This window comes from Streptomyces sp. NPDC001270 (assembly GCF_042896695.1).
GTDB lineage: Bacteria > Actinomycetota > Actinomycetes > Streptomycetales > Streptomycetaceae > Streptomyces.
This window is the reverse complement of the sequence record NZ_JBIAXM010000020.1, coordinates 1-55919: the sequence shown is the minus strand read 5'-3', so window position 1 is coordinate 55919 and position 55919 is coordinate 1. Positions and strand designations below refer to the sequence as shown.

At 71.6% G+C, this 55919-nt stretch carries 53 protein-coding genes and 1 pseudogene; 24 read left to right on the top strand and 30 right to left on the bottom strand.

What is annotated here, in order from left to right:
- Nucleotides 1-57 precede the first annotated feature (57 nt).
- The 8 genes from ACFY2B_RS29570 to ACFY2B_RS29535 all read left to right on the top strand — a co-directional run bounded on the left by ACFY2B_RS29570 (nucleotide 58) and on the right by ACFY2B_RS29535 (nucleotide 8977).
- A complete protein-coding gene (locus ACFY2B_RS29570) occupies nucleotides 58-867 on the top strand; it encodes an NAD-dependent epimerase/dehydratase family protein (RefSeq protein ID WP_390766119.1) in 810 nt (269 codons plus the stop codon).
- Nucleotides 868-1253: 386 nt separating this feature from the next.
- Nucleotides 1254-2024 (top strand): DeoR/GlpR family DNA-binding transcription regulator, encoded by a 771-nt coding sequence (locus ACFY2B_RS29565; protein WP_376531728.1) that lies wholly within the window; start codon nucleotides 1254-1256, stop codon nucleotides 2022-2024.
- Between the two features lie 108 nt (nucleotides 2025-2132).
- Nucleotides 2133-3506 (top strand): ABC transporter substrate-binding protein, encoded by a 1374-nt coding sequence (locus ACFY2B_RS29560; protein ID WP_390766118.1) that lies wholly within the window; start codon nucleotides 2133-2135, stop codon nucleotides 3504-3506.
- Nucleotides 3503-4441: a carbohydrate ABC transporter permease gene (locus tag ACFY2B_RS29555; RefSeq protein WP_390766117.1), complete on the top strand. Its 939-nt coding sequence runs from the start codon at nucleotides 3503-3505 to the stop codon at nucleotides 4439-4441. Before ACFY2B_RS29560 ends, ACFY2B_RS29555 begins: the two co-directional genes overlap by 4 nt.
- On the top strand, nucleotides 4438-5298 hold the full coding sequence (locus tag ACFY2B_RS29550; protein WP_390766116.1) for a carbohydrate ABC transporter permease: 861 nt from the start codon (nucleotides 4438-4440) through the stop codon (nucleotides 5296-5298). The genes ACFY2B_RS29555 and ACFY2B_RS29550 overlap by 4 nt, the downstream gene beginning before the upstream one ends.
- Entirely contained in the window at nucleotides 5295-6284 is a 990-nt protein-coding gene (locus tag ACFY2B_RS29545) for a zinc-dependent alcohol dehydrogenase family protein (RefSeq protein WP_390766115.1), read from the top strand. Before ACFY2B_RS29550 ends, ACFY2B_RS29545 begins: the two co-directional genes overlap by 4 nt.
- Nucleotides 6285-6446: 162 nt before the next feature.
- The gene (locus ACFY2B_RS29540) at nucleotides 6447-7649 is read left to right on the top strand and encodes a TerD family protein (RefSeq protein WP_390766114.1); all 1203 of its coding nucleotides are present in this window, start codon (nucleotides 6447-6449) and stop codon (nucleotides 7647-7649) included.
- Between the two features lie 425 nt (nucleotides 7650-8074).
- Nucleotides 8075-8977: a LysR family transcriptional regulator gene (locus ACFY2B_RS29535; protein WP_390766113.1), complete on the top strand. Its 903-nt coding sequence runs from the start codon at nucleotides 8075-8077 to the stop codon at nucleotides 8975-8977.
- 23 nt (nucleotides 8978-9000) lie between these two features.
- Here ACFY2B_RS29535 and ACFY2B_RS29530 read toward each other — a convergent pair whose 3' ends face one another.
- The 9 genes from ACFY2B_RS29530 to ACFY2B_RS29490 form a co-directional block, all read right to left on the bottom strand.
- On the bottom strand, nucleotides 9001-9567 hold the full coding sequence (locus ACFY2B_RS29530; RefSeq protein ID WP_390766112.1) for a nitroreductase: 567 nt from the start codon (nucleotides 9565-9567) through the stop codon (nucleotides 9001-9003).
- 113 nt (nucleotides 9568-9680) lie between these two features.
- On the bottom strand, nucleotides 9681-10709 hold the full coding sequence (locus ACFY2B_RS29525) for a TauD/TfdA family dioxygenase (RefSeq protein ID WP_390766111.1): 1029 nt from the start codon (nucleotides 10707-10709) through the stop codon (nucleotides 9681-9683).
- A gap of 72 nt (nucleotides 10710-10781) precedes the next feature.
- Entirely contained in the window at nucleotides 10782-11876 is a 1095-nt protein-coding gene (locus tag ACFY2B_RS29520) for an aspartate kinase (protein ID WP_390766110.1), read from the bottom strand.
- Entirely contained in the window at nucleotides 11873-12916 is a 1044-nt protein-coding gene (locus tag ACFY2B_RS29515; RefSeq protein ID WP_390766109.1) for an aspartate-semialdehyde dehydrogenase, read from the bottom strand. Before ACFY2B_RS29515 ends, ACFY2B_RS29520 begins: the two co-directional genes overlap by 4 nt.
- A gap of 57 nt (nucleotides 12917-12973) precedes the next feature.
- Nucleotides 12974-13936, bottom strand: a complete 963-nt coding sequence (locus tag ACFY2B_RS29510) for a DMT family transporter (RefSeq protein WP_390766108.1) — start codon at nucleotides 13934-13936, stop codon at nucleotides 12974-12976.
- A gap of 237 nt (nucleotides 13937-14173) precedes the next feature.
- A complete protein-coding gene (locus tag ACFY2B_RS29505) occupies nucleotides 14174-15115 on the bottom strand; it encodes a transporter substrate-binding domain-containing protein (protein ID WP_390766107.1) in 942 nt (313 codons plus the stop codon).
- 5 nt (nucleotides 15116-15120) lie between these two features.
- The gene (locus tag ACFY2B_RS29500; RefSeq protein ID WP_390766106.1) at nucleotides 15121-16461 is read right to left on the bottom strand and encodes a methylaspartate mutase; all 1341 of its coding nucleotides are present in this window, start codon (nucleotides 16459-16461) and stop codon (nucleotides 15121-15123) included.
- Complete coding sequence (locus ACFY2B_RS29495) at nucleotides 16458-16925, bottom strand: cobalamin B12-binding domain-containing protein (protein ID WP_390766105.1); 468 nt, start codon at nucleotides 16923-16925, stop codon at nucleotides 16458-16460. The genes ACFY2B_RS29500 and ACFY2B_RS29495 overlap by 4 nt, the downstream gene beginning before the upstream one ends.
- Nucleotides 16926-17517: 592 nt before the next feature.
- Complete coding sequence (locus ACFY2B_RS29490; protein ID WP_390766217.1) at nucleotides 17518-18630, bottom strand: MFS transporter; 1113 nt, start codon at nucleotides 18628-18630, stop codon at nucleotides 17518-17520.
- 535 nt (nucleotides 18631-19165) lie between these two features.
- Here ACFY2B_RS29490 and ACFY2B_RS29485 point away from each other — a divergent pair.
- The 6 genes from ACFY2B_RS29485 to ACFY2B_RS29460 are packed head-to-tail and all read left to right on the top strand — an operon-like array spanning nucleotide 19166 to nucleotide 24967.
- The gene (locus ACFY2B_RS29485) at nucleotides 19166-20647 is read left to right on the top strand and encodes a hypothetical protein (RefSeq protein ID WP_390766104.1); all 1482 of its coding nucleotides are present in this window, start codon (nucleotides 19166-19168) and stop codon (nucleotides 20645-20647) included.
- A 7-nt stretch (nucleotides 20648-20654) separates the two neighbouring features.
- A complete protein-coding gene (locus ACFY2B_RS29480) occupies nucleotides 20655-21338 on the top strand; it encodes a nitroreductase (protein ID WP_390766103.1) in 684 nt (227 codons plus the stop codon).
- Nucleotides 21326-22921 (top strand): type I 3-dehydroquinate dehydratase, encoded by a 1596-nt coding sequence (locus tag ACFY2B_RS29475; protein WP_390766102.1) that lies wholly within the window; start codon nucleotides 21326-21328, stop codon nucleotides 22919-22921. Before ACFY2B_RS29480 ends, ACFY2B_RS29475 begins: the two co-directional genes overlap by 13 nt.
- Entirely contained in the window at nucleotides 22918-23334 is a 417-nt protein-coding gene (locus ACFY2B_RS29470) for a hypothetical protein (RefSeq protein WP_390766101.1), read from the top strand. The genes ACFY2B_RS29475 and ACFY2B_RS29470 overlap by 4 nt, the downstream gene beginning before the upstream one ends.
- Nucleotides 23331-23744, top strand: coding sequence for a hypothetical protein (locus ACFY2B_RS29465; RefSeq protein ID WP_390766100.1), 414 nt, complete (start codon nucleotides 23331-23333; stop codon nucleotides 23742-23744). Before ACFY2B_RS29470 ends, ACFY2B_RS29465 begins: the two co-directional genes overlap by 4 nt.
- Entirely contained in the window at nucleotides 23741-24967 is a 1227-nt protein-coding gene (locus tag ACFY2B_RS29460) for an acyl-CoA dehydrogenase family protein (RefSeq protein WP_390766099.1), read from the top strand. Before ACFY2B_RS29465 ends, ACFY2B_RS29460 begins: the two co-directional genes overlap by 4 nt.
- A 52-nt stretch (nucleotides 24968-25019) precedes the next feature.
- Here ACFY2B_RS29460 and ACFY2B_RS29455 read toward each other — a convergent pair whose 3' ends face one another.
- From ACFY2B_RS29455 to ACFY2B_RS29430, 6 genes and pseudogenes are all read right to left on the bottom strand, one after another.
- On the bottom strand, nucleotides 25020-26468 hold the full coding sequence (locus ACFY2B_RS29455) for an alkaline phosphatase PhoX (RefSeq protein WP_390766098.1): 1449 nt from the start codon (nucleotides 26466-26468) through the stop codon (nucleotides 25020-25022).
- Between the two features lie 307 nt (nucleotides 26469-26775).
- The gene (locus tag ACFY2B_RS29450; RefSeq protein WP_390766097.1) at nucleotides 26776-28203 is read right to left on the bottom strand and encodes a hypothetical protein; all 1428 of its coding nucleotides are present in this window, start codon (nucleotides 28201-28203) and stop codon (nucleotides 26776-26778) included.
- Between the two features lie 215 nt (nucleotides 28204-28418).
- A complete protein-coding gene (locus ACFY2B_RS29445; protein ID WP_390766096.1) occupies nucleotides 28419-29159 on the bottom strand; it encodes an SRPBCC domain-containing protein in 741 nt (246 codons plus the stop codon).
- 383 nt (nucleotides 29160-29542) lie between these two features.
- Nucleotides 29543-30142 (bottom strand): annotated as a pseudogene (locus ACFY2B_RS29440) (ArsR/SmtB family transcription factor); the annotation flags it as partial.
- A gap of 257 nt (nucleotides 30143-30399) precedes the next feature.
- On the bottom strand, nucleotides 30400-31125 hold the full coding sequence (locus ACFY2B_RS29435; RefSeq protein WP_390766095.1) for a hypothetical protein: 726 nt from the start codon (nucleotides 31123-31125) through the stop codon (nucleotides 30400-30402).
- Nucleotides 31122-31268, bottom strand: a complete 147-nt coding sequence (locus ACFY2B_RS29430; protein ID WP_390766094.1) for a hypothetical protein — start codon at nucleotides 31266-31268, stop codon at nucleotides 31122-31124. Before ACFY2B_RS29430 ends, ACFY2B_RS29435 begins: the two co-directional genes overlap by 4 nt.
- Before the next feature lie 172 nt (nucleotides 31269-31440).
- Between ACFY2B_RS29430 and dapA the strand changes: the two genes are divergently transcribed.
- Nucleotides 31441-32355: a 4-hydroxy-tetrahydrodipicolinate synthase gene (gene dapA / locus ACFY2B_RS29425; RefSeq protein ID WP_390766093.1), complete on the top strand. Its 915-nt coding sequence runs from the start codon at nucleotides 31441-31443 to the stop codon at nucleotides 32353-32355.
- A 185-nt stretch (nucleotides 32356-32540) separates the two neighbouring features.
- Here the strand turns inward: dapA and dapD are convergent, their stop codons facing one another.
- From dapD to ACFY2B_RS29370, 11 genes are all read right to left on the bottom strand, one after another.
- Nucleotides 32541-33530 carry a 2,3,4,5-tetrahydropyridine-2,6-dicarboxylate N-succinyltransferase gene (dapD, locus tag ACFY2B_RS29420; protein ID WP_390766092.1) on the bottom strand — a complete coding sequence of 330 codons (990 nt, stop codon included), beginning with the start codon at nucleotides 33528-33530 and terminating at the stop codon, nucleotides 32541-32543.
- 140 nt (nucleotides 33531-33670) lie between these two features.
- Nucleotides 33671-34207, bottom strand: coding sequence for a TetR/AcrR family transcriptional regulator (locus tag ACFY2B_RS29415; protein ID WP_390766091.1), 537 nt, complete (start codon nucleotides 34205-34207; stop codon nucleotides 33671-33673).
- Entirely contained in the window at nucleotides 34207-34527 is a 321-nt protein-coding gene (locus tag ACFY2B_RS29410; protein ID WP_390766090.1) for a DMT family transporter, read from the bottom strand. Before ACFY2B_RS29410 ends, ACFY2B_RS29415 begins: the two co-directional genes overlap by 1 nt.
- Nucleotides 34528-34679: 152 nt before the next feature.
- Nucleotides 34680-35015, bottom strand: coding sequence for a metal-sulfur cluster assembly factor (locus tag ACFY2B_RS29405; protein ID WP_376538626.1), 336 nt, complete (start codon nucleotides 35013-35015; stop codon nucleotides 34680-34682).
- Nucleotides 35012-35479, bottom strand: a complete 468-nt coding sequence (gene sufU, locus ACFY2B_RS29400; RefSeq protein ID WP_390766216.1) for a Fe-S cluster assembly sulfur transfer protein SufU — start codon at nucleotides 35477-35479, stop codon at nucleotides 35012-35014. The genes ACFY2B_RS29405 and sufU overlap by 4 nt, the downstream gene beginning before the upstream one ends.
- 11 nt (nucleotides 35480-35490) lie before the next feature.
- The gene (locus ACFY2B_RS29395) at nucleotides 35491-36747 is read right to left on the bottom strand and encodes a cysteine desulfurase (RefSeq protein WP_376538628.1); all 1257 of its coding nucleotides are present in this window, start codon (nucleotides 36745-36747) and stop codon (nucleotides 35491-35493) included.
- The gene (gene sufC, locus ACFY2B_RS29390; RefSeq protein WP_390766089.1) at nucleotides 36744-37535 is read right to left on the bottom strand and encodes a Fe-S cluster assembly ATPase SufC; all 792 of its coding nucleotides are present in this window, start codon (nucleotides 37533-37535) and stop codon (nucleotides 36744-36746) included. The genes ACFY2B_RS29395 and sufC overlap by 4 nt, the downstream gene beginning before the upstream one ends.
- A 7-nt stretch (nucleotides 37536-37542) precedes the next feature.
- The gene (locus ACFY2B_RS29385; RefSeq protein ID WP_376538632.1) at nucleotides 37543-37878 is read right to left on the bottom strand and encodes a non-heme iron oxygenase ferredoxin subunit; all 336 of its coding nucleotides are present in this window, start codon (nucleotides 37876-37878) and stop codon (nucleotides 37543-37545) included.
- Complete coding sequence (gene sufD / locus ACFY2B_RS29380) at nucleotides 37875-39095, bottom strand: Fe-S cluster assembly protein SufD (RefSeq protein WP_390766215.1); 1221 nt, start codon at nucleotides 39093-39095, stop codon at nucleotides 37875-37877. Before sufD ends, ACFY2B_RS29385 begins: the two co-directional genes overlap by 4 nt.
- Nucleotides 39096-39152: 57 nt before the next feature.
- The gene (gene sufB, locus ACFY2B_RS29375) at nucleotides 39153-40574 is read right to left on the bottom strand and encodes a Fe-S cluster assembly protein SufB (RefSeq protein ID WP_390766088.1); all 1422 of its coding nucleotides are present in this window, start codon (nucleotides 40572-40574) and stop codon (nucleotides 39153-39155) included.
- Nucleotides 40571-41335 carry a helix-turn-helix transcriptional regulator gene (locus ACFY2B_RS29370; protein WP_390766087.1) on the bottom strand — a complete coding sequence of 255 codons (765 nt, stop codon included), beginning with the start codon at nucleotides 41333-41335 and terminating at the stop codon, nucleotides 40571-40573. The genes sufB and ACFY2B_RS29370 overlap by 4 nt, the downstream gene beginning before the upstream one ends.
- Before the next feature lie 172 nt (nucleotides 41336-41507).
- Here ACFY2B_RS29370 and ACFY2B_RS29365 point away from each other — a divergent pair, with 172 nt between their 5' ends.
- The 4 genes from ACFY2B_RS29365 (at nucleotide 41508) to ACFY2B_RS29350 (ending at nucleotide 45205) form a co-directional block, all read left to right on the top strand.
- Nucleotides 41508-42296, top strand: coding sequence for an aminoglycoside N(3)-acetyltransferase (locus tag ACFY2B_RS29365; protein WP_390766086.1), 789 nt, complete (start codon nucleotides 41508-41510; stop codon nucleotides 42294-42296).
- Between the two features lie 61 nt (nucleotides 42297-42357).
- A complete protein-coding gene (locus ACFY2B_RS29360) occupies nucleotides 42358-43281 on the top strand; it encodes an ABC transporter ATP-binding protein (protein ID WP_390766085.1) in 924 nt (307 codons plus the stop codon).
- A gap of 53 nt (nucleotides 43282-43334) precedes the next feature.
- Complete coding sequence (locus ACFY2B_RS29355) at nucleotides 43335-44060, top strand: ABC transporter permease (protein WP_390766214.1); 726 nt, start codon at nucleotides 43335-43337, stop codon at nucleotides 44058-44060.
- A 134-nt stretch (nucleotides 44061-44194) separates the two neighbouring features.
- Nucleotides 44195-45205: a heme A synthase gene (locus ACFY2B_RS29350; protein ID WP_390766084.1), complete on the top strand. Its 1011-nt coding sequence runs from the start codon at nucleotides 44195-44197 to the stop codon at nucleotides 45203-45205.
- A 112-nt stretch (nucleotides 45206-45317) separates the two neighbouring features.
- Here the strand turns inward: ACFY2B_RS29350 and ACFY2B_RS29345 are convergent, their stop codons facing one another.
- From ACFY2B_RS29345 to ACFY2B_RS29335, 3 genes are all read right to left on the bottom strand, one after another.
- Complete coding sequence (locus tag ACFY2B_RS29345) at nucleotides 45318-46427, bottom strand: amidohydrolase family protein (protein WP_390766083.1); 1110 nt, start codon at nucleotides 46425-46427, stop codon at nucleotides 45318-45320.
- 431 nt (nucleotides 46428-46858) lie between these two features.
- Nucleotides 46859-47179 (bottom strand): hypothetical protein, encoded by a 321-nt coding sequence (locus tag ACFY2B_RS29340; protein ID WP_376538646.1) that lies wholly within the window; start codon nucleotides 47177-47179, stop codon nucleotides 46859-46861.
- A 110-nt stretch (nucleotides 47180-47289) separates the two neighbouring features.
- Nucleotides 47290-48276 (bottom strand): heme o synthase, encoded by a 987-nt coding sequence (locus ACFY2B_RS29335; protein WP_390766213.1) that lies wholly within the window; start codon nucleotides 48274-48276, stop codon nucleotides 47290-47292.
- Nucleotides 48277-48624: 348 nt separating this feature from the next.
- On the opposite strand from ACFY2B_RS29335, the gene tkt reads away from it, so the two are divergent.
- The 5 genes from tkt to pgl are packed head-to-tail and all read left to right on the top strand — an operon-like array spanning nucleotide 48625 to nucleotide 55326.
- Entirely contained in the window at nucleotides 48625-50727 is a 2103-nt protein-coding gene (gene tkt / locus ACFY2B_RS29330) for a transketolase (protein WP_390766082.1), read from the top strand.
- Between the two features lie 34 nt (nucleotides 50728-50761).
- Nucleotides 50762-51880, top strand: a complete 1119-nt coding sequence (gene tal, locus ACFY2B_RS29325; RefSeq protein WP_390766081.1) for a transaldolase — start codon at nucleotides 50762-50764, stop codon at nucleotides 51878-51880.
- Between the two features lie 4 nt (nucleotides 51881-51884).
- The gene (gene zwf / locus ACFY2B_RS29320) at nucleotides 51885-53432 is read left to right on the top strand and encodes a glucose-6-phosphate dehydrogenase (RefSeq protein WP_390766080.1); all 1548 of its coding nucleotides are present in this window, start codon (nucleotides 51885-51887) and stop codon (nucleotides 53430-53432) included.
- Nucleotides 53429-54547 (top strand): glucose-6-phosphate dehydrogenase assembly protein OpcA, encoded by a 1119-nt coding sequence (opcA, locus tag ACFY2B_RS29315; RefSeq protein WP_390766079.1) that lies wholly within the window; start codon nucleotides 53429-53431, stop codon nucleotides 54545-54547. The genes zwf and opcA overlap by 4 nt, the downstream gene beginning before the upstream one ends.
- On the top strand, nucleotides 54544-55326 hold the full coding sequence (gene pgl / locus ACFY2B_RS29310; protein WP_390766078.1) for a 6-phosphogluconolactonase: 783 nt from the start codon (nucleotides 54544-54546) through the stop codon (nucleotides 55324-55326). The genes opcA and pgl overlap by 4 nt, the downstream gene beginning before the upstream one ends.
- Before the next feature lie 432 nt (nucleotides 55327-55758).
- Here the strand turns inward: pgl and ACFY2B_RS29305 are convergent.
- A partial coding sequence (locus ACFY2B_RS29305; protein ID WP_390766212.1) for a hypothetical protein occupies nucleotides 55759-55919 on the bottom strand: 161 nt, incomplete at its 5' end.

The window sequence follows — 55919 nt, the reverse complement described above, 5'->3', positions numbered from 1 at the left end:
AGCCGTCGGCCGCTGGTTCGGGCCACCGGCCGCGCCCCTGACCCGAGGAGACCGAGCATGCCCGCTCCCCGCACCGTCCTGCTCACCGGCGCCGCCGGCGGTCTCGGCACCCTGATGCGGGAACTGCTCCCGGACCACGGCTACGACCTGCGGCTGTTCGACATGCGTCCGATCGAGGGCGAGCCGGACGCGATCACCGCGGACCTCGCGGACACCGAGGCGCTGCGCGCGGCCGTGACGGGCGTCGACGCGATCATCCACCTCGCGGGCATCTCCCTGGAGTCGACCTTCGAGAAGATCCTGAAGGCGAACATCGAGGGCACCTACCACCTGTACGAGGCGGCCCGCCGGGCGGGCGTGCCGCGGATCGTCTTCGCCTCCTCCAACCACGCGGTCGGCTTCACCCGCGCCCCGCGCGGCGACGACCCGCTGATCCCGGCCGACACCCCGCGCCGCCCGGACACCTTCTACGGCCTGTCCAAGTCCTTCGGCGAGGACCTGGCGCAGCTCTACTGGGACAAGCACGGCCTGGAGACCGTCTCCGTCCGCATCGGCTCCTGCTTCCGGGAGCCGAGCAGCGTCCGCATGCTCTCGGTGTGGATGAGCCCGGCCGACGGCGCCCGCCTCTTCCACGCGGCACTGACCGCCGAGCACGTCGGCCACACCGTCGTCTACGGCTCGTCCGCCAACACCCGCCTGTGGTGGGACCTGACCGGGGCACGGGCGCTCGGCTACGCACCGCAGGACGACTCGGAGCCGTACGCCGCGCAGCTCATCGCCGAACAGGGGGAGTTGACCCCCGACGACCCGGCCCACACCCACCTGGGCGGGCACTTCGTGAACGACCCGCCGATCTGGCCGCACTGAGGACGAGAGCCGATCCCGGCCGCACTGAGGACACGAGCCGATCCGGTCGCAGCTATGACGAAACGGGCACGGCCCGGAGCGGAACCCGAACCGGGAGCGGCACGGAGCACGGACCGGGAAGCGGCGGAAAACTGTCGGCCGAATGGGCGGGCGGGCACCAAACGGGCCCGCCCGCCCGTGTATTCGGGCACGGACACCGCCCGTTCCCACCTCGTCCGAAACAGCCACGCAGGTCCGAGGCGGGCAATCCGCCCGGCGATCGGGCACACACGGGCAGCATCGGATCGGCAACAGACCTGGTCAGCGTCGCGCACCCGCTGTAAAACATCTCCCGTGGGCCCCACCGGGCCCGAACGGGCACACCTCAGCGTGGAGGCAGGTGACGCATGAGTTCCAAGACGGCCGAGGAACGGCAGCGAGAGATCGTGCGGGCCGCACGGACGACCGGCTCCGTCGACGTCACCGCGCTCGCCTCCGAGCTGGGCGTGGCCAAGGAGACCATCCGGCGCGATCTGCGCGCCCTGGAGGACCACGGTCTGGTGCGCCGCACCCATGGCGGCGCCTATCCCGTGGAGAGCGCCGGGTTCGAGACGACGCTCGCCTTCCGGGCCACCAGCCAGGTGCCCGAGAAGCGCCGGATCGCCGCCGCGGCCGCCGAACTGCTCGGGGACGCGGAGACCGTCTTCGTCGACGAGGGCTTCACCCCACAGCTCATCGCCGAGTCCCTGCCCGTGGACCGGCCACTGACCGTGGTCACCGCTTCCCTGCCGGTCGCCGGCGCCCTGGCCGAGGCCGAAAACGTCTCGGTGCTGCTCCTCGGCGGCCGGGTCCGCCCCGGCACGCTGGCGACCGTCGACCACTGGACCACGAAGATGCTGGCCGGCTTCGTGGTCGACCTCGCCTTCATCGGCGCCAACGGCATCTCCCGCGAACACGGGCTGACCACCCCCGACCCGGCGGTCAGCGAGGTCAAGGCACAGGCCGTCCGGGCCGCCCGGCGCACCGTCCTCGCGGGGACGCACACCAAGTTCGGAGCGGTCAGCTTCTGCCGGTTCGCCGACGTCGGCGCGCTGGAGGCGATCGTGACGAGCACCCTCCTCCCGGCGACCGAGGCCCACCGCTACTCACTGCTGGGGCCGCAGGTCATCCGCGTGTGACTGATCCGAACTCATATACCAAGGCAATCCCCAGGGGTGCCGCGCACCGCCCCGCGCCCCTTGTATCCGCACATCGCCATACGTCCTCACACCTACCAGGAGCTATCCATGCACACCCAGAGCCGATGGAGGCCCCGCGCCACGCTCGCCCTGGCCGCCGCAGGGACGCTGTTCACTCCGCTGCTCGTCGGCTGCTCGGGCGCCGGCGGAGCCGGCGGCGGGTCCTCGGCCCACTCGATCAACGTCCTGATGGTGAACAACCCGCAGATGGTGGAGCTGCAGAAGCTCACCGCCGACCACTTCACCAAGGACACCGGCATCAAGGTGAACTTCACCGTCCTGCCGGAGAACGACGTCCGGGACAAGATCAGCCAGGACTTCGCCAACCAGGCCGGCCAGTACGACGTGGCCACGCTCAGCAACTACGAGATCCCGATCTACGCCAAGAACGGCTGGCTCCACCCGATCGACTCGTACGTCAAGAAGGACACCGCCTTCGACCAGCAGGACATCCTCAAGCCGATGCAGCAGGCCCTCACCGCGGCCGACGGCAAGCTCTACGGCGAGCCCTTCTACGGTGAGTCGTCCTTCCTGATGTACCGCAAGGACGTCTTCCAGAAGAAGGGCCTGACCATGCCGGCCAAGCCCACCTGGAAGCAGGTCGCGGACCTCGCCGCGAAGGTGGACGGCGCCGAGCCCGGCATGAAGGGCATCTGTCTGCGCGGGCTGCCCGGCTGGGGGGAGATGATGGCTCCGCTGACCACGGTCGTCAACACCTTCGGCGGCACCTGGTTCGACAAGGACTGGAAGGCCCAACTGGACTCCCCCGAGTTCAAGAAGGCCGCGCAGTTCTACGTCGACCTGGTCCGCAAGCACGGCGAGTCCGGCGCGCCGCAGGCCGGCTTCGCCGAGTGTCTGAACAACACGACGCAGGGCAAGACGGCGATGTGGTACGACGCCACGTCCGGCGCGGGTTCGCTGGAGGCCGCCGGTTCCCCGGTCAAGGGCAAGATGGGCTACGTCCCGGCCCCGGTCGACAAGACGGACAGCTCCGGCTGGCTCTACACCTGGGCGTGGGGCATCCAGAAGGCGTCCAAGAACGCCGACGACGCCTGGAAGTTCATCTCGTGGGCGTCCAGCAAGGACTACGAGAAGCTCGTGGGCGAGAAGGCGGGCTGGGCCAACGTGCCGGCCGGCAAGCGCAGCTCGACCTACGACATCCCGGAGTACCGCAAGGAGGCGGCCGCCTTCGCGGACGTCACCCGGGACGCCATCTCCAGTGCCAAGCCGAACGACCCGGGTGTGCAGCCCCGTCCCGCGCCCGGCATCCAGTTCGTCGACATCCCCGAGTTCACCGACCTGGGCACCAAGGTCTCGCAGGAGCTGAGCTCCGCCGTCGCGGGCCGGCAGTCCGTGGACAGCGCGCTTGAGAAGGCACAGAAGCTCGCCGAGACCGTCGGCAAGAAGTACGAGGGATCATGACCGTCACCGCCCCCGCCCCGGTCGCCGCCGCCACCGCGCGGCCGGCGATCCGGCCGCCGAACCGCATGCGCGCGTGGGTCACCCGAGCGCCGCTGCTGCCCGCGCTGGTCTTCATGATCGTAGTGACCCAGCTGCCCTTCGTGGCGACCCTGGTGTTCTCGTTCTTCGACTGGAACGCGCTGTATCCGAAGGACCGTCACTTCACCGGTATCGACAACTACCGGCAGGTCCTGACCGACCCGGACCTGCGCCAGTCGGTGTGGACGACCATCGTGCTGACCGTCACGGTGGTCCTGGCCAGCCTGGTCCTGGGCCTTGCCGTCGCACTGCTGCTCAACCGGAAGTTCCGGGGCCGCGGCATGGTCCGTACGCTGATGATCGCACCGTTCCTGGTCGTGCCCGTGGCCGCCGCCCTGCTGTGGAAGCACGTGCTCTACAACCCCGAATACGGCCTGTTCAACGGTTTACTGCACTATGTAGGCGGCCCGCAGCCGGACTGGATCTCGGACAATCCGCTGATCGCGGTCGAGGCTTCCCTGGTGTGGCAGTGGACGCCGTTCATGATGCTGATCCTGCTGGCGGGACTGCAGAGCCGCGACAACGAGCAACTCGAAGCCGCGCGGGTGGACGGCGCGAGCGACTGGCAGGTCTTCCGCTACCTCACCCTCCCGCATCTGCGCCGCTACCTCGAACTCGGCGGCCTGCTGGGCTCGATCTACATCGTGCAGAACTTCGACGCGGTCTTCACGATCACGTCGGGCGGCCTGGGCACCGCCAACCTCCCGTACACCGTCTACCAGAGCTTCTACCAGGCCCACGAGAACGGCCTCGCCTCGGCCGCGGGCGTCGTGGTGGTCATCGGCTCGATCATCATCGCGACCTTCGCGCTGCGCGTGGTGTCGTCGCTGTTCCGCGAGGAGGTGTCGCGCGCATGAGCACCGTCGCAGCAAAGACCGTGAACGTACGGTCCCGCCGTCGCAGCGGAGCGGGGCTGGGCCTGGTGGCCTGGCTGGTGGGGCTGCTGTTCTTCCTGCCCATCGCGTGGATGGCCCTGACCTCCTTCCACTCCGAGACGGACGCCGCCACCAATCCGCCGTCCTTCGGGGCCTCCCTGACCCTGGACAGCTACCGCGAGTTCTTCGGTGCGGGCGGCGGGGCCGACCCCTGGCCCGCGCTGATCAACTCGGCCACCGCGTCGATCGCCTCGACCCTGTTCGTGCTGCTGCTGGCCCTGCCGGCGGCGTACGCACTCTCCATCCGCCGGGTGCGGAAGTGGACGGACGTCCTGTTCTTCTTCCTGTCGACGAAGATGCTGCCGGTGGTGGCGGGCCTGCTGCCGATCTACCTGTTCGCGAAGAACACCGGCATGCTCGACAACATCTGGCTGCTGGTCATCCTGTACACGTCGATGAACCTGCCGATCGCGGTGTGGATGATGCAGTCCTTCCTCGCCGAGGTCCCGGTGGCGGTGATCGAGGCCGCCCGGGTGGACGGCGCCCGGCTGCCGACGATCCTGGCCCGTGTGGTGGCACCGATCGCCCTGCCCGGCATCGCCGCGACGGCGCTGATCTGCTTCATCTTCAGCTGGAACGAGCTGTTGTTCGCCCGGGTCCTCACCGGTGTGGTCGCCGAGACCGCACCCGTCTTCCTGACCGGCTTCATCACCAGCCAGGGCCTGTTCCTGGCGAAGGTGTGCGCCGCGTCGCTCGTCGTCTCCCTGCCGGTGCTCGCCGCGGGGTTCACCGCCCAGGACAAGCTGGTCCAGGGCCTCTCGCTGGGAGCCGTGAAATGAAGGCCGCCGTCATCGAGTCCGTGGGCCGCGCCGTCGTCACGGAGGTCCCGGACCCGACGCCCGGCCCGCGCGAGGTCGTCGTCGAAGTGGCCGCCTGCGGCCTGTGCGGCACGGATCTGCACATCCTCCAGGGCGAGTTCGCACCGAAGCTGCCGATCGTGCCCGGACACGAGTTCGCGGGCCGGGTCGTCGGGGTGGGCGCCCAGGTCACCGAGGTCGCGGTCGACGACCGGGTGGCGGTCGACCCGTCGCTGTACTGCTACGAGTGCCGCTACTGCCGCGCCGGCCACAACAACCTCTGCGAGCGCTGGGCGGCGATCGGCGTGACCAACCCGGGCGGCGCGGCGCAGTACGCGGTGGCGCCGGTGGCGAACTGCGTGAAGCTGCCCGAGCACGTCCGCACCCAGGACGCGGCCCTGATCGAGCCCCTGTCCTGCGCGGTGCGCGGCTACGACATCCTCCAGTCCCGGCTGGCCAGCCATGTGCTGATCTACGGATCCGGGACCATGGGACTGATGATGCTGGAACTCGCCAAGCGGACCGGCGCGGCGAGCGTGGACATGGTGGACCTGAACCCGGACCGGCTGGAGACGGCCCGCCGGCTCGGCGTCTCGGCGTCCGCCGCGAACGCCGACGAACTCGACCGGCCGCAGGGCTGGGACGTCGTGATCGACGCGACGGGGAACGCGGCGGCCATCCAGGACGGCCTGGAGCGGGTGGCCAAGGCGGGCACGTTCCTCCAGTTCGGGGTCGCCGACTACTCGACCCGGGTGAAGATCGACCCGTACCGCATCTACAACCAGGAGATCACCATCACCGGCTCCATGGCGGTGCTGCACAGCTACGAGCGGGCGGCGGAGCTGTTCGCGAACGGTGTGCTCGACCCCGAGGTGTTCATCAGCGACCGCATCCCGCTGGAGCGCTACCCGCAGGCGCTGGAGCAGTTCGCGGCGGGCGTGGGACGCAAGATCGTGGTGGTGCCGTAGGCGGACCGCGGGCCGCGGGGGCGCTCAGGGGTGAAGGCCCCTGGGCGCCCCCGCGGCCGTTCTCGGCCGCCCCGCGGGCGACCGGTGGGAGCGCTGGGCCGAACGGACGCAAGGTAAGGGAACGGTAAAGCGCTCTCGATCGTTACCTCTGGCATGACAGCTATGACCCCAGGCTCGAACATCCCTCTCTCCGCGTCCCGGGTGACGGTGGACGTCGCCGCCCCGGTGCGGCTCGACGTGTCGGGCCTGCTGCTCACCGCCGACGGCAAGGTGCGCTCCGACGAGGACTTCATCTTCTACAACCAGCCCTCGGGACCGGGCGTGACCTACCGCTCGGGCGGCGGCGCGGCACCCGACGCGATCATCGTCGACACCGCCGCCGTCCCGCCCGGCATCGAGAAGATCGTCGTGACCGCGAGCCCCGACGCCGCGGGCCAGACCTTCCAGGGCATCGAACCGACGGCGACGATCCGCGCCGCCGACGGCAACGCGGTCCTGGCGACGTTCACACCCCCGCAGCTCGGCACCGAGACGGCACTGGTGGTGGTCGAGATCTACCGCCGCGCCGGCCAGTGGAAGGCGCGCGCCGTCGGCCAGGGATACGCGGACGGACTCGCGGGCATCGCCACCGACTTCGGCGTCACCGTGGAGGAACCCGCCCCGGCCGCGCAGCCGGTGGCCCCGCCACCGCCCGCCGCACAGCCCATCGCACAGCCCACCGCGCAGCCCGTGGCGCCCCCGATGCCCGCCGCTCCCCCGGCGCCGCCGGCCGCCGCGCCCGGCACCGGGAAGATCAACCTGGACAAGGGCCGGGTCAGTCTCCAGAAGAACCAGACCGTCTCCCTCGTCAAGGGCGGCCGTCCGCTGCTGTCCCGGGTGCAGATGGGCCTCGGCTGGGAGCCCGCCTTCCGCGGCAAGGACATCGACCTGGACGCCTCGGTCATCGCCTACGGCCCCCAGCGCAACCACATCGACAGCTGCTACTTCGGCAAGCTGTCGATCCTGAACGGCGCGATCAAGCACTCCGGCGACAACCTCACCGGTGAGGGCGGCGGTGACGACGAGGTGATCGTCGTCGACCTCGGCCGGATCCCGCAGGAGGTCACCGGCCTGGTCTTCACCGTCAATTCCTTCTCGGGCCAGAAGTTCACCGAGGTCGCCAAGGCGTACTGCCGCCTCGTGGACAGCGCGTCCGGCGAGGAACTGGTCCGCTTCGACCTGACCGGTGCCGAGCCACAGACGGGCGTGCTGATGGCCAAGCTGATCCGCCAGTACTCCGGCGAGTGGGAGATGACCGCGATGGGCGACTTCGTGAAGGCCCGCACGGTCCGCAACATGGTGAAGCCGGGCGCGCAGGCGCTCTAGGAAACACCGTCGACCTGGCCGGCGCCGGCACCTCCGGATCCCCGGGGTGGGCTCTGCGGGGCCGCCTCGCTTTCTTTGCCCGTTGATTGACTCGTCTTTAGGGAAAACACGTCGACACGGACCGGCCGAGTCTCGGTGGATGCCGGCCCGCTGCCGCGGGAAAATTCAGGGCGGGCACCCCGTTTCTTCGGTGCGGGAACGGCGATCAACCTGCGGGTCTTGATCGAATGACGTGAGTCCGCGCCGTATGACGTGACGGAACGGCCCATCGCCAGTAGATATATGACGGGTGTGACGGAGATCTCATCACCGGGTCCAGCAAGTGCGTATCTACCTGTAGTTTCGTCGTCTTTGTCGCTGCTGCGTGGATCCCTTGACGGAAGGCATGATTTCCCCGTCGAATCGTTCCGGCAGAGGGGGATACCGTGGAAATTCGTCACCTGGTGACGTTCCAGAAGGTCGCGACGCTGCTGAGCTTCACCCGCGCCGCGGAGGAGCTCAGCTACGCGCAGTCGAGTGTGACGACGCAGATCCGTGCGTTGGAGACCTCGCTGGGGGTGGAACTCTTCGACCGGCTCGGCGGTCGGATCCGGCTCACGCCCGCCGGTGAGAAGCTGTTGGAGTACGCCGAGCAGATCCTGGCGCTGGCCGACGCCGCGCGTGCGGACGTCGCCGGCGGGGACGGCCCGTCGGGGACCTTGGTCATCGGCACGATGGAGAGCATCACGTCGTACCGCATGCCGCCATTGCTGGAGTTCTTCCACCACCGCTATCCAAAAGTTCACCTTTCGTTGAGGCCGAGTCTGTGCGCGGAAACCTGCCACGCACTGCGCCAGGGAAGCTTCGACATCGGATTCCTCATGGAACAGGAGACCCGGCATCAGGGTCTGGAGACCGTGGTCCTGGCCGAGGAGCCGCTGGTGCTCGTTGCAGCGGCCAATCACCCCCTGGCACAACGGGAGGAGCTGTCACTCGACGATTTACGCTCAGCATCGAAATTGGCCACCGAGGCCGGTTGTGCATATCGGGACCTGTTCGAGGATGAACTACGGGGGGCAGAAACCATGCCTTTCCTGGAATTCGGCACCATAGAGGCGATCAAGCGGGGTGTCGCGTCCGGGCTCGGAATCGCACTGCTTCCTTCCGTGACCGTGGCCACGGAATTGGAGAAGGGCGAGATGACGGCACTGCCGTGGGACCCGCCGTTCTCCGTCAGTACGCAGCTGGCCTGGCGCAGCGGCAGGCGGCTGGGCCGGGAGCTGAAACTCTTCGCCGACCAGGCGGTACGGCTCATGCGGGAGTCGGCACCACTGGTCGAGTCGGGCTGACCCGCCAGAACGGTCGAGGGCTCTCAGACGGTCACCGGCTCGGCCGCGAAGACGGAGATCCGGTCGGTGACGTCGTCGGGTGTCCGCCGCCTCGGCTCCTGCGGTTCTCCCGGAGTGCCGATGTACAGCCAGCCCAGCAGGCGTTCGGCAGGGCACAGCCCGAGCAGGCGGCGGACCGGGGCGGATTCGGCGTACCTGCCGGTGCGCCAGATGCTGCCGAAGCCGCGGGCGTGCAGCAGCAGGCCCAGGGAGCCGACCATGGCGCTGGTGGCGGCCAGTTGCTCCCACTCGGGCACCTGGTGCTCCGCCACCGGCGTGAACACCAGGGTGGCCAGGAGCGGCGCCCGTTGGGTCTTGGCCTCGGTCCGGTCCCGTCGGAAGCCGGCCGCCGAGGACGCACCGGCGAAGCTGCGGCCGAGTGCGACGCGTCCTTCGCCGCGTACCAGGATCCACCGCCAGGGACGGAGCCTGCCGTGATCGGGGGCGGTGGCCGCGGCACGCAGCAGGTAGGCGAACTCGTCGTCGCCCGGAGCCGGTTCGACGAGGTTGCGTTCACTGCGGCGGCTCAGTACGGCCGTCATGACGTCCATGAGCGTTCCTCCCTCTGGTTCCTGCTCGCCCGGCCCGCTCCCGGGCCGGCTGCCCACCCGAACAGACGAAGCGGGGGCGGGGGCTCGGCAAGCCCCCGCCCCCGCCGGCCGGATCAGTAGTGGACACGACGGTTGTCGGCGTCCTGCCGGTAGCGGATGGACCACTGGCTGCGGCGCACGTACGTCCGCTGGAGCCAGCGGTCGGCGCCGTCGTAGCGCGCGGTGAACGGTGTACGGGCGTGCAGTCCCTTGCGGTTGTTGATCAGAAGGGCCTCGCCCGGGCGCAGGTACACCTGGTGGGCGGTCTCCCGGCAGGCGGCCTGGAGCCGGTCCAGGGCGGCCTCGGCGGCGGTGGTCATGCCGCGCACCCCGTTGGCGGAGGCGGATATCTCCGGGAACTGCTCGGGTCCGTTGATCATGGCGACCGGGTCGGAGAGCACCTCCTGTCCGCCGGCCACGTCCCGCACGTAGCTGCCGGGTGCGTTGAGCCGGAACAGCGGGCTGCGCAGCAGTTCCAGGGTGCGGGAGTCGAGGGCGCGGACGATGTCCCGGGCGTCCGCGTAGTGGGTCGCCGCGACTCCCTCGTGGTCGGCGCGCAGGCAGCTGAGGACGAGGAAGTCGGGGTTGCTGACGTCGTAGCGGCCGATGGCGTCGTGGACGATGTCGTTGTGGAAGTTGAGGAAGACGACCGAGCCCTGGTTGGTCTGGCTCATCGCGCCGCCCTCGACGGGGATGACGTCGTGGACGAGATTGCCGTTCTTCTCGGTGAGGAAGCCGACCGGCTCGCCGAGCAGGCCGGACAGGCCGAGCAGGACCCCTTCGGCGACGTACGTCTTCTTGTCGGCGGCCGGGCCGCCGTTCGACGGGGTGAGGGGCAGCTCCGGATCGACGGGGAGGTTGCGGACGTAGCCGACGCCGGGGGTGTCGTTGTGGCGGCCGAAATCGAGGATCTGCTGGAGCAGTTCGAGCGGCAGGCCGGCGAAGATCTGGTGGTAGCGCGCCATGGCGCGGTCTATGTCCCGGGTCGGATCGGGCTCGGCGGCCAGTTCGCGGCCGATGCTGTCCCGCACGGCGTCGGGAAGTTCGATCAGCCCCAGGGTCTGCGGCGCGGAGACGGCGGTCTGGAAGGTGGTCGTGGTCATGGTGGTGTCTCCTTCGGTGCGGGGTGGCGGGTTCAGTGCGGGGTGGCGGGTTCGGTGCGCGGTGGCGGGGACTTACAGGACTCGGAGTCCGACGGCCGGCTCAAGCGGTTCGGGCAGGGCCTCGTGGAGTTTCTGGGCGAGCTGCCGGGCCTGCTCGGCGTCGGCGGCGATGTGGGTGGTGGCCCGGCTGCCGATGATCTCGGTGACCGGGATGCCCACGACCCGCGCCTCGGGCAGGTCGTGCACGCGCTGGAAGCGGCCGACGTCGAGGTAGCCGCCGACGACCACGAGGTGCGGCCCGTCCTCCAGGCGTACGGTGTCGATCCCTTCGGCGTGGAAGACGCTGTGCGCCAGGTCGGCCGCGGCCGCGGTGGCGTAGGCGAGGACCTCCGACCTGGTGTTGGCCACGACGCCGGCGGCCGGGGCGCCGTCGCCGCCGATGACCGTGCCGGAGGGGAAGGGGTCCCGGTTGTGACGACAGACGAGGACGATGCCGTGCTGCTTGGCGGTCCGCACCGACCTGCGGTGCAGGACCTTCGCCCCGTACAGGGACATCAGCGAGGCGGTGTCGTAGGTGACCTCGGGGAGCAGGCGGGCCCCGGTCACGGCGTTCGGGTCGGCGCTGTAGATCCCGTCGACGTCGGAGTGGATCTCGACGCGGTCGGCACCGAGTGCGGCGGCGACCAGGACGGCCGACAGGTCGGAGCTGTTCTTGCCGAGCCAGGTGGGACGGCCCTGGGCGTCGGCCGCCTGGCCACCGGGCACGATGACGACCTGGTGCTCGTCGAAGGCCCGCCGCAGCGGCTCGGCGTCCAGCCGCGCCACCTTGGCCCACATGAACGTGCTGTCGGTGACCAGGCCCTGCTGGTGACCCGCGAGCACGGTGGCGGTGAGTCCGACGCGGTGCAGGGCGGCGGCCAGCAGATGGGCGCTGATGGTGTCGGCGAGGGTGAGGAGCCCGGCGACGGTGGCGTCCTCCGGCTGCGGGTTGGCCTCGTGCAGCAGGCCGCGCAGCTTCTCGGTCTCGCCCGGCATGGCGCTGACCACGACGGCCATCGGCCGCTGCTCCTCCTCGGCCCGCCGGCCCAGGGCGGCGGCGAGTTCGGCGTACGCCTCGGGGGACGGGAAGGTGGAGCCGCCGAACTTCAGGACGATGGGAGTGGTCACAGCACACCTCGCTCGGTGAGTGCTTCGGCGATCTGGAGCGCGTTCAGGGCGGCGCCGATCCGGACGTTGTCCGCGACGATCCACAGCCAGAAGCCGCGCGGGTTGTGGGCGGCGACGCGGACGCGTCCGACGTGCACCCGGTTGGGGTCGCCCGCGGTGCGCGGGGTGGGGAACGCGCCGACGGTCTCCAGGTCGTGGACGGTGACCTCGTCCTGCTCCGACAGCAGCCGGACCAGTTCGGCCCGGTCCACCGGGTTGTGGCACTCGATCCAGGCGGCCTCGGAGTGGCTGTTGGCCACCGGAACGCGCACACAGGTGGTGGTGACGTCCAGGTGCGGCAGGGACAGGATCTTGCGGGACTCCTGGAGCATCTTCTGCTCCTCGAAGGTGAAGCCGTCGTCCAGGAGCCGGTCGATGCGCGGGATGACGTCGAAGGCCAGGGAGGGGCTGAAGGTCCCGGTCACTCCGGTGCCGTCGGGATCGTCTAGGACCGCGCGGGCACCGGCGTGCAGTTCGTCGATGCCGGAGTAGCCCGCGCCGGACGCCGCCTGGTAGGTGCTGACCACCGCCTGGCGGATGCCCCAGCGTTCCTGGACGGGCGCCAGCAGTCGGACCAGCGGGATGGTGGAGCAGTTCGGGTTGGCGATGATGCCGCTCGCCGGGCGCTCGCCGAGTTCGTGTGCGTTGACCTGGGGGACGACCAGCGGGGTGTCGGGGTCCATCCGGAAGGCGCTGGTGTTGTCGATGACGAGGGCGCCCTGGGCGACGGCCTTGGGTACGAAGGTGGTGCTCACACTGCCGCCGGCGGAGAAGAAGGCGACGTCGGTGCCGGAGAAGTCGAAGCCGTCCAGGTCCTGTACCTGGTAGGAGTGGCCCTCGGCGGTGATCTCGCGGCCGGCCGAGCGGGCGGAGGCGACCAGGTGCAGCTCGCGGTAGCGGAAGCCGCGTTCCTCGATGAGCCTCAGGAGGGTGGTGCCGACCACTCCGGTGGCGCCCACCAGGGCTATGCGCGGTGCGGTCGGGTCGGTGACGCGGGGCATGGCTGGGGTCCTCTCTGACGGTGGTCCGGACGGTGAGCGTCAGTCGGTGTCCGGGGCTCAGGCGGTGGTGCGCTCCGCGGACGGGGCGACCGGCTGTGCGGGGGCGTCCGCAGCGGCCTGGGCCGCGGCGGGGCGCAGCCGGGGGCGCCAGCCGAGGCTGATGCCGAGGGAGGCGGCGACGATGAGCGGGATGCCCAGGGCCTGGACCCAGCTGACGTGGTGTCCGTAGACGGCCCAGTCGCACACCATCGCGGCGGCGGGGTAGACGAAGGCCAGGACGGCGATCTTCGTGGTGGGCAGCTTCTGGTAGGCGGAGTACATCAGCACGTACATCACGCCGGTGTGGATGAAGCCGAGGCCGACCAGCCAGGCCCAGCCGTTGCCGAAGTGCGCGCTCTGGCCGAGCTGGGTGAAGGGCAGCAGCAGCGGGATGCCGAGCGTCACCTGGACCAGGGCGACCAGGTGGGGCTTCACGCCGGTCACGCGCTTGGTGATGATCGTCGACAGGCCGTAGAAGAGGGCGGCGAGCAGGGCGTAGCCGACACCCACCAGGTAGGTGCTGCCGCTGGAGAAGTCGGACGTCGAGATGCCCGAGACGAGGACGAGGCCGAAGAAGGCGACGAACAGCCAGCCGGCCTTGTGCGCGGTGATCCGGTCCTTGAACAGCAGGGCTCCGAGCAGTACCACGAAGAACGGCTGGGTGTGGTAGACGACGGTGGCCACCGAGATCGAGGTCTTCTCGTAGGACTCGAACAGGAACGCCCAGTTGAAGACGATGAACACGCCGCCGAGCGCGGCGAGGCCCAGCTTCTTCGGGGTGAACCCGTGGTTCTTGAAGAATCCGCGGATCAGGCAGTACAGGCCGAGGAAGAGGGTGCCGAACACGCACCGGAAGAAGACCACGTTGAACGGTGAGGCACCGGACTCGACGACGAAGACGCCGATGGTGCCGGACAGCAGCATGGCCGCCGTGAGTTCGAGTGCGCCGCGGGTCTCCGGAGGCGTTTCTGATGTGCTCATGACATACTCCTGATTCGGAGGGGAGGTCGGGGGGTTCTACGGGAGGTGGGGATTTCCCGGAGATCCGAGCTGATGCAACGAAGCTACGAGCTTGGGTGCGGCCGGGTCCACGAGCTGCTGCGGAACGAAATCGATGCCCGCATCAAGGTTGTCGATAGGCCCCGGTGAGCAGGCGGAACGCCGCTGCGGGGGCGGGGCGCGAGGCCGGTGGCGCCGGCCGTCGGCGCGGTGCGGGAATCAGTGCAGGGGCAGCGGATAGTGCAGCCCGCCGTCACTCCACAGGGCGTTCGCGCCGCGGCCGACGTCGAGGCCGGAGGCCGGGCCGAGGTTGCGTGCGTAGACGTCACCGTACGTGCCGACGGCGTCCAGGACCCGGTGCGCCCACCGCTCGTCCAGGCCGAGCGCCGGGCCGTGCCCGCCGGCCCGGTCGGCGGCGGCACGCGCCGCCCCGCCGTCGCCCTCCTCCTGAACGGCGCTCTCCGCCCCGACGAGGAACTGGAGCACCCACCGGCACACCCGGAACCAGCCCGGATCGTCGTCGCGCACGGCGAGCGCCATCGGCTCGCGGGAGATCGCCGTCTCCAGCACGACGTGGTCGGCCGGACGCGGCAGGGTGGCCCGGGCGCCGGCCAGGGCGATGCGGTCCAGGACGTAGGCCGCGCACGAGCCGTCCGCGTAGCCGGCCAGCGCCTCGGCGGGGGTCGCGTAGGCGACGGGCTCGACCTTGAGACCGCGCGCCCCGAACCACGCGGCCAGGTTGCCTGCCGTCGTGGTGCCGGCCTGGGTGGCGACCCGGTGGCCGGCGAGCTGTTCGGGGCTGGTTATTCGGTCCGCGGTGCGGACGAGGAAGCCTTCCCCGTCGTAGCAGGTGACCCCGGCGAACAGCACGGGCTGGGCGGCCTCGCGGCCGAGCGTCCACGACAGGTTGCAGGTGGCCACGTCCGCGTCGCCGAGGACGAGCCGGTTCAGCCGCTCCCCCGGGTCCGTCGGCAGCCAGTTCACCGCCGCCGGGTCGCCGAGCGCCGCGGCGGCCACCGCGCGGGCGACGTCCGCGTCGAGTCCGCGCCACGCGCCGTCGCCGTCCGGCAGGGACAGCCCGCGGATTCCCTGACTGACCACCGCCCGTACGGCACCCCGCTCGCGCACCGTGTCCAGCGTCGCGACGGTCCTGTGCGTCATGATCGTCACAGTATTCCCCTCACCGCCGCGCCGACCAGCTGCTCGCGGTCGAACCGGCGCTCGTTGTAGCCCAGCATGTCGATCAGCGAACGCGCGGTCACCGGAGCGCTGCCGTGGCCGTCCGAGGCGGCCACGGGCATCGCGCCCGGATCGAACCAGCGCAGGGTGCCCCCGGGGTCGATGGCGGCCCGCGAGCGGTTGGCGTTGTCCTGGTGCAGGCAGTACGGCACGTCCAGGTAGCCGTGGGCGAAGGCGCCCACCAGTGCGGACCCGACGTCGTCGCCGAACCGCAGCGTCGACGTGATCAGTTGCAGCGCCTCTTCGTAGATGCCGGTCTGCCGGACCGCTCCCCCGACCGGTGCCGCCCGCCGCTCGTCGGCGGCCACGGCCGCCGCGAACTCCAGGGCGTCCACGTTCTCCTCGATGGTCGGGATCCGGTACGCCTCCACCGCGGTCTTCACGATCAGCCGCTCGGTGCCGCTGCGCACGGCGAGCCGCACGCTGTCCTCCAGCATCCGGTAGGCACCCACCGGTGTCCGCGGGAAGACACCCATGTACGTGTAGAGCACCACGTGCCAGTCGACGTCGTCGCCCAGCCACTGCGCGGCGAGCAGGCGCAGCGCCGCCAGCGCCTCCAGGTCCTGTTCCGGGCTGGTCTGCTGCGCGTAGCTGACCGAGATGCTCCGCATGCCGTGCTCGCGGAAGAACATCCCCTCCAGCACGCTCAGCGCGATCAGCAGGCTCGGCGGGCACAACTGGCCCAGCATGCAGCCGCCGAAGCTCTCCAGGTGCATCGTCTCCGGCCGGTCGGCCAGAATGCGGCAGCATTCGGCCCACGCCGCGGTGGCCTGCGGCAACGGCACGCGGCTGTAGGGCAGGCAGTACGAGACCGGGCCGCCCTCGGTGGCGTCCGCGCCGACGCGGGCCAGCGCGCCGAACAACTCCCTCGGGAGCGCGGAGCCGTGCCGGAACTGGACGGGGAAGTCGTCGTCGGCCACGCCCGTCAGCAGCCGGCGGGTCTCCTGCACGCCGTGGGCCACCACCGGGTATCCGTTGAGGTCGTCGCCCCGGTCCAGCGCCCGCCGGGCCGAGTCGTGGTCGTTGACCCGGGTGTAGCTGTCGACGGTGACCGTGCCGATGGACGCTCCCCGCACGGCTCTCACCGCCTCCAGACCGCGCCGCATGGTCGCCGTGTCGGCGAAGCCCATCCGGGGCTGCACCACCAGACCGCCCTGCTCGTGGCTGCGCCGGACGAAGCGGGAGAACCTGCCGCGCGCCGGGCTGAGCGGCAACGGCACGGCGGGCACGGACCGCACAGGTACGCTGCCGCCCGATCCGCTGTTCATTTCATACCCCCAGTCATTGCGAGTTCACGAGTGGGCCGATTTTCCAACGCACCGAGAAAGGCATCGAATTCGGCGAGTCCGGCTTCCGCCTCGAATGCCGCATCGAATCCCGCCGCTACGAGTTCGCCACCGAAACGGGCGTTCTCGGATCCTCGGATACCGAGTTTCCCGCCGATGACAACCCGTAGACCGGCCAGTTCCGGATCGGCTCGGATCTGCGCGATGAGCCGGAGCCCGTCCAGGTGGCCGTGGCCGTTGACCGTGCTCACCACCAGGGCGTCAGGGCGGTTTCTCCGGCACTCGGCGATGATCACGTCGTCCGGGACGCACGCTCCGAGGTTGACCACCTCGCCGCCCCGCTCCTCCAGCAGCAGTTGGAGGAAAACGAGGTTCCACATGTGGGCATCTGATGACACGCTGGTAACGACGAAACGCCTGGCGTGCGTCGTGGATATCTCGTCCATTACTCCCGTCCACAGGTCGGAGTTGCTGACGGGCTAAAACCTACGAGGCGGAACGATGCCCAGTCCATGACCCGCTGGGGAACGAAACCGATGCCCGCATCAAGACTCTCGATCCAGGCTGCCGGGAATGCACGGCCGCCTGGCCGGAAACCGGGTCGGCCACGGCGTTTCCCGGCCACGGCGCGCGGGCGCGGTGGGCCGCACCTTACCGGGGGAGACGGGCGGCGGGGCCGCTCTCGCCCGGGGGAACCAGCCGGCACGCGGCGTCCGAAAGTCGCCGGGTGCCTGCCGGTCGCCCGCAGCTGACGGGCCGTGCCGGGGCCAGTGCCCGGCCAGGTTCCAGGGGTTGACCGGGACTCCGCCGGCGACCGCGGGAAACGGGGCCGTGCCGGGGGGGCAGTTCCGGCGGGACACGGTGAAGCAGTCGTGCGCGGAGGAGTCCCAGCCGCCGGCGTCCAGGTCCAGGACGGTGCCGTACCGGGACCGTGCCGCCGCGGTCTCCGTCATCCGGGCACCTCCCCGTGGTGCTCACCTTGCGCCGAGGCGGGGCGCGCGGGCTTGCGTACGCGTGCTCAGGAGCGCGTACGGACCGTCAGGACCGCGCCGGTGAACGGGACGGTCCGAGCAGCACCGCGCAGGCGCCGGCGGTCAGCAGTCCGCCGACGAGGAAGGTGCCGTGGACGCCCGCGTGCGGCAGGACCAGCCCGCCGAGCGCGGCGCCCGCCGCGATACCGGCGTTGTACGCACCCGAGTTGGCCGCGAGGGCGATGTCCGTGCGGCCGGGCGCGCACGCCAGCATCGCGTTCTGGGTGGTCATGAACACCGGCCCGAGCGCACCGCCCATCAGCACCAGGAACACCACGGCCGCCGCCGGACGGCCGCCGGCCGTGTACAGGCCGAGCATGCCCACCGCCTGGGTGGCCACCGCGGTGGGCAGCGCGGAGTGCGCACAGCGGTCCAGCAGCGCCCCGGTGATGCTCACCCCGGCCAGGCAGGCGGCACCGAAGGCCACGAGCAGGGCGCTGACGGTGCCCGGCGCGAAGCCGCTCACGTCGCCCAGGAACGCGACGACGTAGGTGTATCCCGTGAACGCCCCGGTGGCGGACAGGGTCCCGGCCGCCAGCACGGTCACGAACCGGCGGGCGTCGGGGTCCGTTCCGTAGGCGGCGGGCTCCGTCTCCGGACGGGAGGTCGGCAGCAGTACGGCGATGGTCACCAGGGAGACGAGCCCCAGCCCCGCCGGCCCGGCGACGGGTACTTGCCAGCCGGTCCGCTGCCCCAGCCAGGTCCCGGCGGGCACACCGAGCACGAGGGCGAACGAACCGGCCGCGGACAGCGCCCCGACCACCCGCCCGCGGACCTCCGGGGCGAACCGGCCCACCGCGACCGGCCCCATCACGGCCCAGAACAGCGCCTGGGCGAGCGCGGTGAGCAGCCGTGCGGCGAGGAGTTGCCCGTAGGAAGCGGCCAGCCCCGCGATCAGACTGGAGACGACGAGCGCGCCCAGCACCGCGGTGAGGACATGACGCCGTGGCACGGTCCGCGTGAGGTGGGCGAGCGGCAGGGAGGCGACGGCGACCGTGCCGCCGTAGCCGGTGACCAGCAGGCCGGCCGCGGGCACCGACACCCCGAGGCTTTCGGAGATGCGGTCCAGGAGACCGATGGGCAGGTTCTCCGCGGTGTTGAAGGTGAACGCGGCCAGCATCAGGGCGGCGAGCACCGCGGGTCCGTGCCGCGCGGACCGGCGCGCCGTGGCTGTCCGGGGTCTCCCGGTCCGCGGTCGTCGTCCCTGCTCGGCGGCACCGTCCATGGACGTACTCCACCGGGCTCGGCGTCCGTGCCGCAACCGGATTCGGGCGGCGGGCGAGAGGCGGGCGCGGGTGTCGGCGAGTCCCCGCGAGGTACTGATTCCGGCACCTGGCGGCGGTCGCCGGACGAAGCGGGCACGCGGCCTCCGCGCTGGCCGGGTACATCCGTCGGCGGTAGGATTTCCGGAAGGCGTACGCGCCCGAACAACAGCGAAAAGGCAGCGGCTTCACCATGGAGGCGGGCCGCTCGATTGAACGCCCTGGGGCGACCTGCGGGATTGCAAAAGCCAGTGCGAACGGCAATTCCGGACCGTCGCGGGCACGCTTCCTTCCAGCATCCACATTTTTTCCTCGGGTCAGATTTCGACCAGACGTGCCGTTCCCGGACTTGCGGCGTCAGAACCTTGGCGTCCGAGCAGTAATGGGACTCACATGGGCTGGCTCACCTTCGGTTACTTCATCTCGTACATCCCCTACGCCATGCTGGTGAAGGCACTCGCCAGCGGCGTGACTCCGCTGTCGTCCCAGCAGGTCAGCGGCTATGAGATGCTGCCCGCCGCAGTGCTCGGACAACTCGTCGCCATGGTGTTCCTCCTGGCCCTGACCGGCCGGTGGCGGCACCTGCGGCGGAGGGAGACCGGCGGGCACCGGATTCCGGTGGCCGGCCGCGAGACACTGGCGGCCGGTTTCTTCACCTCGCTCATCGTCGGTGCCACCACGATGAACTACACCTTTTCCGGTGTCTCTATCCTTTTCATGCTGTTGTTGATGCGGGGCGGAGTTCTGATCCTGTCCCCGTTGATCGACGCGGCCCGCAAACGCAGGGTCATGAAGAATTCCTGGGCGGGTCTGTGCCTCAGTCTCATAGCGGTCTCGGTGGCGCTCGCCGACGTGCACAGCCCTCACCTGACACTGGCCGCCGTACTGAGTGTCCTCGTCTACCTCGTCGGCTATCTCGGCCGGTTCGAGATCATGAGCCGCGTCGCCAAGAACGGGGTCGTCGCGACGGACCGCCGGTTCTTCGCGGAGGAGCACGCCGCGGCGCCGATCTGGCTGGCCGTGCTGCTCGGGGCGGGCGCGCCGGCCGGGCAGCCGCAGCTGCGCGCGGGCTTCACCACGTTCCTCGGCACACCCCCCGCGCTCGCGGCAGCGGTGATCGGCGTGACCTGCGAGGTGCTGTTCGTCTTCGCCTCGCTGATCTGTCTCGACCGCCGCGAGTACACCTGGGGCGTACCGGCCTGGGCGTTCGCCAGCCTGATGTCCGGCCTGGTCGCGTCCTACGCGCTGACCTCGCTGGCCGGGCTGCCGGCGCCGGGCACCGGCCAGCTGACCGCCCTCGTGTTCGGCGTCGCCGCGGTCGCGGCCCTGGCCTGCCCGTCGGCCGCCCTCTGGTGGCGGACACGCGGCACCGGCGCGGCATGCCGGGTGCTGTTCGTCTGCGGTGGGAACACCTCCCGCTCCCCCATGGCGGAGGTCATCGCATGGGCCCAGGCGGCAAAGGCGGGCGTCGCCCACGCCTTCCGCTTCTCCAGCGCGGGTGTCGCGACGCCGCTGCCCGCGCACCCGATGGCGCCCGGAGCCCGGTCCGCGCTCGCCGGACTCGGCCTGCGCCGGGTGCCGGGCCGGGGAAACCCCCGCCGCCACCGGGCCCGCCCGATCACCTCGGAACTGTGCCGGGTCAGCTCCGTCATCCACTGCATGACCCGGGCCCACCGCGACCGGGTCATCGCCCTGGCACCGGAGGCCGCGGGCCGTACCGTACGGCTGGACCCGCACGGCGACATCCCCGATCCGCACGGGCAGTCACCGGAGGCGTACCGGCGGTGCGCCCAGCATCTCCAGCGCGCCGTCCGCCTGCGCCTGGGCGAGCTGACCGCGGTCCACGTCCCGCTCCCCAGCACCGGACGGGGGTGAGCCGCCGATGACATCCGGACCGCTGCCCGACGGCCTGTCCCTGATCGCCTCCCGCCACTGCAAGCGGGCCTTCCTGGACCGGGCGGTGCCCAGGGACGCCCTGGCGGAGGTCCTCCGCACCGCCGCCCACGCGCCGTCGAGCCGCAACACCCAGCTGTGGCAGGTGACGGTGGTGACCGGCGACAGCCTCACGGCGCTGGTGGACGCGCTGTGCGAGGCGTACGACCGCGGTGACCCGCCCCGTCCGGACTGCACCAGCCGGCCGCCGTCGCTCGACGACGCCGCCGAGCGCCGTGCCGAGCGGGCCGTGACGGGCGTGCTGCTGGCCAAGGGCCACGCCGTCCCGGACCGCGCGGCCGGCCGCGCGCACTTCCGGGACAACCTGCGCTTCTACGGGGCGCCGGCCGCCCTGGTCTGCCATCTGCCCAAGAACGCGGTGTCCGGCACCTTCCTGGAGCTGGGCCTGTTCCTGGAGAACGTGATGCTCGCACTGGTGGCCAGGGGCCTCGGCAGCTGTCCGCAGTTCAGCGTCGCCGGCTACGGGGACGTGCTGCGCGCGCAGCTCGGCATCGGACCAGACCGGCTCGTCGTCTGCACCATGGCGGTCGGCTACGCCGACGAGACGGCCCAGGTCAATCGGTTCGTCCCAGGGCGGGCCGGGCTGGAGGAGTACGTCCAGTGGCGCGACTGAGCAGCGGACACGGTGCCGCCGCCGGGCGTCGGGCCCGGCTGGTCGCGGTGGCCGCCGGACCCGAGGACCTCACCCCGCACCGGCTGCGCGGCCTCGCCGAGCTGGCGGACGAGCTGGAGATCCGCGCCGACCTGGTCGGCGATCCCGATCCCGCCCGGCTGCGCCGGCACTTCCCGGGGTCGCTGACCTACGCCCTGCGTTCCACGCGGCAGGGCGGGCGCTCGGCCGCCGGCCCGGTCGCCCGGCGCACCCGGCTCCTGCGCGCGGCGGACCGCTACGACCTGGTCGACCTGGAGGCGATGGACGACGTGCAGCCGGAGCTGCTGGCGGCGATCCCCGCCCGGCAGCGGCGGATCTCCTGGCACGCGCCCGACCACCCGGGGGGAGCCGGAGCCGGGCTGCCGGCGGCATTGGGATCCCTCCGGAACCGGTTCGCCGCGATGGCCGCCGTACCGGCCGCGCTGTACCTCCTCGTGCCGCAGCCGGGCGCCCAGTACGGATCGGCCGCGCCCCTGCTGCTCACCGGGCTCGCCCGGACCGACGTCACGGCGTTCGCGTCCGGTCCGGCGGGCACCTGGACCCGGGTGCTGGCGCCGTGGCTGGGGGCGCCCGTCGTCTTCGGCCGGGCCGGTGCGCCGGGGGCGGACGGCATGCCGGACCTGGACCGGCTGCCGGCCGACTACGGGCTGCCCGCACTGCCCCCGCTCAGCGGCCTGTACGGCATCGCCGGGCGCGCCCCGGGCGGCTCGCTGTCACCCCGGCTGCACAACGCGGCGCTGCGGGAGCTTCGGCTGCCCGCGCTCTATCTGCCCTTCCAGGTGGACCGGTTCGCCCCGTTCTGGCACTGGGGCGCGGGCTTCGGGTCGCTCGGCGGGCTGCCCCTGCGCGGGCTGACCGTGACCGCCCCGCACAAGGAGAGCGCCCTGGAGGTGGCCGACGTCGCCGACCCGGAGGCGCTGGGGTGCGGCGCGGCCAATCTGCTGTGGTGCGACGCCGGGCGCTGGCGGGCGGCCACCACCGACACCGTCGCCGCCCTGCGCACCCTCGCGCTGAGCGGAGCCGACCCGAGCGGCCGCAGCGCCGCCGTCGTCGGCTGCGGCGGGGCCGGCCGGGCCGTCGCGTGGGCGCTCAGCCGGGCCGGGGCCAGGGTGACCCTGGTCAACCGGGGGATCGCCCACGGCCGGGAGGCCGCCGCGCGGCTCGGGCTCGGCCACGTGCCGCTGTCCCGGTTCTCCCCGGCGGGATACGCCCTGCTCGCGCACGCCACACCGCTGGTGGAACGGGAGCCGTTCCCGGTGGCCGCCGCCGACCGGGACGCGCTGGTGCTGGAGATGGCCTACCGCGACCCGCCGACCGCGCTCACCCGCGCCATCCGTGCCCGCGGGCTGAGGGGCATCGACGGCTGGGAGATCCTGTCCGTCGAAGTGCGCGAGCAGTTCCGGCTGATGACCGGCCACGCGATGCCGCAGACGGCGCCCCTGCGGGCCCTCGGCTCCGGCCCGGCCGAACGGTCCGGCGCCCGCGCCCGCACCGCGCCAAGGGGACCCACTCCGGCACATCGCACCAGGTGGGAGGCGCCATGACGACCCGTTCGACGTCCTGGTCCGGACCGCCCGCGTCCGGACCGCCCGGCGAACCCGACGCCTCGGCGCTGCTGGGCGAGTGGGTCAACACCGACCGGCACACCGCCGAGGGCGCCCGCCTGCTGGACGTGACGCGGCGCGCGGACGGCGTGTTCGTGCGGGCGTTCGGCGCCGGCGGGCCGGAGCCACGGGACTGGGGCGAGGCGCCCGCGGTCCTGTACACCCCGCCGGGCACACCGTCGGCCGCCTGGTCGTTCTCGGTGGTCTACGACGTGGGCACCGCGCGCATCGTCGTCTGCGCCTACCACAAGACGGGCATTCTGGTGACCACCACCGCCACCGTCCTCAGCGGCGGCGGGGGCGCGGACCACTGGGCCCGTTCGTTCTTCCACCGGTCCGGGAGGCGGGCATGACGGTGCACGCGGTCGATCCGTCACCGCTGGCGGGCCGCTGGGTCAACTTCGACACCGCCGCCCTCGGCCTCGACCTGGTCGAGGCCGAGGCCGACGGCGACCGGCTCCTGCTGCGGATCACCGAGCGGGGCGATCCGCGGCCCGCGCCGGATGCGCCCGGCCCGCCCGCGGCCCCCGTCTCCGGCGCCACCCTGCCCGCGGTCCCGCTGGCCGACGACGTCGACACCGCGGAGGCCGTGGCGTTCCTCGCCGAGGGCCGGCTCGGCGACCGGCAGGTCGTCCTCGTCGGCTACGTCAACCGGGGGCTGCTGACCATCGACGTCCACACCGTCCACCCCACCGGTGCGCGGACACCGAACGTGATGTACCGCGCCCACTTCTACCGCCTGGAAGGGGCCACCCCCGTATGACCGACGACCCACGCCGCGCCACCGGACCGGCCCGCGGTCCGACGGCCGACGACGACCAGGGGGCGCTCGGCACCGTGGCGAAGCTCGCCGCGGAGAAGTTCGCCCCGCGCGCCGCGGACTACGACCGCGAGGCCGTCTTCCCCGCCGAGGACTTCGACGATCTGTTCGCCTGCGGAGTTCTGGGCGTCACCGTGCCGCGGGAGTACGGGGGTCTGGGCTACGGCCCCCAGCAGCGCGACACCCTGCCCCTGTGGGAGATGACCACCATGCTGGCCAAGGCCGATCTGTCGCTGGCCCGCTGCTGGGAGGGGCACGCCAACTCGCTCGTCCTCATCGACGCGCTGGCCGCCCCGGAGCAGAAGCGCCGCTGGTTCGCCGGTGTGGTGGAACACGGGGAGAAATGGGTCGCCTGGAGCGGCGAGCCCCAGGCCCCGAAGCCGGGCGAGAGCGTACGCTTCGGCACCGCGCTGACCCCCGTCGAGGGCGGCTGGATCCTCCGCGGCAGCAAGGCGTTCGCGACCGGCGCCACCGGAGCGCAGTGGGCGATCCTGCTCGTCGATCCGGACGGCCCGGGCGGGGCCCGCGGCACCCGGGAGGTCCGCGGGCGGCTCCTGCTGCTCGCCTGCGACCTGTCCGACCCGACCGTGACCGTGGACACCTCGTGGTGGGACCCCGTCGGCATGCGCGCCACGGTCAGCCATGTGGTGCGCTTCCACGACACGTTCATCCCGCGCGACCAGTTGGTCGGCGCCCCCGGCGGCTACTTCGACGGCCAGTGGCAGACCGCCTTCGTCCCCCATTACGCGGCCAGTTTCCTCGGCGGCGCGCTCGCCGCGTACGAGTACGGGCTGGCGTATCTGAAGCGGCAGGGCAAGGGCGGCGACCCCTATGTGCACCTGCGGGTGGGCAGCATGGCGGTCAACGTCGACACCGCCCGGCTCTGGCTGCGCCATGTCGCCGGTCTGTGGGACGAGGGCAGGCTCGACGAGGCCCGGATCGCCGGGGACAGGGCCTGGCAGGTGATCGCCCGGCTGGCCGAGGAGACGGTGCACCACGTCATCGACGCGTGCGGCGCCCGCAGCCTGATCCGTCCCAGCCCGGTGGAGCGGGTCCTGCGCGATCTGACGCTGTACAAGCTCCACGACAACGCCGATCACGTGCTGGCCACCGTGGGCCGGGCCGTCCTCGGCGAGGAGTACGACCCGTTCTTCCACCGGCTGTGAACGGCGGCCCGTCCCGCCGTCCTGGGCGACGGGACGGGCCCCGGCCGCGCAGTCAGCGCTTGGTGTGCCGCTTCCAGGGGCCGGTGACGGCGAGCATGATGCCGGGCGTCTGGATGTTGGCGTACAGGGTCTTGCCGTCGGGCGAGAAGGTCACCCCGGTGAACTCGCTGTACTCGGGCTCCTCGGCGGTCCCGATGTTCAGTTCGTTGCGGGCGATCGGATAGGTGCGGCCGCTGTCGGTCGCGCCGAACAGGTGCTGAAGGCCCTCGCCGTCCTCGGCGATCACGAGGCCGCCGTACGGGGAGACGGTGATGTTGTCCGGTCCGTCGAAGTTGCCTTCCGCGGACGGGTCGGGGTTGACGCCGATGAGGACCTTCAGCGTCAAAGTGCGGCGCCCCGGATCGTAGAACCAGACGGCGCCGTCGTGCTGGGCCGGACTCTCCGCACGGGCGTAGGAGGAGACGATGTAGGTGCCGCCGTCGCCCCACCACATGCCCTCCAGCTTGCGGGCGCGGGTGACCTGGCCGGTGGTGAACTGCTTGCGGACGGAGGTGGTGCGCGCGTCGCGGTCGGGGACGTCGACCCAGTCGACGCCGTAGACCGTGCCGGTCTTCGTGGCGCGGGAGAGGTCGTCGACGAACCGGCCGCCGGAGTCGAAGCACTTGAACGCCTGGAGCCTGCCCGCGTCGGCGGCGAGGGTGCGCAGTTTGCCGCGGCCGTGGCGGAAGCCCTCGGGCGGGGTCCAGCGGTACAGCAGCCCGTTCGGGTTGGACGCGTCCTCCGTCAGGTACAGGTGGCCGCGCTTGGGGTCGACGACGACGGCCTCGTGGGCGTAGCGGCCCAGCGCCTTGACCGGCTTCGGGTCACGGTTGGCCCGGCGGTCGGCGGGGTCGACCTCGAAGACGTAGCCGTGGTCCTTGGTCATGCCGTTCTGGCCGGCCTTGTCCTCGGTCTCCTCGCAGGTGAGCCAGGTGTCCCAGGGCGTGTGGCCGCCCGCGCAGTTGGTGGCGGTGCCGGCGATGCCGACCCACTCCGCCACGTCGTCGCGGCGGACCTCGACGACCGTGCAGCCACCGGAGGCGGCCGGGTCGTAGACGAGGCCGTCGGTGAGCGGGACGGGGTGCTCCCAGCCCGCGCGCGGGCCGCCCAGTTCGTGGTTGTTGACGAGGAGGGTGGCGCCGCGCGGGCCGTCGAAGGTGGCGGTGCCGTCGTGGTTGGAGGGCGTGAACTCGCCGGACTCCAGCTTGGTCCGGCCGCTGTAGGTGATGACCCGGTACGAGAAGCCGGCGGGCAGGGCGAGGAGGCCGTCCGGGTCCGGGACCAGCGGTCCGTAGCCGACCGAGCCGTGCGCGGCGCCCTGCTTCTCCTCCCCCACGCTCTCGGTGTCCGTGGCGGCCAGGGCGTTCGGGGCGGTGGCGAGGGCGCCTACGCTGCCCGCCAGTGCGACACCGGCACCGGTGATCGCGGAGGTCCTGGCGAAGTCCCTGCGGGTGAGCGACATGCTGTCTCCTGTGACGGTGGGATTGCCGTGGAGGGTGACGGATCGCGGTGCGCCGAAACGCTCCCGCCCTCCCCTGAACGGCAGTTGAACACCGGGCGACTTCACCGCCCCCGCTTCCATGAATCCGTACACGCCGCCCCACGGGAATCCCAAGACACCCGGCCGTACGCTTTCCCCGCGCATGACCTTCCGGCCCGGGTCCGGCCCCACGGGCCCCAGCCGCAGGCGCGCGACGGCGTCCGGCCCGGGGTCCCGGTCGGGCGCCCGGGTCCGGACGGCAGGTGGCCGAGCGGCGCGATCGGGGCGCTCAGCCGCCCTGCTGCGAGCGTGCCTTGAACGCGGCCTTGCGGGCCTCCTTGGCGATCTTCTTGTCCGGGTGCAGCCGGCCCATCGCCTCCAGCACGTCCGCGGTCGCCGGGTGGTCCACCCGCCAGGCCGCCGCGAAGAACCCGCTGTGCTGTGCGGCGAGCCCCTCCACCAGGGCGCGCAGCTCGTCGGAGTTGCCCTCGGCGGCGAGCTGCGCGGCCACCGTGTCGACGGTGAGCCAGAACACCAGCTCCTGCGAGGGCGGCGGCACGTCGGGGATGCCCCGTTCGCTCAGCCACACCCGGGCCAGACCGCCCAGCTCGGCGTCGTCGAGGACGTCCCGCAGCGCGGGCTCGGCCTCCGGGCCGACCAGGGACAGCGCCTGCTGGCAGCGCAGCCTGCGCAGCGGCGCCCCGGCGTCGCCGCCCCGCGCCGCGGCCAGCAACTCCCGTGCGGCAGGGAGGGGTTCGCGGCGGGCCAGCCACTGTTCGGTCTCGGCGTGGGCCGCCGCCTGCGGAAAGCCGGAGGTGCCGTCGAGCAGGACGTCCGCGCCCTTGTCCACGAGTTCGCCGACCGCGGGCGCCGCGTACCCGGCGTCCAGCAGCCGCGCCCGCAGCCCGTACAGGCCGAGAGGGGTGAGCCGTACCAGGCCGTAGCGGGCCACGTCGGTGTCGTCCACCGGGGCGGCCGGCTCGTCGTCGGCCTCGGCCATGAGCGCCTCGTCGACCGGCTGGTACTCGACAAGGCCGATCGGCTCCAGCGCCCGGAACTGGTCGTCCAGGCGCATCATCGCGTCGGACACCTGCTCCAGCACGTCGTTGCTGGGTTCGCCCATGTCGTTGGGGACGATCATCGAGGCGGCCAGCGCGGGCAGCGGCACCGGGCCGTCGCCGGGGCCGTCCTCGCTGACGGTCAGCAGATACAGGTTGCCGAGAACGCCGTCGAGGAAGTCGGCCTCGGCCTCCGGATCCCAGTCGAGTGACGAGAAATCGACCTCGCCGCCGGCGTCGAGGGTGTCCATCAGACCGTCCAGGTCGGGCACGCTCGCATCGGCGACGACGGTCTCCAGGGCGGTGAGCCACACCGTGAGCACGTCGTTCGGCGAGCCCGAGGTGAGCAGCGCCAGCTCCTCCCCCGCCGCCACCGTCCCGGCGTCCTCGTCGACGATCTCGACGAGACCGGTGTCCACGGCGATCCGCCAGGACTCGCTCACCCAGGCCGCGGCGTCGTCGCCGGTCAGCCCCAGGTGCTCGGCGGCGGCCGGCAGCTGTTCGTCGACGAGGCCGCCCCCGGCGTCCACCCGGGTCGCGGGACCGGCCCAGCGGGCGAGCCGGGCGGCCCGGGAGAGTGACGGCGTGGACAGCGCGGCACGCGCCAGCTCCGCTTCGGAGTGCAGCCGCACCGGCGGCAGGGGGGAGCTGTCTGACATCGGCTGGTTCTCCTCGCGGCCGTAACAGGACTCAGCCGCTCAGCCTAGACGGATATCCACCCATGCCGCCCGGTTCATCTCCCCGCCGCAGCGTTCACTGGCCGAAACCTTGACCACTCCGGAACGGATCGCGGGCCGCCGCGCACGGAGACCGGGGTGCGCAGCCGTCCCCTCGGCCCTTGCGCGGGCCGGTCCCGACCGGGCGTACGACGCGCTCAGGACCGGCTGAAAATCCCGTCGAGCCAGCCCTGCCAGGCGGCTCCGTTCGCCTTGGCGTCGGCGCCGGGCGCGAAGTCGTGCACGGAGATGCCGACCGGCGCGCCCCAGTGGTTGCGCCCGAAGAAGCGGAGCAGGGCGGTGTCGGTGCGCAGGCCGATGAAGTACGGGTTGCGGAAGTCGACGACGGCGTCGATGAGGCGCCCCTGCGGGCCCCGTGCCCTCACGCGCGCGCCCTGCTCGGTGTCGTCGGCGAGCCCCAGCGCCGGGCCGACGGCGGTGAACGCGTCGGGGGCGCCGGACGCCTCGGGCCCGTCGAGGCTGACGAAGGCGACCGGGCGGGGCGCGAAGTGGGCCAGGTACTCGCGCAGGGTGTGCAGGTAGAACTCGGTGTGCCGCCTCGCGCCGTCGTACTGGTTGTCCCAGTCGTCGACGAAGATGCCGCTGTGCACGTACCGCACCCAGGCGTGCCGGCCCTCGTCGCGCGGCTCGATGGTGTAGTCGAGCTGGTTGGCGGTCTGCTGCGAGATGCCTTCGACGTTCTCGACGCGGTTGGTGTAGCGGTGCGGCGGGTCCCACGCGGTGACGGTGGATCCGAAGGGACCCCGGCCGCCCACCCGGGGCTCCGGCGGTTCCATCGGCCACAGGTAGCCTCCGGTGCCGCTGGTGACGGCCTGCCACACCTCCTCCGGTGTGGCGTCGACGTCGAACTCGCTGACGATCTCGAATTCCTTGGCCATGATGGGAAAGCTCCTGATCATTGCGGGTCCGGTGCCGGGGCGGACCGCTCCCGGACCGTGGCGGGGTCCCGGACCACGGGGTGGCCGGCGACCGCGGACCGATCGCCGCCACCGGACCGCTCACGGGCGGAGGACCGGTCTTCGGCGGTGACGGGGTTGTCGGGGATGACTGGGTGGTCAGTGGCGACCGGGGTGTCGGGGGCGACGGAGTCGCCGACGGTGACACGGTCGTCGGGGGTGAAGGGGTCGTCGGGGGTGACGGGGTCGTCGGGGGTGGTGCGGCCGGTGGCGACGGAACGCCCCTCGGCCGTGCGGCGGCCCTCGGCCGGGGAACCGTCGGCGAGCGCGGGCCGGTCCTCGGCCACCGACTGCTCGCGGGCCGCGGGCGGGGCCTGCACCCCGTCCTTGACCGTGGGGTGGACGGCGACGACGATCCGGTGGTCCCGGCCGCCCGCCGCGCCGGGGGCGTCGTACTTGCGGATGAGGGCGCTCACGCCCGCCGTCAGCTCCTGGACGAAGGCCGCGCGGTCGGCGGCCGAGGCGAAGCGGACCTCGCCGTCCAGGGCATAGGTGGCCAGCCGCTTGCGGGCCCTGGCCGCGCCGGTGATCAGCGCGCCGACGTCCCGGACGAGCCGGGCACCGAGCGCCAGCAGCCAGCGGGCGGACAGCTGGTCCCGGAAGCGGTCCGGGTCCGGCTGTACGGCGGCCAGCGCCAGCGGGCTGATCACGTACGACGCCGCGGTCGCGCGCATCAGCCGCTCGGTGACATTGCCCTTGCGGCGCTCGCCCGCCAGTTCGACCAGGCCGTGCCGCTCCAGTGCCTTGAGGTGGTAGTTCACCTTCTGCCTGGGCAGCCCGACCCGGCCGGCCAGCATGGCTGCCGACGCGGGCGCGGTGGCCAGTTCGGCGAGCAGCCGGGCCCTCGTCGGGTCCAGCGACACGGCGGCGGCCTCCGGGTCCTCGATCACGGTCACATCCAGCATGCGCCCCACCCTCCCACCGAAAACTTTTTTTGTCCAGGCGAGGAAAGTTTTCGGTTCGGTGGTGGCCGGTGACCGGGGCGGCGAGCCACGTGACAGCCGGTCACCGCGGCGGAGGGTCACCCGCGCGGCCGGTGACCGTGGCGGCCGGGGGCTGTACCGCTCCGCGACCGGTGCGGCCGACGAAGGCGAAGGCGAAAGTGACGGCCCGCCCCGTGGTGCGGCGCCACGGGGCCAGCCGTCCGGCCAGGGCGATCGGTTCAGCTCCCGGCGCCCTCCTCGGTGCCGCGGTCGCCGAGCCGGGCCAGTTGGGTCTGGAACCAGTCGAGGCGGGCCTGCAACAGGGCGGCCTCGGCGACCAGCTCCGGGACGCCGAGGCCCTCGGGGACGCGGGCACCGGCGTCGCCGCCGCGCCCGTCGGCGGCGACCCTGCCGCGGGGCGGCACCCCGGTCCCGTCCGCCGACACCCGCAGACCGGCACCGGCCAGCCGGGCGAACCCGGCGAGCGGGACCGACGTACGGGCCTGTACGCAGCCCGCGCAGGCGGGCGCCAGGGCGCGCCAGCCGGGCCGCCCCCAGCCGGCGTCGGCCAGCGCCACGGGGCGCGCCCCGCAGGCGCACGGGCCGACGGCCGCCGTACGCACCCGCTGCCGGGCGTACCGGAAACCGCGTTCGAAGCGGATGTAGGCGCCGAGGACCGACACCTCCAGGAGCATCGCCGCCCGGTGCTCCGCGACGCACAACAGCGCCTCGGCGGCCGACCGCTCGTGCACGCAGTGGAAACCGCAGTCGCACAGCCGCGCGGGCGGGCGGTGCCGCCTGCCGTAGACGCAGGCGGCATCGTCGAGCACGCCGTACGGCAGCGCTCCGCCCAGCGACACACCGGTGAACCCGACCCGGGTGCCGTCCTGGGACAGCACCGGGTGGGCGATCTTGTATCCGGTCGGCGGCTCCGTCGGGCGTTCCGCGGGGAGCCGCAGCCTCATCGGGCGGCCGGCACCTCTTCGGGCGCGGGCGCCTGCGGTTCGGCGGTCCGCGCGGTGGTCTCCTCGGGACGTTCGGGGGTCTCCTGCTGGTCGAGCGGCTGTTCCTGCGCGACTCCGGTGGCCAGTGCCTTGCCGAGCTTCATGGTGCCTCCCATGACTGCCGTAGGTGACCGTTCGCACCATGGTGACCCACAAGGAGCCGAATCGGACACCGGACGACAGGACGCGCACTTCAGCCACTCGACAGCAACGCTTATCCGTACCTCGTAGAAGATTTAAGTGGAGCTTCACTGTCGGGCTGCCGAGACTGGACCCATGACGAACCCCGACAAGCCTTCGGCCCCCTTCGGCCGCACGCTCTGCGCCATGGTCACACCGTTCACCGGGACGGGCGCGCTCGACCTCGGCGGCGCCGGACTGCTGGCCGAGCGGCTGGTGGCGGAGGGCTGCGACGGACTGGTGCTGGGCGGGACGACGGGCGAGTCGCCGACCCTCACCGACGCCGAGCAGGCGGACCTGGTCCGGGCCGTCCGGGAGGCCGTGGGGCTGCGGGCCTCGCTGGTCGCGGGCGTCGGTACCGCCGACACCCGGCACAGCGTCGAGCTGATCCGGGCCGCGGAGAAGGCGGGCGCGGACGGCGCGCTGGTCGTGACGCCCTACTACAGCAGGCCCCCGCAGGACGCGCTGGAGGCACACTTCCGGGAGGTCGCGGACGCGAGCGGACTGCCCGTGATGCTGTACGACATCCCGGCCCGCACCGGCACCCGCATCGAGCCCGAGACGCTGATCCGGCTCGCCGGCCATCCGCGGATCGTGTCGGTCAAGGACTGCTCCGACGATCTCCTGGGCACCCAGAAGGTGCTGGCACGCACGGATCTGGCGTACTACGCGGGCAGCGACGAGCACGTCCTCGCCCTGTACGCGGTGGGCGCGGTCGGCTGCGTCAGTACGGTGGCGAACGTCGTACCGGGCCACGTCGCGGGCATCCTGGCGGCGTTCGACGCGGGCGACCCGGCTCGCGCGGCCCGGCTCCAGTTGCGCGTCACACCCCTGATCGAGGCGATGACGGCGGCGGGTCTGCCCGGCACGGTCACCGCCAAGGCCCTGCTGAACGCCCTCGGCCTGCCCGCCGGACCGGTACGCCCGCCGCTGCGCCCGGCCGACCGTGCGGCCACGGCGCGACTGCTGGCGCTCCACGAGGAGTTGACGGGAGCCGGGCAAAACGCCTGAACGGCGTCCGCCGGGTGCACCGGCCACACGACCGACCACCGGGTGCACCGAGCACACGACCCACCACGCGACCGACCACATGGTGGACCGGTCGCGTGGCCGCGCTGAAGGGCGTCTGCCCCGCGCGCCCCGTCACGGCCAGGGGACCGGGGCAGGCCGCGCGGTGATCTGACGGGCGTCGGCGGTCAGTTGTGGCTGTGCAGGATGTCGTTGAGGCCGCCCCAGACCGCGTTGTTCGGGCGGGCCTCGACGACGCCGGTGACCGAGTTGCGGCGGAAGAGGATGTGGGAGGCGCCGGAGAGTTCGCGGGCCTTGACGATCTGGCCGTCGGGCATGGTCACGCGGGTGCCCGCGGTGACGTACAGGCCGGCCTCGACGACGCACTCGTCGCCGAGGGCGATGCCGACGCCCGCCTCGGCGCCGATCAGGCAGCGCTCCCCGATGGAAATGATCACGTTGCCGCCGCCGGAGAGCGTGCCCATGGTGGAGGCGCCGCCGCCGATGTCCGAACCGTCGCCGACCACGACGCCCGCGGAGATGCGGCCCTCGACCATGGAGGTGCCCAGGGTGCCCGCGTTGAAGTTGACGAAGCCCTCGTGCATGACCGTGGTGCCGTCGGCGAGATGGGCGCCGAGGCGCACCCGGTCGGCGTCGGCGATGCGGACGCCCTTCGGCGCCACGTAGTCCGTCATGCGCGGGAACTTGTCGACCGACGTCACCTGGAGGTGCAGGCCCTCGGCGCGGGCGTTGAGCCGCACCTGCTCGACGTCGTCGACGGCGACCGGACCGAGCGAGGTCCAGGCGACGTTGGCGAGGAAGCCGAAGATGCCGTCCAGGTTCTGCCCGTGCGGCCTGACCAGGCGGTGCGAGAGCAGGTGCAGCCGCAGGTAGACGTCGTGCGCGTCGATCGGCTTCGCGTCGAGGGAGGAGATGACCGTGCGGACCGCCACCACCTCGACGTTGCGGCGCGCGTCGGGGCCGACGGCCTTCGCGGCGCCCTCGCCGAGCAGCTGCACGGCCTGCTCGGCCGACAGCTTCTCGGTACCGGACGGGCCGGGTTCGGCGGCCAGTTCGGGCGCCGGGAACCAGGTGTCGAGGACGGTGCCGTCGGCGGCTACGGTGGCGAGGCCGGCGGCCACGGCGCCGGTGGTGCGAGAACCAGTCGTGTCGGTCATGAGGGCAACCTAACGTGGGCGGGGCCGCGCGGGCGAACCGGTGCCGCGCCGTCTCAGGTGCCGGTCCGCGCACACCACCCGCCCGGGGCCGCGAACGGGCCGCCCCTCTGCGAACCACGCGTTCCGGGTGCTGTCGCGCGTCAGGGAATCACCCGCGCCAGCACCTCCCGCGCGTACGCCTCGTCGTACTCCCCGCCGGTCAGCAGCACTTGGAGGCAGATGCCGTCCAGCAGGGCGAGCAGGGCCCGGGCGGTCACCGGGTCGGTCCGCCCGGCCAGCCGGCGCGCCGTCTCGTCCGTCCACTCCGCGGCGACGGGCCGCAGCGCGGGGCGCCGCAGGGCCGCCAGATACAGCTCGTACTCCAACTCGACGCCCGTGCGCTCGCCGCCCAGCCACTCCCCCAGCACCCGGGCGAGCCCGGCCGCGAGGTCGCCGTCGGGATCGTCCAGCACGCCGCTGCCGTCGAGCACCCCGGCGAATCCCTCGTTGGCCTGCCGCAACGCGGCGACCAGCAGTTCGTCGAGAGTGGCGAAGTGATACGTCGTGGAGCCGAGCGGGACGTCCGCCTCGGCCGCGACACTCCGGTGGCTCAGCCCGGCGATGCCCTGGTGCCCGACGACCCGGATCGCGGCGTCGATGATCCGCTGCCGCCGGCCGGGGTCGTGCCGCCGGGCCATCAGTGCGCGCCGCCCAGGTTGAGGACCACCACGCCGCCGACTATCAGCACCAGTCCGGCGATCTTCAGCGCGTTCAGCCCCTCCCCGAACAGCAGCAGCCCGAGCACCGCGATGGTCGCGGTGCCCACCCCGGACCAGATCGCGTAGGCGGTGCCGATGGACAGGGTCTTCAGGGTCCGGGCCAGCAGGACGAAGGAGACGACGTAGCCGAGAGCGGTCAGCAGCGCGGGCCCCGGCTTGCTGAAACCGTCGCTGTACTTCATCGCGGTCGTGGCGGCCACCTCGGCCGCGATGGCTCCGGAGAGCAGCAGATACCCCATGTGTACGAGCGTACATAACGGCCGGTCCGACCGGACCCGGGCCCCCCGAACCGGAAGGCGCCCCCCGGCACGGCCGCCGGAAGGCGCGTCGTGCGCATGCGAACGGCGGCACCCCGAGGGGTACCGCCGTCAGGACTCGCGCGGAACGCGACTCACACGTTGAACCCGAGCGCCCGCAGCTGCTCCCGGCCGTCGTCCGTGATCTTGTCGGGGCCCCACGGCGGCATCCAGACCCAGTTGATCCGCAGCTCGTCGACGAGGCCGTCGGTGGCGGACTTCGCCTGGTCCTCGATGACGTCCGTGAGCGGACAGGCCGCCGACGTCAGGGTCATGTCGACGGTGGCGATGTTGGCCGACTCGTCGATGTGGATGCCGTAGATCAGGCCCAGGTTGACGACGTCGATGCCCAGTTCGGGGTCGACGACGTCCATCAGGGCCTCGCGGAGTTCCTCCTCCGAGACCGGCTGCATCTCCACGGTGTCGCTCATGCCGTTTTCCTTTCGGCGTCGGCTCCGCCCAGCGCCTGGGCCGTCGCGTCCTTCCACGCCATCCAGCTCAGGAGGGCGCACTTGACCCGGGCCGGGTACTTGGAGACACCGGCGAACGCGACCGCGTCCTCCAGGATGTCCTCCATCGCCTCGTCGGGCTCGACCCGGCCCCTGGACTGCATCAACTCCAGGAAGGTCTCCTGGATCTTCTGTGCCTCGGCCAGTTCCTTGCCGACGAGGAGGTCGCTCAGGACGGAGGCCGAAGCCTGGCTGATCGAGCAGCCCTGCCCCTCGTACGAGACGTCCTCGATCGTCGTTCCGTCGTACTTCACGCGAAGGGTGATCTCGTCGCCGCACGTCGGGTTCACATGGTGCACCTCGGCGTCGCCATCCCTCAGACCACGCCCGTGCGGGTTCTTGTAGTGGTCCAGGATGACTTCCTGGTACATGGAGTCCAGTTTCACCTGCACGCCCTTCAGCCGAAGAAGTTCCGTACGTGCTCCAGACCGTCGACCAGAGCGTCGATCTCGGCCGGCGTGGAGTACAGATAGAACGACGCTCGCGTGGTCGCGGGAATTCCGTAGCGGAGGCAGACGGGGCGGGCGCAGTGGTGTCCGACGCGCACCGCGATGCCGCGCTCGTCGAGGACCTGCCCCACGTCGTGCGGGTGGATGTCACCCAGTGTGAAGGAGATGGCCGCGCCACGGTCCTCGGCCGTGGTCGGACCGATGATCCGCAGGTCCGGGACCTCGCCCAGCCGCTTCACCGCGTACGCGGTGAGCGCGTGCTCATGAGCCAGGATCCGGTCCATGCCGATCGCGTCGAGATAGTCGATCGCCGCGCCGAGGCCGACCGCCTGGGCGATCGGCGGGGTGCCCGCCTCGAACTTGTGCGGGGCGGGGGCGTAGGTCGACGAGTGCATCGACACCGTCTCGATCATCTCGCCGCCGCCGAGGAACGGAGGCAGGTCCTCCAGCAGTTCCTGGCGGCCCCACAGCACGCCGATGCCGGTCGGGCCGCACATCTTGTGCCCGGTGAAGGCGACGAAGTCGGCCTGCAGCGCCTGCACGTCCAGCGGCATGTGCGGGGCGGCCTGGGAGGCGTCGATGCAGACCAGGGCGCCGACCTCCTGGGCGCGGCGCACTATCGCCTCGACCGGGTTGACCGTACCCAGGATGTTGGAGACCAGCACGAAGGAGACGATCTTCGTCTTCTCCGTGATGATCTCGTCGATGTTCGACAGGTCCAGCCGGCCGTCGTCGGTGAGGCCGAACCACTTCAGCTTCGCGCCCGTGCGCTGCGACAGCAGCTGCCACGGGACGATGTTGGAGTGGTGCTCCATCTCGGTGATGACGATCTCGGTGTCGTGGTCCACCCGGTAGGGCTCGTCGGCCCAGCCGAGCATGTTCGCCACGAGGTTCAGCGACTCGGAGGCGTTCTTGGTGAAGATCACCTCGTCCCGGCTGGGCGCGTTGATGAACGTGGCGACCTTGTCCCGAGCGCCCTCGTACAGCGCCGTGGCCTCCTCGGCGAGCACATGCACACCGCGGTGGACGTTGGCGTTGTAGCGCTCGTAGTACTCGCTCAGGGCGTCCAGCACCTGGCGCGGTTTCTGCGAGGTCGCCGCGTTGTCCAGGTACACGAGCTTCTGACCGTCGTGGACCAGACGGTCCAGGATGGGGAAGTCCTTGCGGATCGCCTCGGTGTCGAGGAGGCCCGGCAGCTGTGTCACGCGACGTCCTCCTCCGAGTTCGCTCCGCTCGCGGAGCCGGCCTTCACATAAGCCTCGTAGCCCTCGTTCTCCAGCTTGTCCGCCAGCTCCGGGCCGCCGGACTCGGCGATCCGGCCGTCGGCGAAGACATGGACGTGGTCGGGCTTGATGTAGCGCAGGATGCGCGTGTAGTGCGTGATCAGCAGGGTGCCGACCTCGCCGGTCTCCCGGACCCGGTTCACGCCCTCCGAGACGATCCGCAGGGCGTCGACGTCCAGGCCCGAGTCCGTCTCGTCGAGGATCGCGATCTTCGGCTTGAGCAGTTCGAGCTGGAGGATCTCGTGGCGCTTCTTCTCACCGCCGGAGAAACCCTCGTTCACGTTGCGCTCGGCGAAGGCCGGGTCCATGTGCAGGCGCTCCATGGTCTCCTTGACCTCCTTCACCCAGGTGCGCAGCTTGGGTGCCTCGCCGCGGATCGCGGTGGCGGAGGTGCGCAGGAAGTTGGAGACCGAGACGCCGGGGACCTCGACCGGGTACTGCATCGCCAGGAACAGGCCCGCGCGGGCGCGTTCGTCGACGGTCATCTCCAGCACGTCCTCGCCGTCGAGCAGCACGCTGCCGCCGGTGACCGTGTACTTGGGGTGACCCGCCAGCGAGTAGGCGAGGGTCGACTTGCCCGAGCCGTTGGGGCCCATGATGGCGTGCGTCTCGCCCTGCTTCACGGTGAGGTCGACGCCCTTGAGGATCTCCTTCGTGGCGTTGTCGGCCTCGACGGTGACGTGCAGGTCTCGGATTTCAAGCGTTGCCATGGGTGCCTCAGGACTCCTGGGTGAGGGAGACGAGCACGTCGTCCCCTTCGATCTTTACGGGGTATACGGGGACGGGTCGCGTCGCGGGGAGGCCGGACGGCTTGCCGGTACGCAGGTCGAAGGTGGAGCCGTGCAGCCAGCACTCGATCTGGCAGTCCTCCACCTCGCCCTCGGAGAGCGAGACGTTCGCGTGCGAGCAGATGTCGTAGATCGCGAACACCTCGCCCTCGGTCTTCACGACCGAGACCGGCGTGCCGTCGAGCTCGACCCGCTTCGGGGTGCCGTCCGACAGTTCGCTCAGCCCGCAGGCCCGGACGAAACCGCCATGCTCGGTGATGGTCATGCGACCGACGCCTCCAGCTCCTCTTCGATCTTCGCGAGCAGCCGCTCCTCGACGTCGGAGACGCCGATCTGCTGGACCAGCTCGGCGAAGAAGCCGCGGACCACCAGCCGGCGGGCCTCGTGCTCCGGGATGCCGCGGGCCATCAGGTAGAACAGCTGCTCGTCGTCGAAGCGGCCGGTGGCGGAGGCGTGGCCGGCGCCGACGATCTCACCGGTCTCGATCTCCAGGTTCGGCACCGAGTCGACGCGGGCGCCGTCGGTGAGGACCAGGTTCCGGTTCATCTCGTAGGTGTCGGTGCCCTCGGCCCTGGCCTCGATCAGGACGTCGCCGATCCACACCGCGTGCGCCTCGTCGCCCTGGAGCGCGCCCTTGTAGGCGACGTTCGACTTGCAGTGCGGGGCGTTGTGGTCGACGAAGAGGCGGTGCTCCTGGTGCTGGCCCGCGTCGGTCAGGTACAGGCCGAACAGCTCGGCCTCGCCACCCGGGCCGGCGTAGGTCACGCGCGGGTGCAGCCGGACGACGTCGCCGCCGAAGGTCACGACGACCGACTTGAAGGAGGCGTCCCGGCCGACCAAGGCGTTGTGCTGGGCGACGTGCACGGCCTCCGCGCCCCAGTCCTGGACGGACACGACGGTCAGCTTGGCGCCGTCGCCCAGGACGTAGTCGACGTTGGCGGCGAGCACGGCGTCACCGGTGTGGTCGAAGACGACGACGGCCTCGGCGAAGGCACCCAGCTCGACGACCGTGTGGCCGTAGACGACCCCGCCCTCGCCGTGCACGGCGATGCGGATCGGGTCGCCGACCACCGTCTCCTTGGGGACGGTGATCACGACGGCGCTCTCGAACGACGAGTACGCCTGGGCGGCGACCCGGTCCACCGGGGTGCCGGCCCTGCCGAGCCGCGGGTCGTCGCGGCCGACGGTCTCGACGACGACGCCCTCGGGGATCTGTGCGTCGGACTTCAGGCCGCCGGAGGCGACCGCGCTGCCGTCGTGCAGGCCGCGCAGCCGCGCCAGCGGGGTGAAGCGCCACTCCTCCTCGCGGCCGTGCGGCACGGGGAAGTCCGCCACGTCGAAGGAGGGCGGCGCGCTCATGCGCGTGGCGACGGTCGACTCGGCGGCCACCGCGATCGCACCCGCGGTGGTCGAACCGACCGGTGGGGGTCCCCCCGGTCCGGACGGGGTCGAGGAGTTCGGGGCGTTGTGGACCTCAGCCATGGCTGTCGTCATGCTCGCTTTCTCATGTGTGGGGCTGCTCGACGGGGTACGGCGGCGTCAGCCGACCGCGCCCTCCATCTGCAGCTCGATCAGCCGGTTGAGCTCCAGCGCGTACTCCATGGGCAGTTCCTTGGCGATCGGCTCGACGAAGCCGCGCACGATCATCGCCATCGCCTCGAACTCGGACATGCCACGGCTCATCAGGTAGAACAGCTGGTCCTCGGAGACCTTGGAGACGGTCGCCTCGTGGCCCATGGAGACGTCGTCCTCACGGACGTCGACGTACGGGTACGTGTCGGACCGGGAGATCGTGTCGACGAGCAGCGCGTCGCAGAGCACGTTCGACTTGGCGCCCGGGGCTCCCTCGCCGATCTCGATGAGGCCGCGGTACGACGTACGGCCGCCGCCGCGCGCGACCGACTTGGAGACGATGTTGGACGACGTGTTCGGCGCCATGTGGACCATCTTGGCGCCCGCGTCCTGGTGCTGGCCCTCGCCCGCGAAGGCGATGGAGAGGGTCTCGCCCTTGGCGTGCTCGCCCATCAGGTAGACGGCCGGGTACTTCATCGTCACCTTGGAGCCGATGTTGCCGTCGATCCACTCCATGGTCGCGCCCTCGTAGGCCACGGCGCGCTTGGTGACCAGGTTGTAGACGTTGTTCGACCAGTTCTGGATGGTCGTGTAGCGGCAGCGGGCGTTCTTCTTGACGATGATCTCGACGACCGCGGAGTGCAGCGAGTCCGACTTGTAGATCGGTGCCGTGCAGCCCTCGACGTAGTGCACGTAGGCACCCTCGTCGACGATGATCAGGGTCCGCTCGAACTGGCCCATGTTCTCCGTGTTGATGCGGAAGTAAGCCTGGAGCGGGATCTCGACGTGCACGCCCGGCGGCACGTAGATGAAGGAGCCGCCCGACCACACGGCCGTGTTCAGGGAGGCGAACTTGTTGTCACCGGCCGGGATGACGGTCCCGAAGTACTCCTTGAAGAGGTCCGGGTGCTCCTTCAGCGCGGTGTCGGTGTCCAGGAAGATGACACCCTGCTCCTCCAGGTCCTCGCGGATCTGGTGGTAGACGACCTCCGACTCGTACTGGGCGGCGACACCGGCCACCAGGCGCTGCTTCTCCGCCTCCGGGATGCCCAGCTTGTCGTACGTGTTCTTGATGTCCGCGGGCAGGTCCTCCCAGGACTCCGCCTGCTTCTCCGTGGAGCGCACGAAGTACTTGATGTTGTCGAAGTCGATGCCCGACAGGTCCGAGCCCCAGTTCGGCATGGGCTTCTTCTCGAACAGCCGCAGGCCCTTGAGGCGCAGCTTGGTCATCCACTCCGGCTCGGACTTCTTCGAGGAGATGTCCCGGACCACGTCCTCGTTCAGGCCGCGCTTCGCCGCGGCTCCGGCCTCGTCGGAGTCGGCCCAGCCGTATTCGTACGTGCCCAGTCCGTCGAGTTCGGGGTGGGCAGTCTCCGTGGGGAGAGTCATGCGGGGTTCCTCCCGGCCGTGCTTGCGGATGCGTCGGTGAAATCTTGGGGATGGACGTCGGAGATCTTGGGGATGAACGTGGTGCAGACGCCGTCGCCGTGGGCGATGGTCGCCAGCCGCTGGACGTGCGTTCCGAGCAGTTCGGCGAAGATCTCCGTCTCCGCCTCGCACAACTGCGGGAACTGCTCGGCGACGTGTGCGACCGGGCAGTGGTGCTGGCAGAGCTGTTCGCCGACCGGTGCGCTGCGCGCCGTAGCAGCGTACCCGTCCACGCTCAGGGCCCTGGCAAGGGCTTCGGCGCGCTTGTCGGGGGTGACCGCTTCGATCGCCTTGCGGTAGACACCCGCCTGGGCGGCGATCCGGGCGCGGGCGAAGGCGGCGACCGCCTCCCGGCCGCCCTCCCGCTCCGCGATCCAGCGCAGCGCGTCCGCGGCGAGCTTGTCGTACGACTGGTCGAAGGCGTCGCGGCCGCAGTCGGTGAGCGCGAAGACCTTGGCCGGACGGCCCCGGCCACGCGCCCCGTACACCCGCTGCTCGCGCGCCTCGACCACGTCGTCGGCGACCAGCGCGTCCAGGTGCCGGCGCACGGCGGCCTGGGTGAGTTCCAGCCGTCCGGCCAGCTCGGCGACGGTCGACGGGCCGTGGTCCAGGATGGACCGCGCGACCCGGTTGCGCGTGGAACGGTCCGAGCGCAGTCCGGCCGCGAGCTCCTCCTGAGGGGTCCCCTGGGGGATCTCCCGAGCCTCGCCGACGTTTTTCACAACGCCATTGTTGCGTAATTCCTCGGAGACTGACAAGCCGCGTCCCGCCAACCGGACGGTGCCCTGGATCACTTAGGTTTACCTAATCCGACCTGCGGAAAGATCGTCTGATCGATCATCGAGCGGCCAATCCGATGGCGCCGTGCCCCCGCGTCCGGCAGACTCCCGGGCCATGCCCACCACCCCGACCGGCCCGCTCGTCACCCGCGGCACCGTCTCGGACCGGCTGCGCGCCCTCGGCGTCGAACCCGGCGAGATCCTTCTGACGCACTCCTCGCTCAGCTCGCTCGGCTGGGTGTGCGGCGGCCCCGTCGCGGTGGTCCAGGGCCTGCTCGACGCCCTCGGCCCGGACGGCACCCTCGTGGTCCCCACCCAGTCCGGCGACCTCAGCGACCCCGCCGTGTGGCGGGACCCGCCGGCGCCCGAGGAGTGGTGGGAGACGATCCGGGCCACGATGCCCCCGTACGACCCGCGGACCACCCCCAGCCGCATGGTCGGTGTGATTCCGGAGACGGTACGGACCTGGCCGGGCGCGCTGCGCAGCGCGCACCCGCAGACCTCCTTCGCCGCCCTGGGCCCGCACGCGGCCGAGATCACCGCCGGGCACGCCACCGACTGCCGCCTCGGCGGGGCCAGCCCGCTGGCCCGGCTGGAGCGGCTCGGCGCACGGGTGCTGCTGCTCGGCGTCGGCTACGACAGCTGCACCGCCTTCCACCTGGCCGAATACCGGATCCCCGGGCCGCTGGTCGAGGTGGGCCGGCCCGGCCCGTACGGCTGGGAGCGGATCATCGAGGTGTCGATCAGCTCGGACCGCTTCGCGGAGCTGGGCCACGACTTCGAGCGGGACCGGCCCGTCGTACGGGGTCCGGTGGGCGGCGCCGACGCGCGGCTGTTCCCGCTGGCGGACGCCGTGGCGTACGCCGAGCGGTGGCTGCCGGTGCACCGGCCCCGCGCGGAGTAGAGGGCCTGGTTCCCGTACCCGCCGGTCTGAACGCGGGGTGGCGTACCTACACTCTGGAGCCATGCGAAGTGAGCCCGTGGTCCAGGTGCAGACCTTGGTGAAGCGGTACGGCACGAAGACCGCGGTGGACGGCCTCGATCTGGTGGCCGGGGCGGGGGTGACCGCCGTGCTGGGTCCCAACGGAGCGGGCAAGACGACCACCATCGAGACCTGCGAGGGGTACCGGAAACCGGACGCCGGGACGGTGCGCGTCCTGGGCCTCGACCCGGTGCGGGACTCCGCCGAGCTGCGCCCCCGCATCGGTGTCATGCTCCAGTCCGGCGGCGTCTACTCCGGCGCCCGCGCCGAGGAGATGCTGCGCCACGTGGCCGCCCTGCACGCCCGTCCGCTGGACGTGCCCGCGCTCATCGAGCGGCTGGGTCTGGGCGGCTGCGGACGGACCACGTACCGGCGTCTGTCCGGCGGGCAGCAGCAGCGGCTCGCGCTCGCCATGGCCGTCGTGGGACGCCCGGAGCTGGTCTTCCTGGACGAGCCGACGGCCGGGCTCGACCCGCAGGCCCGCCACGCCACCTGGGACCTGATCGGGGACCTGCGCGCGGACGGCGTCTCCGTGATCCTCACGACGCACTACATGGAGGAGGCCGAGCGGCTCGCCGACGACGTCGCCGTCATCGACGCCGGGCGGGTCATCGCGCAGGGCTCCCCCGACGAGCTGTGCCGCGGCGGCGCCGAGAACACGCTGCGCTTCACCGGCCGGCCGGGCCTCGACGTGAGTTCCCTGCTGAAGGCGCTCCCGGCGGACTGCTCCGCCGCCGAGCTGACGCCGGGCTCCTACCGCGTCATCGGCAAGGTCGACCCGCAACTGCTGGCGACGGTGACCTCCTGGTGCGCCCAGCACGGGGTGATGCCGGACCGGATCTCCGTCGAACGGCACACCCTCGAAGACGTCTTCCTGGAACTGACGGGCAAGGAGTTGCGCTCGTGACCACCACCGTGGGCACCTACACCCCCGCGCCCGGCGCGGCCCCCCTCCCCCGCATGATCGCGGCCCAGGCCGCGCTCGAGACCCGGATGCTGCTGCGCAACGGCGAGCAGCTGCTGCTGACGATCGTGATCCCGGCGCTGCTCCTGGTGCTGTTCGGCTCCGTGGACATCGTGGACACCGGCGCGGGCAAGGCGGTGGACTTCCTCACGCCCGGCATCCTGGCCCTCGCCGTGCTGTCGACGGCGTTCACCGGGCAGGCCATCGCGACGGGGTTCGAGCGGCGCTACGGCGTGCTGAAGCGGCTCGCGTCCTCGCCGCTGCCGCGCTGGGGGCTGATGACCGCGAAGACCGTGTCCGTGCTGGTCACCGAGGTGCTCCAGGTGGTGCTGCTGACGGTCATCGCCTTCGCCCTGGGCTGGTCGCCGCACGGCGGGGCGAGCGGCGTGGCCGCCGTGCTGCTCCTGCTGGTCCTCGGCACGGCCGCCTTCTCGGGGCTCGGGCTGCTGATGGCGGGCACGCTGAAGGCGGAGGCGACACTGGCCGCCGCGAACCTGGTGTTCCTGCTGCTGCTCGTCGGCGGTGGCGTGATCGTCCCGCTGGACAAGTTCCCCGCCGGCGCCCAGGACGTGCTCGCCCTGCTGCCGGTGACGGCCCTGTCGGACGGGCTGCGGGACGTGCTCCAGCACGGGGCCGGCATGCCCTGGGGCGACCTGGGGATCCTCGCCGGGTGGTCGGTCGTGGGGCTGGCCCTGGCCGGGCGGTTCTTCCGCTGGGAGTGAGCCCGCGGCCGGGAGGACCGGCGGCGCGCGGTCCGCGGGTACGCCTTGCGGGCGACCCGTGCGTACGGTCGAGGCGGGACCGGGCGGCCGGAGTGCGGACCCTCGTGAACGCGTGCACAAGCGGGCCCCCTACGATGGTGCGCGTGCCAAAGCTGACCCGCGCCGATGCCGCTGCGGCCGTGCGCAACCCGCTCGCCCTCATCGCGGCCCACTGGACCCCGACCCCTCGAACGGTCCGGCGGGCGGCGCTCACCGCGCTCGTCATGTCGGTGGTCATCGTGGTCACCGGCGGTGCCGTCCGGCTGACCGGCTCGGGCCTGGGCTGCCCGACCTGGCCCCAGTGCACCGACGGCTCGCTGACGCCGACAAACGCGCTGAGCTATCACAGCGCCATCGAGTTCGGGAACCGCATGCTGACGTACGTGCTGTGCGCGGCGGTCGGCTGGGCGATCATCGCCGCCCGGTCCGAGAAGCCGTACCGGCGCGGCCTGACCCGACTGGGCTGGGCGCAGTTCTGGCTCGTGATGGGCAACGCGGTGCTCGGCGGCATCGTGGTGCTCGTCGGCCTCAACCCGTACACCGTCGCGGCCCACTTCCTGCTGGCGACCGCCCTCATCACGGTCGCCGTGCTGATGTGGCAGCGCACCCGCGAGGGCGACGGGGAGCCCCGTCCGCTGGTCGGCAAGGCCGTGCAGCAACTGGTGTGGTTCCTGGTGGTCGCGTCCGGCCTGCTCGTCACCGTCGGCACGGTGGTGACCGGGGCCGGGCCGCACCCGGGTGACTCCGGCGAGGTCGAGCGCATCCACGTCAGCTGGGAGGCCGTCGCCAGGCTGCACTCCGTGTTCGCGTGGATCGTGGTGACGCTGACCTTCGCCCTGTGGTTCATCCTCAAGGCGGTCGACGCGCCCAAGGGCCCGCTGCACCGTACCCGCGAACTGTTCGTCGTACTGCTGTGCCAGGGCGCCATCGGATACATCCAGTACGCCACGCACCTTCCCGAGGGCCTGGTGGCCGCGCACATGCTCGGCTCCTGTGTGATGTGGATCTGGGTGCTGCGGGTACTGCTGTCACTGCGGGAGCGTCCGGAAGCGACGGCCGAGGTGCCCAGCCCCTCGGCGGAGACGCCGGTCGCCACGCGCGCGTGAACGGGTGTCTTCCGCACGCGCGCGTGCGGACGGGCGCGGGCGGACTACCTCGGCCGGATGCGGATGACCGCGGCCGGACGACGCGGGCGCGGCACCCGTGCCGGACCGCGCCTCACGCCCCCAGACCGTAGATCCGGCGCGCGTTCTCCGCCGCGATCAGCCGCGCGACCCGCTGCGCGTCCTCCAGCGACCACGCGCCCTCGGCCACCCAGGCGCCCAGCACCCGGCCGAGGGCCTCGCGGAACAGCCGGGCGCCCACGACGTGCAGTTCGGGCAGCCCGTGCGCGCCGCTGGAGAAGAGGATCTTGCCGAACGGGGCCAGCTCCAGGATCTCCGCGAGCACGTCGGCCGCGCGGGCGCCGGTGCGGACCAGCGCGGCGCCGGAGTCGGCGTACACATGCGGGAAGACGCCCGCGAGGTGGGCGGCGTGCCGGTGGTACGGATAGCCGTGCAGCAGCACCAGGTCCGTGCCGAGGCCGGCCGTGGCCCGTACGAAGTCGGTGAGCAGCACCGGGTCCGTACGGTCGATGCGCGAGCGCGGCTCGCCGAGCCCGGCGTGCAACTGGAGCGGCAGGCCCGAGGCGACCGCGATCCACAGCAGGTGGCGCAGCAGCACCGGGTCGCTCAGTTCCCCGCCGACCCGGCGTCCGGAGAGCCAGCGTCCGGCGGCCCCGCGCACCTCGCCGGGCCCGGGAGGCTCCGGCGCGAGCGCGAGGCCGTGCCGTACGCCCGCCACGGAGGTGAAGGCGACGGCGTTCGCGGCGGCCCCGTGGACCGACTCGGCGAGGTTGGCGAGGAAGGACTCGACAGTGCCGGAGGTGTCGGCGACCTGCTCGGCGAGGAGTTCCAGGCGCACGATCTCACGGGCCTCGGCGGCACCCGCGGACGCCATCTCGGCGGGGCCCGTGAGGTCCCCGGCGAGTCCCGTGTCGACCAGGTACGTGGTGATGCCGCTGCCCCGCAGCAGCCTGCGGCCCGCCTCCAGGACGCCGAGTTCCCGGCGCCGGGCGAGATAGCGCGCGGGCCGGCAGTGCGGTTCGAGGCCGAGCAGCGGGGGGCACCAGCGGCGGACGGCGAAGCCGGTCTGTGTGTCGAAGAGTGTGGTGCCGGGGGCGGGCGGGCCCTCCGTACGGGCGAGCTGGGCCTCGAAGGTGCCCAGGCCCAGCTCGGCGCGGAGCACGCCGTGACAGTACTGGTCCACCAGGGACGGCGTGTCGATCATCCGGGCTCCCCGTGTGGACGCTGCGCTGTCTCACCCGTCCTAACGGGTGAGCGGGGCGTCAGGTCGCGGTCCACGGGAGGACGGGAGCGAGGGATGGGTGAGGAATGAGGAAGGGATGAGGGAGGGAAGAGGGAGAGAAGGAGGAGGAACGGGCCGGGGGGTGGGGTGCGGATGACGGCGGACACGGGCCCGCGGCGGCCGTCCGACCTCCTGGTTCACCGTGGACGGAGGCGACGAGAGCGGATCGCGCGATGCGCAGGGCGCCGGGCGGCGGTTGAGCACGCGGCCCCCGTGATCGGCCGGTGTGGTCGGTCGACGGGCCGACGACCCGCCAGGCGCTGGAGAAGCTCCGGCGTGCGCCGTCCCACGACCACCCGGCCCCGGGTTCTCCGCGCGCTCCTCCGCGCCCCGGGACCTTCCGGGTCGAGCCGTCAGCCGCCCAGCTGGATGCCGGCCATCCGCTTCCACTCGTACGGACCGGTCCGTACCTTGGCCGCGAACTCGCCGTCGAAGGACTCGTGGACGGTGATCTTCGCCCGCTCGACGGCCTGCTCGGCGACGGCGTACGAGGGGGCGACCAGGTCGCCCCAGACGCCGTCCGCGCCGACGAGCACGATGCGGGCACCGCGCTCGCCGAGGTAGGCCACCTGGCCCTCGGCACCGCCGTGCGCCCGGGAGAAAGCGCCGATGTGCTTGGCGAGCCGCGCCGCCGTGCGTTCGGCCCGCGGGTCAACCTGTTGCGTGTCTGCCATGGTCAGGATGCTACCGACGGGTATGCCGAACGGCGACGGACGGGGTGCGTGGCCTTGACCACGCACCCCGTCCGTCACAGGGAGACCAGCAGCGCGACAGCGCGGGAGGATCAGCGCAGGAAGGGATCCACCGCGACCGCCACGAACAGCAGCGACACATAGGTGATCGACCAGTGGAACAGGCGCATCTCCTTCAGCTTCGCGCCCGTCTCGTCGGCCTTGGCACGGTTCTGCAGGGCGTGCGCCTCCCACAGCCACCAGCCACCCGCGGCCAGCGCGACCACGGTGTAGAACCAGCCGGTGTAGCCGAGCGGCGTCAGCAGCAGCGAGACGACGACCATCACCCAGCTGTAGAGGACGATCTGCCGGGCGACGACCTTGTTGGTGGCGACCACCGGCAGCATCGGCACGCCCACGCGCGCGTAGTCGTCCTTCACCTTCATGGACAGCGGCCAGTAGTGCGGCGGGGTCCAGAAGAACATGACGAGGAAGAGGATGACCGGCGCCCACGACATCGAGTCGGTGACGGACGACCAGCCGATGAGCACCGGCATGCAGCCGGCGATGCCGCCCCACACGATGTTCTGCGACGTACGCCGTTTGAGGATCATCGTGTAGACGACGACGTAGAAGAGGAGCGCTCCGAGTGACAGCCAGGCCGACAGCCAGTTGACGGTCAGGCCGAACAGCAGCGTCGAGACGACCGCCAGCGTGATGCCGAACGCGAGGCATTCCCGGGGGCTCACCATGCCGGTGACCACGGGACGCTGCGAGGTGCGGTCCATGAGCGCGTCGATGTCGCGGTCGATGTACATGTTCAGCGCGTTGGCGCCACCCGCGGAGAGATAACCACCCAGACAGGTGAGCAGCACCAGACCGAGGTCCGGCACCCCCTGCTGGGCCAGGAACATCACCGGAACGGTGGTGATCAGCAGCAGTTCGATGATCCGCGGCTTGGTCAGCGCCACGAACGCCTTGGCACGGGCCCCGAACGGCCGGTGGACCGGGCTCTGGTTCGCACCGGTTACCCCCTCCCCCAGTGCCTTAAGGGCCTGGGAGGTGCCCCCAGGACGGGATTCGACGGCCGTCACACACACCCCTGACAGAGACATCCCAGCAAGCCTCCCCGTGTGAAGTCCCGGTAAAGGCTCGCGCGTACCACGCCACTGTAGACGTTGCCCATACCCCGGCTTCCGCGGGGGTCGGGTCGTGTTGGGAGGGGTTGACCGAGGTGCGCGCGCAGGCTCGGCCGCGCCGTCGCGGAAATGCGCCCCCGCGCGGTTGCCGAATGTCGTACGACCCGGTCAGGAGGCGGATCCGGAAGACTCCCGGCAGTCTGGAATGTGGGGAGAAAACGCACGTACTTGCGGGGGTAGGCTCGACAGCGGCCGGTGGGCGCCCCAGTACACCGGCATTCGACATGTGGAGAGGAGCCCTGACTCAGGGTGAGCACCAAGCCGACCACCACAGACCTCGACTGGACCGAATTGGACCAGCGAGCGGTTGACACCGCGCGCGTCCTGGCCGCCGATGCCGTACAGAAGGTCGGCAACGGCCATCCGGGTACGGCGATGAGCCTGGCACCGGTCGCCTACACCCTCTTCCAGAAGGTGATGCGGCACGACCCCGCCGACCCCGAGTGGACCGGCCGCGACCGCTTCGTACTGTCCGCCGGCCACTCGTCCCTGACCCTCTACACCCAGCTCTACCTGGCCGGCTTCGGCCTGGAGCTGGCCGATCTGGAAGCCTTCCGCACCTTCGGTTCGAAGACCCCCGGTCACCCCGAGTACGGCCACACCAAGGGTGTCGAGACCACCACGGGACCGCTCGGCCAGGGCGTCGCGAACGCCGTCGGGATGGCCATGGCCGCCCGTTACGAGCGCGGCCTGTTCGACCCGGACGCGCCGCTCGGCGCCTCGCCCTTCGACCACTTCGTCTACTGCATCGCCGGCGACGGCTGCCTCCAGGAAGGCGTCTCCGCGGAGGCGTCCTCCCTCGCGGGCCACCAGCGGCTCGGCAACCTCGTCCTGCTCTGGGACGACAACCACATCTCGATCGAGGGCGACACCGAGACCGCCGTCTCCGAGGACACCGCCAAGCGTTTCGAGGCTTACGGCTGGCACGTCCAGCGGGTCGCCCCCAAGCCGGACGGCGACCTCGACCCGCACGCCCTCTACAACGCCATCGAGGCCGCCAAGAAGGTCACCGACCGGCCGTCCTTCATCGCGATGCGCTCCATCATCGCCTGGCCCGCCCCGCACGCCCAGAACACCGAGGCCGCGCACGGCTCCGCCCTCGGCGAGGACGAGGTCGCGGCCACCAAGCGCGTCCTCGGCTTCGACCCGGAGCAGCACTTCGCCGTCGCCGACGAGGTGCTCGCCCACACCCGCCAGGCCCTCGAACGCGGCCACCAGGCCCGCGCCGAGTGGGAGAAGTCCTTCCAGGAGTGGCGCAACAACCAGCCGGAACGGGCCGCCGAGTTCGACCGCATCAGCAGCGGCACCCTGCCGGCCGGCTGGCAGGACGCCCTGCCCGTCTTCGAACCGGGCAAGTCCGTCGCCACCCGCGCCGCCTCCGGCAAGACGCTCCAGTCCCTCGGCCCCGTCGTCCCCGAACTGTGGGGCGGCTCCGCCGACCTGGCCGGCTCCAACAACACCACCATCGACAAGGACAGCTCCTTCCTGCCGAAGGACAACCCGCTGCCCGGCGCCGACCCGTACGGCCGCACCATCCACTTCGGCATCCGCGAGTTCGCGATGGCCGCGGAGATGAACGGCATCACCCTGCACGGCAACACCCGCGTCTACGGCGGCACGTTCCTCGTGTTCTCCGACTACATGCGCAACGCGGTACGGCTGTCGGCGCTGATGCACCTGCCGGTCACGTACGTGTGGACGCACGACTCGATCGGCCTCGGCGAGGACGGCCCCACCCACCAGCCCGTCGAGCACCTCGCCGCGCTGCGGGCGATCCCGGGCCTGAACGTGGTGCGTCCGGCGGACGCCAACGAGACCGTGATCGCCTGGCGCGAGGTCCTCGGCCGCTACACCAAGGAGTTCGGCAAGGGCGCCCCGCACGGGCTCGCGCTGACCCGCCAGGGCGTACCGGTCTACGAGCCCAACGACGACGCCGCGCGCGGCGGTTACGTCCTGTTCGACGCCGAGGGTCCCGACGGACAGCCCACCGACGCGCAGGTGATCCTGATCGCCACCGGCTCCGAGGTGCACGTGGCCGTCGAGGCCCGCGAGCAGTTGCAGGCCGACGGCGTCCCCACCCGGGTCGTGTCCATGCCGTGCGTGGAGTGGTTCGAGGAGCAGGATCAGGGTTACCGGGACGGCGTGCTGCCCCCGGCCGTCAGGGCACGCGTGGCGGTCGAGGCCGGCATCGGTCTGACCTGGTACCGGTATGTCGGGGACGCCGGACGCATCGTTTCCCTCGAACACTTCGGTGCTTCCGCCGACGGCAAGGTCCTCTTCCGCGAGTTCGGCTTCACTGCCGAGAACGTGGCCGCCAAGGCCCGGGAATCCCTGGCCGCCGCCCAGCGCTGACGCTCATATACGACACGTAGGAGATGCAATTTCCATGACGGACGCACTGAAGCGCCTCTCCGAAGAAGGCGTCGCGATCTGGCTGGACGACCTGTCACGCAAGCGGATCACGTCCGGCAACCTCGCCGAGCTGATCGACGAGCAGCACGTCGTGGGTGTCACCACCAACCCGACGATCTTCCAGAAGGCGATCAGCAGCGGCGACGGCTACGAGCAGCAGCTCGCGGACCTCGCCGCCCGCAAGGTCACCGTCGAGGAAGCGGTGCGCATGATCACCACGGCGGACGTCCGGGACGCCGCCGACATCCTGCGCCCGGTGTTCGACGCGAGCGACGGCCAGGACGGCCGGGTCTCCATCGAGGTGGACCCGCGTCTCGCGCACCACACCCGCGCGACGATCGCCGAGGCCAAGCAGCTCGCCTGGCTCGTCGACCGCCCCAACACCCTCATCAAGATCCCCGCCACCAAGGCGGGCCTGCCGGCGATCACCGAGGTCATCGGCCTGGGCATCAGCGTCAACGTCACGCTCATCTTCTCTCTCGAGCGCTACCGCGAGGTCATGAACGCCTACCTCGCCGGCCTGGAGAAGGCGAAGGAGCGGGGCCTGGACCTGTCGCTGATCCGTTCCGTCGCGTCCTTCTTCGTCTCCCGTGTGGACACCGAGATCGACAAGCGGATCGACGCCCTGGACACCCCGGAGGCCAAGGCCGTGCGCGGCAAGGCCGCCGTCGCCAACGCCCGCCTCGCCTACCAGGCGTACGAGGAGGTCTTCTCCTCGGCGCGGTGGAACGCGCTGGAGGGCGCGGGCGCGCGCAAGCAGCGTCCGCTGTGGGCGTCGACCGGGGTGAAGGACCCGGCGTACAAGCCCACCCTGTACGTCGACGACCTGGTGGCGCCGAACACGGTGAACACCATGCCGGAGGCGACCCTGCGGGCCACCGAGGAACACGGCGAGATCACCGGAGACACCATCGCCGGCACGTACGAGCAGGCCCGCGCCGACCTCGACGCCGTCGAGAAGCTCGGGATCTCGTACGACGACGTGGTCCAGGTCCTGGAGGACGAGGGCGTCGAGAAGTTCGCGACCTCCTGGAACGATCTACTGAAGTCGACCGAGGCGGTCCTCGATCGCCTCGCCCCCTCGGAAGGCTGACATCTTGTCCCCCTTTTCCGGGTTTTCCGGTTCCGGAGCGAATCCGCTCCGTGACCCCGCGGACCGACGGCTCCCGCGCATCGCGGGGCCGTCGGGCCTGGTCATCTTCGGCGTCACGGGCGATTTGTCACGTAAAAAGCTGATGCCCGCCGTGTACGACCTCGCGAACCGGGGTCTGCTGCCGCCGGGCTTCTCCCTCGTCGGCTTCGCGCGCCGCGAGTGGCAGAACGAGGACTTCACGCAGGAGGTCCACGACTCCGTCAAGCAGCACGCGCGGACACCGTTCCGCGAGGAGGTCTGGCAGCAGCTCATCCAGGGGATGCGCTTCGTCCAGGGCACCTTCGACGACGACGACGCGTTCGAGCGGCTGCGGTCCACCATCGAGGAGCTGGACAAGGCACAGGGCACGGGCGGCAACTTCGCCTTCTACCTGTCCGTGCCGCCGCGCTCCTTCCCGGTGGTCATCCAGCAGCTGAAGAAGCACGGCCTGGCCGACCAGACGGGCGGCTCCTGGCGGCGCGCGGTCATCGAGAAGCCGTTCGGCCACGACCTGAAGTCGGCCGAGGAGCTGAACAAGGTCGTGCACGAGGTGTTCGAACCGGACCAGGTGTTCCGGATCGACCACTACCTCGGCAAGGAGACCGTCCAGAACATCCTGGCGCTGCGCTTCGCCAACACGATGTTCGAGCCGGTCTGGAACCGGTCCTTCGTGGACCACGTGCAGATCACCATGGCCGAGGACATCGGCATCGGCGGCCGGGCGGGCTACTACGACGGCATCGGCGCCGCCCGCGACGTCATCCAGAACCACCTGCTCCAGTTGCTCGCGCTGACCGCCATGGAGGAGCCCGCCTCCTTCGACGCGGACGCGCTGGCCGCCGAGAAGACCAAGGTGCTGGGCGCGGTGCGGCTGCCGAAGGACCTGGGCCGCAACACGGTACGCGGGCAGTACGCGGCGGGCTGGCAGGGTGGCGAGAAGGTCATCGGCTACCTCCAGGAAGACGGCATCGACGCCAAGTCGAAGACCGACACCTATGCCGCGATCAAGGTGGGGATCGACAACCGCCGCTGGGCGGGCGTCCCCTTCTTCCTGCGCACCGGCAAGCGGCTCGGCCGCCGGGTCACCGAGATCGCAGTGGTCTTCCAGCGTGCCCCGCACTCCCCCTTCGACCACTCCTCGACGGAGGAGCTGGGCCAGAACGCGGTCGTCATCCGCGTCCAGCCCGACGAGGGCATCACGGTCCGCTTCGGCTCCAAGGTGCCGGGCACCTCCATGGAGATCCGGGACGTCTCCATGGACTTCGCCTACGGCGAGTCGTTCACGGAATCCAGCCCGGAGGCGTACGAGCGGCTCATCCTGGACGTACTGCTCGGCGACGCCAACCTCTTCCCGCGCACGGAGGAGGTCGAGCTGTCCTGGAAGATCCTCGACCCGATCGAGGAGTACTGGGACAAGCACGGCAAGCCCGCGCAGTACCCGTCGGGCACGTGGGGTCCCGTGGAGGCCGACGAGATGCTCGCACGAGACGGACGGAGCTGGCGCCGGCCATGAAGATAGACCTCACGGACACCACGGCCAGCAAGATCAACAAGGCGCTGGTGCAGGGTCGCCGCGCGATCGGCACGCCCGCCGTGGGCATGGTGCTGACCCTGGTCGTCGTCACCGACGAGGAGAACGCCTACGACGCCCTGAAGGCCGCGGGCGACGCCTCGCGCGAGCACCCCTCGCGCACCCTGGTGGTCGTCAAACGGGTCTCGCGCTCCCCGCGTGACCGCACCACCTCGCGGCTGGACGCCGAGGTACGGGTGGGCGCGGACGCCGGCACCGGCGAGACGGTGGTGCTGCGGCTGTACGGCGAGGTCGCCGACCACGCCGACTCCGTGGTGCTGCCGCTGCTGCTGCCGGACGCGCCGGTCGTCGTCTGGTGGCCGGTGAACGCGCCGCTCGACCCGGCCAAGGACCCGCTGGGTGCCCTCGCCCAGCGCCGGGTCACCGACATCTACGCGTCCGAGCAGCCGGTGCGGGAGCTGTCCGCCCGCGCCGAGACCTACACGCCCGGCGACACGGATCTGTCCTGGACCCGCATCACGCCCTGGCGCTCGATGCTGGCCGCGGCCCTGGACCAGGTCACCTGCGAGGTCAAGGGCGTCGAGGTGGCGGGCGAGGAGTTCAACCCGAGCTGTGAGCTGCTGGCGATGTGGCTCGCGGACCGGCTGGACGTCCCCGTCAAGCGGTCGCTGTCGCCCGGGCCCGGCCTCACGGCGGTCCGGCTGGACACCGACTGCGGTCCGATCGGCCTGGACCGCTCGGACGGCTCGCTGGCCACGCTGTCCATCCAGGGCCAGCCGGACCGGGCGGTCGCGCTCAAGCGGCGCGAGACGTCCGAGCTGATCGCGGAGGAACTGCGCCGGCTCGACCCGGACGACACCTACGCGTCGGCGCTGCGCTACGGCGTGGAGCGGCTCGTCGGCTCGCAGCCCGCGGACCAGCGGCCTGCCGCGGATCCGAAGCCGGCCGTGGATCCGGAGCCCGCCACCGCGGGTGCCGGGGCAGCGTCGGAGACCGGTACGCCGTCGGAAGCCGGTACGGCCTCGGCGCCCGCGAAGAAGGCCGCGGCCAAGAAGTCCGCGAAGAAGGCACCGGCGAAGAAGGCGGCGTCGAAGTGAGCACCCCGCAGCTGGTCGTGCACCGCGACAAGGAGCTGATGGCCCAGGCCGCGGCGGCCCGCCTGATCACCAAGGTCGTGGACGCCCAGGCGTCCCGGGGCTCTGCGTCCGTGGTGCTCACCGGCGGCCGCAACGGCAACGGGCTGCTGGCCGCCCTGGCGGCGGCGCCCGCCCGGGACGCCGTCGACTGGGCCCGGCTCGACCTGTGGTGGGGCGACGAGCGCTTCCTGCCCGAGGGCGACCCGGAACGCAATGTCACCCAGGCCCGCGCGGCCCTGCTGGACGCCGTGCCCCTGGATCCGAAACGCGTGCACCCCATGCCCGCGTCGGACGGTCCCTACGGCGCCGATGTGGACGCGGCAGCGGACGCCTACGCGGCGGAGCTGGCCCGGGCCGCGGGCCCCGAGAACCACGGGGCCGTGCCCACCTTCGACGTGCTGATGCTCGGCGTCGGTCCGGACACGCACGTGGCGTCCCTCTTCCCCGAGCTGCCGGGCGTTCGGGAGACCGAGCGCACGGTGGTCGGCGTGCACGGCGCGCCCAAGCCGCCGCCGACCCGGGTCTCGCTCACCCTCCCGGCGATCCGGGCGGCCCGCGAGGTCTGGCTGCTCGCGGCAGGTGCGGACAAGGCGGAGGCCGCGCAGATCGCGCTGTCCGGCGCGGGCGAGATCCAGGCCCCGGCGGCGGGCGCGTACGGCCGGCAGCGCACGCTGTGGCTGCTGGACGCGGCGGCGGCCTCCGGACTGCCGCGTTCGCTGTATCCGCCTGCTTCACCGTGACGCGGGGTGCGGCGGGGCTCCAGCCCCGCCGCACCCGTCGTTTTTCCCTGCTCCCACCAGCAGGCCGGACACCGGCCCGCGGATGGTGCTGCCGGACACCGGCCACCGGTGCTCCTCACGAAGCGTCCGCGGGTCATACTCGCGACCTGAACGTCTGCCTCGGCTCCCGGCCTGAGCGTCTGCCTCGCGTGGGGCTCTGGCCCGTGCGTGACCCTTGCGTGGCGTCGGCGGCCGGGCACCTGGCTCCGGTACCGGGGCGGAGCGCCCGGGTGTCCGGGCACTCCGGGCCGTGCGTGGCTCCGCCCCTGGTGCCGAGCCCGGCGGGCCGGTGGGTCGGCGGGTCAACGGGCCGGTGGGTCAACGGGCCGGTGGGTCGGCGGGCGTCGGGTCCGTGGGTGCGGGCCGACGGCCCCGCGAGCGCCGATCCGGCGCTCAGCTCCGGCCGCGCAGCTCCCGGTACTTGGCGACCAGGGCCCGCGAGGACTCGTCCAGGCCCTCGACCTCGGTGCCTTCGGTGAGTGCGGGTTCGACGCGTTTGGCGAGGACCTTGCCGAGTTCGACGCCCCACTGGTCGAAGGAGTCGATGTTCCAGA

Bases quoted from the DNA above. Each gene is read 5' to 3' on its own strand.
- ACFY2B_RS29385 (WP_376538632.1), bottom strand. From the start codon at position 37,878: ATGACCATCACCGAGCATGGCGGTTTCGTCCGGGCCTGCGGGCTGAGC.
- ACFY2B_RS29415 (WP_390766091.1), bottom strand. From the start codon at position 34,207: ATGGCCCGGCGGCACGACCCCGGCCGGCGGCAGCGGATCATCGACGCC.
- ACFY2B_RS29550 (WP_390766116.1), top strand. From the start codon at position 4,438: ATGAGCACCGTCGCAGCAAAGACCGTGAACGTACGGTCCCGCCGTCGC.
- sufB (WP_390766088.1), bottom strand. From the start codon at position 40,574: ATGACTCTCCCCACGGAGACTGCCCACCCCGAACTCGACGGACTGGGC.
- ACFY2B_RS29410 (WP_390766090.1), bottom strand. From the start codon at position 34,527: ATGGGGTATCTGCTGCTCTCCGGAGCCATCGCGGCCGAGGTGGCCGCC.
- ACFY2B_RS29360 (WP_390766085.1), top strand. From the start codon at position 42,358: ATGCGAAGTGAGCCCGTGGTCCAGGTGCAGACCTTGGTGAAGCGGTAC.
- ACFY2B_RS29465 (WP_390766100.1), top strand. From the start codon at position 23,331: ATGACGGTGCACGCGGTCGATCCGTCACCGCTGGCGGGCCGCTGGGTC.
- ACFY2B_RS29350 (WP_390766084.1), top strand. From the start codon at position 44,195: ATGGTGCGCGTGCCAAAGCTGACCCGCGCCGATGCCGCTGCGGCCGTG.
- ACFY2B_RS29455 (WP_390766098.1), bottom strand. From the start codon at position 26,468: ATGTCGCTCACCCGCAGGGACTTCGCCAGGACCTCCGCGATCACCGGT.
- ACFY2B_RS29555 (WP_390766117.1), top strand. From the start codon at position 3,503: ATGACCGTCACCGCCCCCGCCCCGGTCGCCGCCGCCACCGCGCGGCCG.
- ACFY2B_RS29565 (WP_376531728.1), top strand. From the start codon at position 1,254: ATGAGTTCCAAGACGGCCGAGGAACGGCAGCGAGAGATCGTGCGGGCC.
- ACFY2B_RS29345 (WP_390766083.1), bottom strand. From the start codon at position 46,427: ATGATCGACACGCCGTCCCTGGTGGACCAGTACTGTCACGGCGTGCTC.
- sufC (WP_390766089.1), bottom strand. From the start codon at position 37,535: ATGGCAACGCTTGAAATCCGAGACCTGCACGTCACCGTCGAGGCCGAC.
- ACFY2B_RS29430 (WP_390766094.1), bottom strand. From the start codon at position 31,268: ATGAAGCTCGGCAAGGCACTGGCCACCGGAGTCGCGCAGGAACAGCCG.
- ACFY2B_RS29545 (WP_390766115.1), top strand. From the start codon at position 5,295: ATGAAGGCCGCCGTCATCGAGTCCGTGGGCCGCGCCGTCGTCACGGAG.
- dapA (WP_390766093.1), top strand. From the start codon at position 31,441: ATGACGAACCCCGACAAGCCTTCGGCCCCCTTCGGCCGCACGCTCTGC.
- ACFY2B_RS29525 (WP_390766111.1), bottom strand. From the start codon at position 10,709: ATGACCACGACCACCTTCCAGACCGCCGTCTCCGCGCCGCAGACCCTG.
- ACFY2B_RS29515 (WP_390766109.1), bottom strand. From the start codon at position 12,916: ATGCCCCGCGTCACCGACCCGACCGCACCGCGCATAGCCCTGGTGGGC.
- ACFY2B_RS29490 (WP_390766217.1), bottom strand. From the start codon at position 18,630: ATGCTGGCCGCGTTCACCTTCAACACCGCGGAGAACCTGCCCATCGGT.
- ACFY2B_RS29540 (WP_390766114.1), top strand. From the start codon at position 6,447: ATGACCCCAGGCTCGAACATCCCTCTCTCCGCGTCCCGGGTGACGGTG.
- ACFY2B_RS29365 (WP_390766086.1), top strand. From the start codon at position 41,508: ATGCCCACCACCCCGACCGGCCCGCTCGTCACCCGCGGCACCGTCTCG.
- ACFY2B_RS29495 (WP_390766105.1), bottom strand. From the start codon at position 16,925: ATGGACGAGATATCCACGACGCACGCCAGGCGTTTCGTCGTTACCAGC.
- ACFY2B_RS29445 (WP_390766096.1), bottom strand. From the start codon at position 29,159: ATGGCCAAGGAATTCGAGATCGTCAGCGAGTTCGACGTCGACGCCACA.
- ACFY2B_RS29485 (WP_390766104.1), top strand. From the start codon at position 19,166: ATGGGCTGGCTCACCTTCGGTTACTTCATCTCGTACATCCCCTACGCC.
- opcA (WP_390766079.1), top strand. From the start codon at position 53,429: ATGAAGATAGACCTCACGGACACCACGGCCAGCAAGATCAACAAGGCG.
- sufD (WP_390766215.1), bottom strand. From the start codon at position 39,095: ATGGCTGAGGTCCACAACGCCCCGAACTCCTCGACCCCGTCCGGACCG.
- ACFY2B_RS29460 (WP_390766099.1), top strand. From the start codon at position 23,741: ATGACCGACGACCCACGCCGCGCCACCGGACCGGCCCGCGGTCCGACG.
- ACFY2B_RS29340 (WP_376538646.1), bottom strand. From the start codon at position 47,179: ATGGCAGACACGCAACAGGTTGACCCGCGGGCCGAACGCACGGCGGCG.
- ACFY2B_RS29480 (WP_390766103.1), top strand. From the start codon at position 20,655: ATGACATCCGGACCGCTGCCCGACGGCCTGTCCCTGATCGCCTCCCGC.
- tal (WP_390766081.1), top strand. From the start codon at position 50,762: ATGACGGACGCACTGAAGCGCCTCTCCGAAGAAGGCGTCGCGATCTGG.
- ACFY2B_RS29570 (WP_390766119.1), top strand. From the start codon at position 58: ATGCCCGCTCCCCGCACCGTCCTGCTCACCGGCGCCGCCGGCGGTCTC.
- ACFY2B_RS29505 (WP_390766107.1), bottom strand. From the start codon at position 15,115: ATGACGCACAGGACCGTCGCGACGCTGGACACGGTGCGCGAGCGGGGT.
- ACFY2B_RS29405 (WP_376538626.1), bottom strand. From the start codon at position 35,015: ATGAGCGACACCGTGGAGATGCAGCCGGTCTCGGAGGAGGAACTCCGC.
- ACFY2B_RS29470 (WP_390766101.1), top strand. From the start codon at position 22,918: ATGACGACCCGTTCGACGTCCTGGTCCGGACCGCCCGCGTCCGGACCG.
- ACFY2B_RS29530 (WP_390766112.1), bottom strand. From the start codon at position 9,567: ATGGACGTCATGACGGCCGTACTGAGCCGCCGCAGTGAACGCAACCTC.
- ACFY2B_RS29435 (WP_390766095.1), bottom strand. From the start codon at position 31,125: ATGAGGCTGCGGCTCCCCGCGGAACGCCCGACGGAGCCGCCGACCGGA.
- dapD (WP_390766092.1), bottom strand. From the start codon at position 33,530: ATGACCGACACGACTGGTTCTCGCACCACCGGCGCCGTGGCCGCCGGC.
- ACFY2B_RS29450 (WP_390766097.1), bottom strand. From the start codon at position 28,203: ATGTCAGACAGCTCCCCCCTGCCGCCGGTGCGGCTGCACTCCGAAGCG.
- ACFY2B_RS29510 (WP_390766108.1), bottom strand. From the start codon at position 13,936: ATGAGCACATCAGAAACGCCTCCGGAGACCCGCGGCGCACTCGAACTC.
- ACFY2B_RS29355 (WP_390766214.1), top strand. From the start codon at position 43,335: ATGATCGCGGCCCAGGCCGCGCTCGAGACCCGGATGCTGCTGCGCAAC.
- ACFY2B_RS29500 (WP_390766106.1), bottom strand. From the start codon at position 16,461: ATGAACAGCGGATCGGGCGGCAGCGTACCTGTGCGGTCCGTGCCCGCC.
- ACFY2B_RS29560 (WP_390766118.1), top strand. From the start codon at position 2,133: ATGCACACCCAGAGCCGATGGAGGCCCCGCGCCACGCTCGCCCTGGCC.